Annotated in this window: 44 protein-coding genes, 1 tRNA gene and 2 pseudogenes; 14 read left to right on the top strand and 33 right to left on the bottom strand. The window is 70.9% G+C overall.

All coding sequences use genetic code 11. The features are described 5' to 3' along the window. Positions 1-209: 209 nt before the first annotated feature. From ACFVYS_RS38755 to ACFVYS_RS38735, 5 genes are all read right to left on the bottom strand, one after another. Positions 210-1,244, bottom strand: a complete 1,035-nt coding sequence (locus tag ACFVYS_RS38755) for an ABC transporter permease (RefSeq protein WP_389509893.1) — start codon at positions 1,242-1,244, stop codon at positions 210-212. Continuing rightward, the gene (locus ACFVYS_RS38750) at positions 1,241-2,203 is read right to left on the bottom strand and encodes an ABC transporter permease (protein WP_389509891.1); all 963 of its coding nucleotides are present in this window, start codon (positions 2,201-2,203) and stop codon (positions 1,241-1,243) included. The genes ACFVYS_RS38755 and ACFVYS_RS38750 overlap by 4 nt, the downstream gene beginning before the upstream one ends. Continuing rightward, entirely contained in the window at positions 2,196-3,755 is a 1,560-nt protein-coding gene (locus tag ACFVYS_RS38745; RefSeq protein ID WP_389509889.1) for a sugar ABC transporter ATP-binding protein, read from the bottom strand. The genes ACFVYS_RS38750 and ACFVYS_RS38745 overlap by 8 nt, the downstream gene beginning before the upstream one ends. A gap of 131 nt (positions 3,756-3,886) precedes the next feature. Beyond that, positions 3,887-4,981 (bottom strand): ABC transporter substrate-binding protein, encoded by a 1,095-nt coding sequence (locus tag ACFVYS_RS38740; RefSeq protein ID WP_389509887.1) that lies wholly within the window; start codon positions 4,979-4,981, stop codon positions 3,887-3,889. Between the two features lie 577 nt (positions 4,982-5,558). Then, positions 5,559-6,593 (bottom strand): LacI family DNA-binding transcriptional regulator, encoded by a 1,035-nt coding sequence (locus ACFVYS_RS38735; RefSeq protein ID WP_142270351.1) that lies wholly within the window; start codon positions 6,591-6,593, stop codon positions 5,559-5,561. A gap of 550 nt (positions 6,594-7,143) precedes the next feature. Between ACFVYS_RS38735 and ACFVYS_RS38730 the strand changes: the two genes are divergently transcribed. Next, positions 7,144-7,971, top strand: coding sequence for an alpha/beta fold hydrolase (locus ACFVYS_RS38730; protein WP_389509884.1), 828 nt, complete (start codon positions 7,144-7,146; stop codon positions 7,969-7,971). 15 nt (positions 7,972-7,986) lie between these two features. Here the strand turns inward: ACFVYS_RS38730 and ACFVYS_RS38725 are convergent, their stop codons facing one another. Both ACFVYS_RS38725 and ACFVYS_RS38720 read right to left on the bottom strand, forming a co-directional pair. Continuing rightward, on the bottom strand, positions 7,987-8,460 hold the full coding sequence (locus tag ACFVYS_RS38725) for a GNAT family N-acetyltransferase (RefSeq protein ID WP_389509882.1): 474 nt from the start codon (positions 8,458-8,460) through the stop codon (positions 7,987-7,989). A 62-nt stretch (positions 8,461-8,522) separates the two neighbouring features. Continuing rightward, entirely contained in the window at positions 8,523-9,194 is a 672-nt protein-coding gene (locus ACFVYS_RS38720; RefSeq protein WP_389509880.1) for a hypothetical protein, read from the bottom strand. A gap of 464 nt (positions 9,195-9,658) precedes the next feature. On the opposite strand from ACFVYS_RS38720, the gene ACFVYS_RS38715 reads away from it, so the two are divergent. After that, a complete protein-coding gene (locus ACFVYS_RS38715; RefSeq protein WP_389509878.1) occupies positions 9,659-10,390 on the top strand; it encodes an esterase/lipase family protein in 732 nt (243 codons plus the stop codon). 143 nt (positions 10,391-10,533) lie between these two features. Here the strand turns inward: ACFVYS_RS38715 and ACFVYS_RS38710 are convergent, their stop codons facing one another. The 4 genes from ACFVYS_RS38710 to ACFVYS_RS38695 form a co-directional block, all read right to left on the bottom strand. Further along, positions 10,534-11,199 carry a class I SAM-dependent methyltransferase gene (locus ACFVYS_RS38710; RefSeq protein WP_389509876.1) on the bottom strand — a complete coding sequence of 222 codons (666 nt, stop codon included), beginning with the start codon at positions 11,197-11,199 and terminating at the stop codon, positions 10,534-10,536. A gap of 98 nt (positions 11,200-11,297) precedes the next feature. After that, positions 11,298-12,062 carry an alpha/beta hydrolase gene (locus ACFVYS_RS38705; protein WP_389509874.1) on the bottom strand — a complete coding sequence of 255 codons (765 nt, stop codon included), beginning with the start codon at positions 12,060-12,062 and terminating at the stop codon, positions 11,298-11,300. A gap of 167 nt (positions 12,063-12,229) precedes the next feature. Next, complete coding sequence (locus ACFVYS_RS38700; RefSeq protein WP_389509872.1) at positions 12,230-12,988, bottom strand: DUF5995 family protein; 759 nt, start codon at positions 12,986-12,988, stop codon at positions 12,230-12,232. Positions 12,989-13,239: 251 nt separating this feature from the next. Beyond that, positions 13,240-13,677, bottom strand: coding sequence for an Lrp/AsnC family transcriptional regulator (locus ACFVYS_RS38695; RefSeq protein ID WP_389509903.1), 438 nt, complete (start codon positions 13,675-13,677; stop codon positions 13,240-13,242). Between the two features lie 86 nt (positions 13,678-13,763). On the opposite strand from ACFVYS_RS38695, the pseudogene ACFVYS_RS38690 reads away from it, so the two are divergent. Both ACFVYS_RS38690 and nadE read left to right on the top strand, forming a co-directional pair. Beyond that, positions 13,764-14,671: pseudogene (locus tag ACFVYS_RS38690) on the top strand (SMP-30/gluconolactonase/LRE family protein). A 149-nt stretch (positions 14,672-14,820) separates the two neighbouring features. After that, entirely contained in the window at positions 14,821-15,651 is an 831-nt protein-coding gene (gene nadE / locus ACFVYS_RS38685; RefSeq protein WP_389509871.1) for an ammonia-dependent NAD(+) synthetase, read from the top strand. Positions 15,652-15,855: 204 nt separating this feature from the next. On the opposite strand, the gene ACFVYS_RS38680 is transcribed toward nadE, so the two are convergent. The 6 genes from ACFVYS_RS38680 to ACFVYS_RS38655 all read right to left on the bottom strand — a co-directional run bounded on the left by ACFVYS_RS38680 (position 15,856) and on the right by ACFVYS_RS38655 (position 24,991). Next, the gene (locus ACFVYS_RS38680; protein WP_389509901.1) at positions 15,856-16,776 is read right to left on the bottom strand and encodes an amidohydrolase family protein; all 921 of its coding nucleotides are present in this window, start codon (positions 16,774-16,776) and stop codon (positions 15,856-15,858) included. A gap of 311 nt (positions 16,777-17,087) precedes the next feature. Further along, positions 17,088-20,297: a glycoside hydrolase N-terminal domain-containing protein gene (locus tag ACFVYS_RS38675; protein WP_389509869.1), complete on the bottom strand. Its 3,210-nt coding sequence runs from the start codon at positions 20,295-20,297 to the stop codon at positions 17,088-17,090. A gap of 128 nt (positions 20,298-20,425) precedes the next feature. Beyond that, positions 20,426-21,127, bottom strand: a complete 702-nt coding sequence (locus tag ACFVYS_RS38670) for a FadR/GntR family transcriptional regulator (RefSeq protein ID WP_389509868.1) — start codon at positions 21,125-21,127, stop codon at positions 20,426-20,428. Between the two features lie 85 nt (positions 21,128-21,212). Beyond that, the gene (locus ACFVYS_RS38665) at positions 21,213-22,253 is read right to left on the bottom strand and encodes an ABC transporter permease (protein WP_389509866.1); all 1,041 of its coding nucleotides are present in this window, start codon (positions 22,251-22,253) and stop codon (positions 21,213-21,215) included. Positions 22,254-22,255: 2 nt separating this feature from the next. After that, on the bottom strand, positions 22,256-23,830 hold the full coding sequence (locus tag ACFVYS_RS38660) for a sugar ABC transporter ATP-binding protein (RefSeq protein WP_389509865.1): 1,575 nt from the start codon (positions 23,828-23,830) through the stop codon (positions 22,256-22,258). A 108-nt stretch (positions 23,831-23,938) separates the two neighbouring features. Continuing rightward, positions 23,939-24,991 (bottom strand): sugar ABC transporter substrate-binding protein, encoded by a 1,053-nt coding sequence (locus tag ACFVYS_RS38655; protein ID WP_389509863.1) that lies wholly within the window; start codon positions 24,989-24,991, stop codon positions 23,939-23,941. A gap of 760 nt (positions 24,992-25,751) precedes the next feature. Here ACFVYS_RS38655 and ACFVYS_RS38650 point away from each other — a divergent pair. Continuing rightward, positions 25,752-27,089 carry an L-fuconate dehydratase gene (locus tag ACFVYS_RS38650; protein ID WP_389509861.1) on the top strand — a complete coding sequence of 446 codons (1,338 nt, stop codon included), beginning with the start codon at positions 25,752-25,754 and terminating at the stop codon, positions 27,087-27,089. Beyond that, a complete protein-coding gene (locus ACFVYS_RS38645) occupies positions 27,086-27,844 on the top strand; it encodes an SDR family NAD(P)-dependent oxidoreductase (protein WP_389509859.1) in 759 nt (252 codons plus the stop codon). Before ACFVYS_RS38650 ends, ACFVYS_RS38645 begins: the two co-directional genes overlap by 4 nt. 131 nt (positions 27,845-27,975) lie before the next feature. Here ACFVYS_RS38645 and ACFVYS_RS38640 read toward each other — a convergent pair whose 3' ends face one another. Together ACFVYS_RS38640 and ACFVYS_RS38635 are read right to left on the bottom strand one after the other, a co-directional pair. Further along, a complete protein-coding gene (locus tag ACFVYS_RS38640) occupies positions 27,976-29,025 on the bottom strand; it encodes a DMT family transporter (protein ID WP_389509857.1) in 1,050 nt (349 codons plus the stop codon). Beyond that, on the bottom strand, positions 29,022-29,612 hold the full coding sequence (locus ACFVYS_RS38635; protein WP_389509855.1) for a TetR/AcrR family transcriptional regulator: 591 nt from the start codon (positions 29,610-29,612) through the stop codon (positions 29,022-29,024). Before ACFVYS_RS38635 ends, ACFVYS_RS38640 begins: the two co-directional genes overlap by 4 nt. Positions 29,613-29,796: 184 nt before the next feature. Between ACFVYS_RS38635 and ACFVYS_RS38630 the strand changes: the two genes are divergently transcribed. After that, complete coding sequence (locus ACFVYS_RS38630; RefSeq protein ID WP_389509853.1) at positions 29,797-30,762, top strand: YihY/virulence factor BrkB family protein; 966 nt, start codon at positions 29,797-29,799, stop codon at positions 30,760-30,762. Between the two features lie 84 nt (positions 30,763-30,846). Here the strand turns inward: ACFVYS_RS38630 and ACFVYS_RS38625 are convergent, their stop codons facing one another. Together ACFVYS_RS38625 and ACFVYS_RS38620 are read right to left on the bottom strand one after the other, a co-directional pair. Beyond that, positions 30,847-31,275 carry a DUF6003 family protein gene (locus ACFVYS_RS38625; RefSeq protein WP_389509851.1) on the bottom strand — a complete coding sequence of 143 codons (429 nt, stop codon included), beginning with the start codon at positions 31,273-31,275 and terminating at the stop codon, positions 30,847-30,849. Positions 31,276-31,404: 129 nt separating this feature from the next. After that, positions 31,405-32,076 (bottom strand): beta-glucanase, encoded by a 672-nt coding sequence (locus ACFVYS_RS38620; RefSeq protein ID WP_389509849.1) that lies wholly within the window; start codon positions 32,074-32,076, stop codon positions 31,405-31,407. 215 nt (positions 32,077-32,291) lie between these two features. Between ACFVYS_RS38620 and ACFVYS_RS38615 the strand changes: the two genes are divergently transcribed. Both ACFVYS_RS38615 and ACFVYS_RS38610 read left to right on the top strand, forming a co-directional pair. Then, positions 32,292-32,522 (top strand): hypothetical protein, encoded by a 231-nt coding sequence (locus ACFVYS_RS38615; protein WP_389509847.1) that lies wholly within the window; start codon positions 32,292-32,294, stop codon positions 32,520-32,522. 196 nt (positions 32,523-32,718) lie between these two features. After that, positions 32,719-33,072, top strand: a complete 354-nt coding sequence (locus ACFVYS_RS38610) for a GNAT family N-acetyltransferase (RefSeq protein WP_389509899.1) — start codon at positions 32,719-32,721, stop codon at positions 33,070-33,072. Between the two features lie 94 nt (positions 33,073-33,166). Here the strand turns inward: ACFVYS_RS38610 and ACFVYS_RS38605 are convergent, their stop codons facing one another. From ACFVYS_RS38605 to ACFVYS_RS38595, 3 genes are all read right to left on the bottom strand, one after another. After that, positions 33,167-33,334 (bottom strand): DUF3140 domain-containing protein, encoded by a 168-nt coding sequence (locus ACFVYS_RS38605; protein ID WP_389509845.1) that lies wholly within the window; start codon positions 33,332-33,334, stop codon positions 33,167-33,169. A gap of 65 nt (positions 33,335-33,399) precedes the next feature. Next, a complete protein-coding gene (locus tag ACFVYS_RS38600) occupies positions 33,400-33,627 on the bottom strand; it encodes a DUF2945 domain-containing protein (protein WP_389509843.1) in 228 nt (75 codons plus the stop codon). An 87-nt stretch (positions 33,628-33,714) separates the two neighbouring features. Further along, positions 33,715-34,848 (bottom strand): PP2C family protein-serine/threonine phosphatase, encoded by a 1,134-nt coding sequence (locus ACFVYS_RS38595; protein WP_389509841.1) that lies wholly within the window; start codon positions 34,846-34,848, stop codon positions 33,715-33,717. A gap of 42 nt (positions 34,849-34,890) precedes the next feature. Between ACFVYS_RS38595 and ACFVYS_RS38590 the strand changes: the two genes are divergently transcribed. Further along, positions 34,891-35,247 (top strand): PRC-barrel domain-containing protein, encoded by a 357-nt coding sequence (locus tag ACFVYS_RS38590; protein WP_389509839.1) that lies wholly within the window; start codon positions 34,891-34,893, stop codon positions 35,245-35,247. Positions 35,248-35,272: 25 nt separating this feature from the next. After that, positions 35,273-35,446, top strand: coding sequence for a hypothetical protein (locus tag ACFVYS_RS38585; RefSeq protein WP_389509837.1), 174 nt, complete (start codon positions 35,273-35,275; stop codon positions 35,444-35,446). Between the two features lie 46 nt (positions 35,447-35,492). Here the strand turns inward: ACFVYS_RS38585 and ACFVYS_RS38580 are convergent, their stop codons facing one another. The 6 genes from ACFVYS_RS38580 to ACFVYS_RS38555 all read right to left on the bottom strand — a co-directional run bounded on the left by ACFVYS_RS38580 (position 35,493) and on the right by ACFVYS_RS38555 (position 40,396). Next, a complete protein-coding gene (locus tag ACFVYS_RS38580) occupies positions 35,493-35,951 on the bottom strand; it encodes an SRPBCC family protein (protein ID WP_389509897.1) in 459 nt (152 codons plus the stop codon). Between the two features lie 239 nt (positions 35,952-36,190). Continuing rightward, entirely contained in the window at positions 36,191-37,393 is a 1,203-nt protein-coding gene (locus ACFVYS_RS38575; protein WP_389509835.1) for a lactonase family protein, read from the bottom strand. Positions 37,394-37,576: 183 nt separating this feature from the next. Beyond that, positions 37,577-37,650: transfer RNA gene (locus ACFVYS_RS38570), tRNA-Met, on the bottom strand. A 140-nt stretch (positions 37,651-37,790) separates the two neighbouring features. Further along, entirely contained in the window at positions 37,791-38,084 is a 294-nt protein-coding gene (locus tag ACFVYS_RS38565; RefSeq protein WP_389509833.1) for a hypothetical protein, read from the bottom strand. A 32-nt stretch (positions 38,085-38,116) separates the two neighbouring features. After that, entirely contained in the window at positions 38,117-38,791 is a 675-nt protein-coding gene (locus ACFVYS_RS38560) for a 1,4-alpha-glucan branching protein (protein ID WP_389509831.1), read from the bottom strand. Positions 38,792-38,896: 105 nt separating this feature from the next. Continuing rightward, positions 38,897-40,396 (bottom strand): long-chain fatty acid--CoA ligase, encoded by a 1,500-nt coding sequence (locus ACFVYS_RS38555; RefSeq protein WP_389509829.1) that lies wholly within the window; start codon positions 40,394-40,396, stop codon positions 38,897-38,899. Between the two features lie 150 nt (positions 40,397-40,546). Between ACFVYS_RS38555 and ACFVYS_RS38550 the strand changes: the two genes are divergently transcribed. The 3 genes from ACFVYS_RS38550 to ACFVYS_RS38540 all read left to right on the top strand — a co-directional run bounded on the left by ACFVYS_RS38550 (position 40,547) and on the right by ACFVYS_RS38540 (position 43,428). Then, positions 40,547-41,746, top strand: a complete 1,200-nt coding sequence (locus tag ACFVYS_RS38550) for a PucR family transcriptional regulator (RefSeq protein ID WP_389509827.1) — start codon at positions 40,547-40,549, stop codon at positions 41,744-41,746. 98 nt (positions 41,747-41,844) lie between these two features. Then, a complete protein-coding gene (locus tag ACFVYS_RS38545) occupies positions 41,845-42,075 on the top strand; it encodes an alpha/beta hydrolase (protein WP_389509825.1) in 231 nt (76 codons plus the stop codon). A 123-nt stretch (positions 42,076-42,198) separates the two neighbouring features. After that, positions 42,199-43,428 carry a PP2C family protein-serine/threonine phosphatase gene (locus ACFVYS_RS38540; protein WP_389509823.1) on the top strand — a complete coding sequence of 410 codons (1,230 nt, stop codon included), beginning with the start codon at positions 42,199-42,201 and terminating at the stop codon, positions 43,426-43,428. A 39-nt stretch (positions 43,429-43,467) separates the two neighbouring features. On the opposite strand, the gene ACFVYS_RS38535 is transcribed toward ACFVYS_RS38540, so the two are convergent. The 3 genes and pseudogenes from ACFVYS_RS38535 to ACFVYS_RS38525 all read right to left on the bottom strand — a co-directional run. After that, positions 43,468-43,941, bottom strand: a complete 474-nt coding sequence (locus tag ACFVYS_RS38535) for a hypothetical protein (protein WP_389509821.1) — start codon at positions 43,939-43,941, stop codon at positions 43,468-43,470. Positions 43,942-44,061: 120 nt separating this feature from the next. Next, positions 44,062-44,919 carry a DMT family transporter gene (locus ACFVYS_RS38530; RefSeq protein ID WP_389509895.1) on the bottom strand — a complete coding sequence of 286 codons (858 nt, stop codon included), beginning with the start codon at positions 44,917-44,919 and terminating at the stop codon, positions 44,062-44,064. Further along, positions 44,916-45,575 (bottom strand): annotated as a pseudogene (locus tag ACFVYS_RS38525) (PP2C family protein-serine/threonine phosphatase); the annotation flags it as partial. The gene ACFVYS_RS38530 and the pseudogene ACFVYS_RS38525, both read right to left, overlap by 4 nt. Positions 45,576-45,838: the final 263 nt, after the last annotated feature.

Raw genomic sequence — 45,838 nt, 5'->3', positions numbered from 1 at the left:
GTGGTGGCCCACCGCGCTCGCCGTCCCGTCCAGGCGACCAGCCTTCGGCCTGCGGATACTCGACGCATCGTGCCTCCTTGACTCGTGGGGTGGGGAGACGTGCGCGTGCAGAAGGCGGCCGGGGGGAGGTCCGGCCGCCCGGCACCGGACACGGCTGCGGGGCGGGGCAGGGTGGGCTCCGCCGCCGTCCGTGGCCGGTCCGGGGCCTGTCACATGAGTTGTCGGCGGCGGCCCAGCCAGGTCTGGGCGATGACGACCACCGCCAGGAAGGCGCCGCTGACGACCTGCTGATAGGAGGAGTCGAGCGAGCCGATCTGGTTGATGACGTTCTGGATCACCTTCAGCAGCAGTACCCCGACCAGCGAGCCACTGACGTAGCCGAGCCCACCGGTCAGCAGGGTGCCGCCGATGACGACGGCGGAGATCGCCTCCAGTTCCATGCCGCTGCCCAGAATGGTCACGCCGGAGGCGAGCCAGGCGGCGTTGAGGGCACCCGCCAGTCCGGCGAGCAGTCCCGACAGCGCGTAGACGAGGATCTTGGTGCGGGCCACCGGGGCACCCATCAGGGCGGCGGCGTCCTCGTTGCCGCCGACCGCGTAGACGTGCTGCCCGAACCGGGTCCGGCGCAGGACGACGGCTCCGGCGACGAACAGGGCCAGCGTGATCCACACCGGGTTGGCGAGGCCGAGGGTGCTGCCCTGGCCCAGCTCGGCGAGGACGGACCCCTTGCCGATCAGGTAGGTGTCGGCGCCCTCGTCGGTGAGCGCCAGCATCAGTCCGCGCGCGCCGAGCATGGCCGCGAGCGTCACGATGAAGGGCGCGAGGCGGGAGCGGGCGACCAGCAGGCCGTTGACGACGCCGATCAGCCCGCAGACGGCGAGCGGCAGCAGCAGGGCCACCAGGGTGCCGTGGCGCGACCCCCAGGCCGCCAGCACGCCGCCGAGGGCGAACAGGGAGCCGACGGACAGGTCGATCCCGCCGGTGATGATGACGAAGGTCATGCCGAGCGCGACGATCGCCAGGAAGGCCGAACTGGTCGCCATGTTGCTGACGTTGTCGCCGGTGGCGAAGGAGTCGAAGGAGAACGACGCCACCAGGGAGACGATCAGCAGGACAGCTAGTGCGCCGTGCTGCTGGACCAGGGCGCTCAGCCGTTCGGAGCGTGCGGAGCCCACCGGACGGGCGCCCTGCGGCGGTTCGATACCGGCAGTGGTCACGGGTACGTCCGTGTTCGTGGTGGTCAACGCTTCCCCCGTCCCCGTGCCGCGTAGACCGCGGCGACGATCACGATGGCCTGGGCGATCTGGGTCCAGGAGGGCGGCAGATCGTGCTTGATGAGGGTGGCGGTGAGGAGCTGGATGAGGACGGCTCCCGCCACGGTGCCGCCGATGTTGACCCGGCCGCCGGTCAGCGGGGTCCCGCCGACGACGACCGCGGTGATCGCGGACAGCTCCATCAGGTTGCCCAGCGAGGTGGGGTCGCTGGCCTGGAGGCGGGCGGTGGCCAGCACGCCGGCGACCGCCGCGAGGAGCGCGCAGACGACGTACACGATGATCAGCACGCGTCGCACGGGCAGGCCGGCGAGCTGGGCGGCGGGGCGGCTGTCGCCGATGGCGAGGAGCCGGCGTCCGAAGGTGGTGCGGCGCACCACGAAGGCCACCAGCAGCGCCAGGGCCGCGGCGATGAGGATCAGGTACGGGACGCCGAGGACGTCGCCGGAGCCCAGGGAGGCCAGCGAGGGGTTGCGCAGGTCCTTGAGCTGCGGCAGCAGCACCAGGGCGAGTCCGCGACCGCCCACCATGAGCGCCAGCGTGGCGACGATCGGCTGCACTCCGAGGAACGCGACCAGCGCGCCGTTGGCCAGCCCGACCCCCGCGGCGAACAGCGCGACCACCAGCAGCGCGGGCAGCAGTCCGTAGCCGAGGTAGAGGGCGGTCGCGGAGGCCGCCAGTGCCATCACGGCGCCCACCGAAAGGTCGACGCCCTCGGTGCCGATGACCAGGGCCATGCCGAGGGCGACGATGATGACGGGGGCGACCTGGACGGCCTGGGTGCGGAAGTTCTCCGCGGTCAGGAAGTGCGGGGTGATGACGGTGTTGACGACGAGCAGCGCCGCCACACCGGCGTAGACGCCGTAGGTCTGGAGCCACTGCAGGAGGCGGGTCCTGTCCAACGGGGCGCCGCGCAGGGCGACTTCAGTCATCGACGGCCGCCTCCTTGCCCGCGTCCCGCGCGGGATCGTTCCCGGCGATGGTCCGCATGAGCTTGTCCTCCGTGACGTCGTCGCCGGTCAGCTCGCCGACGACGGCGCCGTCCTTCAGTACGACCACGCGGTCGGACCCTTCGATGAGTTCCTCCAGGTCGGAGGAGATGAGCAGAACACCCAGGCCGTCGGCGGCCAGTTCGTCGACGAGCTTCTGCACCTCGGCCTTGGCGCCGACGTCGATGCCGCGGGTGGGCTCGTCGAGCAGCAGCACCTTGGGGTTCATGGCGAGCCAGCGGGCGAGCAGCACCTTCTGCTGGTTGCCGCCGGACAGTTCGCCCACCTTCTGGTGCGGTGAGGAGGACTTGATGCGCAGCCGTTCGATGAAGGTGTCGACGACGCTGTCGACGCGGGCCTCGGAGACCAGACCGAAGCGGGAGAGCCGGGGCAGCGCGGCCAGCGCGATGTTCTCCCGCACCGACAGGCCGGGGACGATGCCCTCGCTCTTGCGGTCCTCGGGCAGCAGGCTGATCCCCGCTCGGATGGCCGCCGGGGTCGAGCCGGCCCGCAGCGGCACCCCGGCCACCGTGACGCCGCCCGAGCGTGCGGGCAGGGCGCCGGCGATGGTCTTCGCGGTCTCGGTGCGTCCGGAGCCGAGCAGTCCGCCGAGGCCGACGACCTCGCCGGGGCGGATGCTGAGGGAGACGCCGTGCAGCTTGTGCGGCACCGTCAGGTCCGAGGCGGTGAGCACCGGTTCGGCGTCGGCGGTGCCGTGGTCGCCGGTGAACTTGGTGAGGCCCTCCGCGCGGACCTCCCCCAGGTCCCGGCCGAGCATCGTCGACACCAGGGAGAGACGGTCGAGGTCGGCCAGCCGGCCGTGGTGCACCCGCCGGCCGTCGCGCAGCACGGTGACGCTGCCGCACACGGCGTACAGCTCGTCCAGGCGGTGGCTGACGTAGACGACCGCGATGCCCGCGTCCCGCAGGCCCCGGATGACCGAGAACAGGGTCTCGACCTCACGTGGTTCGAGGGAGGATGTCGGCTCGTCCATGACGACGACGCGCGCCTCGGTGGCGACCGCCCGGGCCAGGGCGACCATCTGCTGGGCGCCGACCCCGAGGGTGCGCAGCGGTCTGCGGACGTCCACCCGCACCCCGTAGGTGCTCAGGGTCTGTTCCGCCTCGCGGTTCATGCGGCCCATGTCCAGCACGCCGAACCGGTTGCGCGGCTCGCGGCCGAGGAACAGGTTGCGAGCCACGCTGAGCAGCGGGATCAGGTTGACCTCTTGGTAGATGGTCGAGATCCCGGCCTTCTGGGCCTCCAGCGGGGTGGCGAAGGAGACCTTGCGGCCCTGGAAGACGATCTCGCCCGCGTCGGGCCGGTACACGCCGGTGAGGAGCTTGATGAGGGTCGACTTGCCGGCGCCGTTCTCGCCGATCAGGGCGTGGATCTCACCGGCGTGCAGGGTCAGGTCCACGTCGTCCAGGGCCCGGACGCCGGGGAAGGTCTTGCTCAGTCCGCGGACGGCGAGCACTTCGGCGGGGGGTGCCACCTGTGCCTCCAGGATGCGATGCGGTGCGGTGCGATGCGGTGCGATGCGGTGCGGTGCAGTGCGGTGCAGTGCAAGAAGCGAGGGAGAGCGGGAGGGGCCCGCGCTGGGCGGAGCGAGCCCCTGACGGTTGGTCAGTAGGCTTTGCCGATACCCGACTTGGCGTTGTCCGTGGTGTAGGCGCCGTCCTCGATGACGATGTCCTGCGCGACGCTCTCGCCCTTGGTGAAGGTGTCCAGCGTCTGGAAGGCCAGGGGTCCGAAGCGCGGGTTGGACTCGACGACACCGCTGATCCAGCCGTCCACGATGCCCTGGACGGCGTTGCGGGTGCCGTCCACGGTGACGATCTCGACGTCGCCCGCCTTCTTGCCCGCACCCTTCAGCGCGGCCACCGCGCCCAGCCCCATCTCGTCGTTCTCGGCGTAGATCCCCTTGATGCCGGGCTTCGACTGGATGAGCTGCTCGGTGACCTGCTGACCCTTCTCGCGGGCGAAGTCGCCGGTCTGCTCGAAGACCACCTTCAGGTCCGGCGCCTTCTCGGCGATCCGGTCCTTGAAGCCCTTGGTGCGCTCGGTGGTGACATTGTTGCCCGCCGAGCCGAGGAGGATCGCGACCTCGCCCTTGCCGCCGGTCGCCGCGATCATCTGGTCGGCGGCGCGCCGGCCCTGCTCGACGAAGTCGGAGGCGATGAACGAGACGTAGTCCTTGCAGGCCGTGGCGTTGATCTTGCGGTCGATCGTGACGATGGGGACCTTCTTGGCCGCGGCGGCCTGGAGCACCGGGTTCCAGCCGTCGGAGTTGAGCGGGGCGATGACCAGCAGGTCGGCGCCCTTCGCCAAGAGGTCCTGGACGTCGCTGATCTGCTTGGAGAACTGCGACTGGGCGTTGGCCGTCAGCAGCTTGACGCCCCGCTTCTTCGCCTCGTCCTTGATGGACTGCGTCTCCGCGATGCGGAACGGGTTGGCCTCCTTCTCCGACTGGGAGAAGCCGACGGTGGCGTTCTTGAGGTCCGACTTCACACCGCCGTACGCGTCGACGGTGCAGGTCTTGCCGCCCGGCGCGGGCGAGGCGACCTTCTGTGCGGCGTCGGCGGCGGCCGAGGACTTGGTGTCGCTCGACGTGTCGTCCTCCGACTTCGCGCAGGAGGTGGCGGTCAACGCCACCGCCGCGGCCAGGGAGACGACCACGGGACGGGCGAGAAGACGACGGCGGTGAGTGGTGCGCTGCATGGTGACCCCGATCCGGGCGACGCGGAAGGAACACTGGGGAGGTGGTGAACGAGCAGAGGTCGAACAAGGTCGAGCAAGGTCGTGCCGTAGCCGAGCAGTAGCCGTGCCGAGAAAGGTGCTTCTCCCCTGGCGGGAAAGGTCGTTCGACCCGCCGCACAGAGGTTTTTACATCGTTGGAAGAGTGCTGTAAACCCCCTGTGCACGCACTGCGCGGGGCTCGGCGCGAGCGAGTCGGCCCACACCACCCGCCTCTGTGCTCTCATCTGCGACGGAGGGGGACGCGTAACGGCCGGGAGATTCCGGTGCCTTCGCGACTCCGTCGAGCGGCCTGCACGCTCGCGCGGACGTGCCGCCCAGGGCCGCACCGATCACGACCGCATACGCGAAGAGCAACGGCCGTTCAGCGCCGCGGGGTTGGCGAGTCGCTCGACTGCGGACGTCAGGAACTGGGTGACCGGCCGGTCAACACGTCCAGGTCGGCGCACACTTGACCGGAGCACCGAGACAGCCTGCGCGCGTCACGCAGCCCTGCGAGGATTCGGGTGGATGACGGTTCGCACGCGCACCGCCCTGGAGGTCACCCGCGTCCGCCGCCGTTCGCCGCCGCCCGGCCCAGGGTGCTCTCCCGCTCCACGAGGCGATGGTCCGCCCGGACACGGCGCGGCTCGGGCATCTCGTTGCCGCCGAGCCGTGCCAGCACCGACTCGACCGCGAGGCGGCCGATGGCCTCCTTGTCCGGCGACACGGAGGTGAGGGTCACCGCGCCGAAGCGTCCCTCGACCACGTCGTCGAAACCGACGACGGCGATGTCCTCGGGGACGCGCAGCCCCCGTTCGTGCAGGACGCGCATCGCGCCGATGGCCATCGGATCGTTGTAGGCGAACACCGCGTCGGGGCGCCGCCCGGATTCCAGGATGCGGTTCATGGCGGCCGCTCCGTCCGCGTGGCCCCACCCGTCGGTGGCGGCGACGAGCCCGTCGTCGGCCGGGAGGCCGGCCGCGGTCAGTTCCTCGCGCCAGCCACGCACGCGCAGTTGCGCGGGCTCACTGCGACCGCGCCGGGCGCCGATGAAGGCCACCTCCCGCCGCCCGAGTCCGTTCAGATGCCGGACGGCGGCGCGGGCGGCGGCGACGTTGTCGATGGCGATGTGGTCGTACGGCAGGTCGTAGTCGCGTTCACCGAGCAGCACCAGCGGTACGTTCTCCGCCCGGTCGCGCAGGTCCTCGGTCTCGAGCTCGATCGGGCTGAGGATGAGGCCGTCGATGACCCGCGCCCGGAAACCCTGGCTGACCAGGATCTCCTGCTCGCGGTGCCCCCCGGTGTGGTCGAGCAGCACGATGTAGTCGTGCGCGGCGGCGGCGTCGATGACCGCGGCCGCCAGCTCGGCGAAATAGGGGTTGCCGAGTTCGGGCAGAGCGAGCGCGATGATGCCCGTACGCCCTTTGCGCAGGTGCCTGGCGGCCAGGTTGGGCCGGTAGCCGAGCACGTCGATGGACCGCTGGACGCGCTCGCGCATGGCGGGCGTGACGTGCTGGTAGTTGTTCACCACGTTGGAGACGGTCTTGATGGAGACCCCCGCGTGCGCGGCGACGTCCTTGAGGCTGACCCGCACGGCATTCCCTTTCGCAGCGTCCCGACGGGATGATGGCCGGTGCGGCTACGGGGTCGTCACCGTGGGCGAGCGCCGAGCCCCCATGCTTGACTTTTACAACGTTATACAGGCGTCCTCGCCACACTGACAAGGCGGGTGACGGACGGCCGCCGCACGGTGTGCGAACGCCCGTCCGGCGGGCTGCCCGCAGAATCCGGGGCCGCGACCCGACCGGGAAAAAGGCCGCTCGTGAACGGGTCGGGAGAAGTGTCGTCCGTGAACGGGTCACCGGTCTACTGCCGAGACGGCCAGGGGCGCCGCCGAAGGCCGCCGGTCGGCCCGTCGACGCCACGGCTCCCGCCGTGATCCGGCCGCACGGCCGACGCGCCGCGCACCGGCCCCTCGACTATCGTTTCCCCTGAGACGTGCTCCTACGGTCGCCCCTCGCGCTGACCTGGGCCCGTCCACCGCGTGCGTTCCCCTGCTGGGCGCGGCACGGTTTTCGACCACCCGATTCGAGCATCGAACCCGCCCATCGCGGAGTTCCGGAACGGCACGAGAGGGAAAAGTCATGCCCTTTGCTTCCGCCAAGGACGGCACCAGCATCTTCTTCAAGGACTGGGGCTCGGGACAACCCGTCGTGTTCTCCCACGGCTGGCCGCTCACCGCCGACGCCTGGGATCCGCAACTGAAGCTGATGGCGGACAACGGATTCCGGGCCATCGCCCACGACCGGAGAGGCGGCGGCCGCTCAGGACAGAGCTGGGACGGCAACGACCTCGACACCTACGCCGACGATCTCGCCGCGGTCATCGAGGAACTCGACCTGCACGACGTCATTCTGGTCGGACACTCCACCGGCGGCGGTGAAGTGACCCGCTACATCGGGCGCCACGGTTCGAGCCGGGTCGCCAAGGCCGTCCTGGTCGGCGCCATCCCCCCTCTGATGCTGAAGACGGACGCGAATCCGGCGGGGCTGCCGATCGAGGTCTTCGACGAGATCCGTGCGGGCGTGACAACGGACCGCTCCCAGTACTACAAAGACCTCAGCGCGCCTTTCTACGGCGCCAACCGCGACGACTCGACTGTCACCCAGGGAACGCGCGACGAGTTCTGGTTGTGGGGAATGACGGTGGGCATCAAGGGCGCCTACGACTGCATCAAGGCGTTCTCCGAGACGGACCTCACCGAGGATCTCAAGAAGATCGACGTCCCGACACTGATCGTGCACGGGGACGACGACCAGATCGTTCCCATCGTCGCTTCGGGCGACAAGAGCTCCAAGCTGGTCAAGGACGCGGTGTACAAGGTGTATTCCGGCGCGCCCCACGGACTGGCCATGGTTCCGAAGTTCGCCGAGAGGTTCAACAAGGACCTCCTCGAATTCGCCCGCGGCTGAGCCACGCAACAGGAGCTACGGAACGAGGAGGGGCACGACCAGATCCCGGTCGAAGACGGCCATGGTCCGGCCCGGGCCGTCGTAGTCGTCGACGATCTTCGCCTCGAAGCCGAGACTGCGGTGGAACGCGATCGAGCCGGTGTTCGCGACCGACGTGATCGCCTTCAGCCGCCGTGCGCCATGACGGTGCGCCGCTTCGGCGAACGCCGCGTACAGACGGCGCCCGACACCCGTGCCTCGGGCATCGTCCCGCGTGGCGATCAGATGCACGTACCCGGTGCCTGCAGGTGTCACGAACCCGAAGACGTACCCGCGGATTCCGTCCTCGGCCCGGGCGACCAGACAGGTCGAACCGAACTCCTGCACCAGTGCCACGAGGTGCAGCGATCGAAGGTCGCGTTCGCCCCAGTAGCGGGCGTGATCGGCCAGGACCTGGTGAAAGTCGGCCACGCCGGCCGGTGCGATCTGTGTGCCCATGGCGGCAATCATGGCAGGGACCTCGGTCGTCGCAGGCGAAGGTCCGCCCGGATCCGGTGAGTCGGGCTGCTCGCTCAACGTCCCGGCCGCTGGAAGTGGGCGTAGGGCGGGTACGGCTTGAAGCAGACCAACACCTCCACGGGGTGCCCGCCGCCAGGTTCCTGGACCAGTGTCGGGAGCGCCGTCATCAGTGCCGAGTGGCCGTGGGTGACGCCCTTCTGGCGCGGGCCCCAACCCGCCGCGTGGGCAAAGGAGGTGGAGGCCTCGGCGAACACCTCGCGGTTGCCGAACAGGAAGAACGTGCGGGCGTGGGTGGCGTGCCGCAACTCGTCCCGGGAGTCGGCCCGGCTCCCCAGCTCCCGCCATCCGGCGGCGTCCCTGGCCGTACGTTCCTCGACGGTGCCGACGGTCAGCGGAGTGCCGTTCACCAACTTGCGCCGCAGCTCGGGCCACTTGCTGGGACGCAGACCGAGCGTGTCGTGGACCAGGACGAGATCGACCGGCGTGCCGTAGCCCTCGTCGGGCCGAACACCGTCGCGCAGCGGCACATGGACGATCGTGTGCCGGGAGTAGGCGGCGAAGGAGAACAGACCCGCGAGCCGGTTCAGCCCGTCATGGTCGCCGAGCAGCAGGCCGATGGGCTCGGGGGCGCTCAGCGACGTGTGGCGAAGGGGCTTCCTCGGCTGGACGACACGGTGCTCGTGCGGCCCGGTCCGGGGCCTGAACTGTTGCAGCCTCAGCCGCATACGGAGTACCTCATGGCCCCAGGATCGCGGGCGGTGCGGCTTCCCGGCAACGGAGATTCCGCCCCGGCAGGACAATGGGCCGCGACACCGCCGGCTCGCGCGCACGGTCTTCGTAGGCCTCGCCCGGGAGGAGGACGGACACATCGTGATCCGCTGCTACACGGTGGACTGAACGACGTCGGTGTGCGGGCGGCGGAAACGGGCGTTCGAGGCGGCATCTACAGCCGAGCGCGGAGGCCGAGGGGCGGACGGCAGCCGTGCCCTCGGGCCGAGCCCGACCGCGGACGCGACGTCGCCCGCCCCGGCGGGAAGCCACCTGACCGGCTGCCGACCAGCACGAAGGGCTCCGCGGTCCGGGATACGCGGCGGCACCGCGCACGCCGGTGATTTCGCCGATTGCTCCCCCGCTCGGCGCCACGACGCTGGTCAGGTCCAGCCACCCGCATCCTCGTCAGGAGGGCTCCATGCGTCGTCATGCCCCGCGCCGGCTCCTCGGTGTGCTCGCGACCGCCACCCTCGCATTCACCCTGTTCTCCGCAGCGCCGACGGCCGGCGCCACCACGGCCACCTCAATCGCGTCGGTCGCCTCCGCCGCCCAGCCGCTGTCGACGAGCACACCCGTCGTCTTCGTCCACGGCTACACCGGCAGCGCGTCCAACTGGACCACCGCCATGAGCGTCTTCCGGCTCAACGGCTGGTCCAGCTCCAACCTCTTCGCCTACGAGTACAACTCCTACGGCAACAACATCACCAACGCGCAGGGTCTCGCGACCTACGTCAACACCGTGAAGGCGCGGACCGGGGCGAGCAAGGTCGCCATCGTCAACCACTCGATGGGCGGCCTGGTCAGCCAGTACTACCTGAAGGTCCTGGGCGGCAACACCAGCGTCAGCCACCTCGCCTCGATCGCCGGGGCGAACCACGGCACCACCTATGCCGGCGCCTGCCTGATCTACACGACCTGTCAGCAGATGTACCCGGGCTCGTCGTTCATCGCCCAGATCAGTGCGGGCGACGAGACGCCGGGCAGCACCACGTACGCCACCTGGTACTCGGCGTGCGACGGCGTCATCATCCCGTACACCAGCACCCGGCTGGACGGCGCGACGAACAACAACGTGCTCTGCCAGACCCACATCGGCTACCTGACGGACACGGTCGTGCTCGGCCAGATCGCCGACTTCATCGCCTCCTGACCCCCCGCGCGAGCAGCCCCGGCTGACCAGCGCCGAGCCTGACCACGCCCCGTTCACGGCCGCGCGACTGCCGGGAACGGGGCGCACGGCATGGGAGGGTCACCCGGCCCGGCGTCACTCCCTCGGTGGCGGCCCTGTGTGCGTCAGGCAGCTCCTGCCTGGGTTTTACGGGTGAGCAGGTGCACCTCCTGGAACTGCCGCCGGTCGGTGGGTCGAGGCTCGCGAACCATCCGGGCCACCTCGGCCAGCCCGGACTCGCGCAGCAGGGCGGCGAGGTGATCGGGCCACCACCGATAGGCCGGCGCGACGGTGTGATCGAAGACCTGGGTCGGGTGAGACGGACCGTCGGCGGCGGAGAAGCCGACCAGTAGGTGGCCGCCGGGTGCCAGCACACGATGGAACTCCGCCAGGATGACGGGGAGTTCCTGTGGCGGGGTGTGGATGATGGACCACCGGGAGAGCACGCCGTCCAGCACACCGTCGGCGATGTCCAGCGCGGCCATCGAGCCCACGTCGAACCGCAGTCGCGGATAGGCCTGTCGAGCCAGCTCGATCATCGCCGGAGACGTATCGACACCGAACACCGACAGCCCCAACTCGTCGAGATGGGCAGTGATATGACCAGGCCCACACCCCAGATCCGCGACCTGAGCGTCGTCCCCGCTCGCACTGACGACCTCGGCGAAGACACCCAGGATCGCGCGGTCCAGGGGACTGTCCCGCAGCGAGTCGCGGAACAGCTGCGCATAGGCGGGGGCAGCAGCGTCGTATCCCTGACGGGTGACGCTGAGGGCACTGTGTTCGACCATGCACGCGACAGTAGTTCCCGGCCCCGAGCCTGGCCGGGAGAATCACGATCTCGGTAGCGGCGCCCGCAGGACAGAGCGGACGCCGCTGCCGCTCACCTTCAGGCCGGTGAGGTGACCGCCTGGCTCAGATGCCGGGCGAAGAACCGGACGGCGCTGTCGGCCTCGAACCTGGGGAAGTCGACGTGCTTGCCCGCGTTGGCGTGCAACGTCTTCTCCTTGGAGGCGAAGGCGTCGAACAGCGCGAGGCCGGCCTCGCGCGGGATGCGCTCGTCGTCCCACTGCAGGTCGAACTCGATCGGGACGGTGATCCGCTTCGCCGTCTCGACCAGGGCATCGGGCCACATCAGGCCGAAGACCGCAGCCGTGATCCTGGGCTCGACCGCCACCAGCGGCACGCCGATCGCGGTGCCCAGGCCGATGCCGAAGTAGCCCACCGGCCCGTCGGCACCGATCTCCGGCAGCTGCTGAAGGGCGTCCAGGGTCGCCTGCCACTCGGGCACGGCCAGCTCCGCCAGCCGGGCGTTGTAACGGACGACGATCGGGCCTTCCGGCTCGGCCGCCGCCTGCGCCCTGCGCAGCTCGGCGATCTCCTGCTCGTCGCGCGCGGTGCGCGGCCGGTCGCCGTGACCGGGCGCGTCGATGACGGCGACGTGGAAGCCGCAGCCGGTCACGAGCAGGTGGGCGCGGCCCGCCATCGCCGGATGCTTCTTGTGATTGCCGCCGCCGTGGCCCAGCAGGACCAGGGGCGCGTGATCGGCGCCGGAGGCCGGCGACCAGAGAACTCCGGGGATCTCGCCCACGGTGAAGTCGCGCTCGACCGTGCCGTTCGACGACGACTCGGCGGTGAACTGCAGAGAATGCACGGGTGTTGCCTTTCGGGAGTGCCTTGTTGTCGAGGCGCTCCCGGCGACACCTACGTCAGTCGCCGGCCGTGACGGGAAGGGAGAGCACCCACATCGATACAGCGTTCATGGGTCTCACCTCCTCGGGCGGTGTCACGGTCGAATGCAAACTACCAGCCGGAGCCTCATCACCGCATGGCGTTGTCCAGGTGAGTGATGACGGCCGGCACGTCATCACTCTCGGTGCTCCGGATCAGCTGCAGGGCCGGCCGGACGACGCCGCCCGGTCGCGCTATCAAGCGGGCGAGCACGGCGGCCCGTATGTCGAGCCGCTCGATGGTGGCCTCGCGCTCCTCTTCGTTCTGGCCGGCCAGCAGGACGGCGTTGTACCAGGCTTCCTCGCGGGACTGACGGACGCTGAAGTCGAGGATCCGCTCGTCGGTGCGGGCTCCGATCTGATCCAGCAGCGACATGAAGGGCGACAGTGCACCGATCGAGTCCTGTACCGCCAGCACCACCCGCCCGAGGATGTCGTTGATCAGCAGAAAGTCGCGCCGTAGCGCGTGGATGCCCTTGCCCGGGCTGGTCCGTGCGGCGGCGACGGCCAGGTCGAGGTTGATGTGCGCGTTCACGCCGAGCAGCAGGTGCTGGACGATGACGGTGTCGGCGTCGTCCAGCAGCCCGAACGTTTCGCGCCAACAACGCGGTCCACCGCGGTCACGCCGCCAGGCGTCGTACGCGTCGAGGTAGCGGTTGCCGAAGAGCGTGTCGAAACGGTCCATGCGCGCACCGTCGTCGAACAGCCCGCCGTGAATGGCCGTGCGGACCTCGACGGTCACCTGTCGGTACAGCGCCGCGAAGTACCCGACCCGGTCACCGGCGCTGCCTGCCTCCCCCACGATCCCGGCCAGTCTGTCCACGACATCGTCGATGTTCTCCGCCGCCATGCCCGACTCCCCTCACGCGGGCCCCCGTTCGGCCCGGCCCCTGACTGCTGTCCGCGACGCGGATCGCCACCCCGTCCTACCACCGCACACCGGGAAGGACACCCGCGTGACGAGAACCGGGTCGGGAATCACCCGCCCTGTATCCGAACCCGCGCGGCGCTGCCGGTGAGCGGGGGTGTCGGACCCTCGGGCCGTGCTGGAGGCCGTTCGGCGAGCCGGACGCGGATGAACACCGCGGGCGCGCATCGCGCCTACCCGGCGTCCAGCGGTCGTTCGAAGAACGTTTCCAGGACGACGGTCGCCTGGGTGCCGCTGACCCCGTCGATCGCGTACAGACGGCGCAGTACGTCCTGGAGTTGTTCCGTGCTCGCCGTGCGTACCTTCACCAGGACCGCCGCGCTGCCCGCGATGACGTGGGCCTCCTGGATCTCCGGTACGCCGGCGAAGTCCTCGGCGCGGTCGCCCATCCAGGCCGTCGAGTCGACCAGTACGAAGGCGAGGACCCCGCGGCCGAGGGCCGCGGGGTCCACGTCGATCGTGGTGGTCCTGATGACCCCGTGCTCCCGCAGCCTGCGCACCCGCTCATGGGCGGCACCCGCCGACAGACCGACCCCCTTGCCCAACTCGGCATAGGACCGGGTCGCGTCCTTCTGGAGCAGCGCGATCAAGCCACGGTCGATGTCATCTATCGGCTTCATGATATGACCATATCTTGTTCGGTGATCTACGTGTTACGTTGAATCAGATCCTGATCAGCGCATGCGAAGGGACGCCGATGCCCGCCGATGGCCTGTACGAGATCCTGGACGAACGCTTCCGTACCGGACGCTGCACGAACGGCGACGGCAGGCTGGAGGTGCTGCACGACCAGTGCCGTTGGGCGGAGGGCCCGCTGTACTTGCCCGCCTGGCGCCAGGTGATCTGGAGCGACATCCCCAACGACCGCATCCTGCGCTGGGACGAGGCCACCGGGACGGTCGGCGTCTTCCGCGACCCGGCCGGACACAGCAACGGCAACACCCTCGACCGGCAGGGCCGTCTGGTCAGCTGCGAGCAGGGCAACCGCCGGGTCACCCGTACCGAGCCGGACGGCACGGTGACGGTCCTGGCCGAGCGTTTCGAGGGCAAGCGGCTCAACAGCCCGAACGACTCCGTCGTGCGCTCCGACGGCACCCTCTGGTTCTCCGACCCGGACTTCGGCATCACCAGCGACTACGAGGGTCACCGGGCCGACTCCGAGATCGGCGCCTGCAACGTCTACCGGGTCGACCCGGCGACGGGCCGGGTGCACCTCGCCGCCGACGGCTTCGACGGACCCAACGGCGTCATCCTGTCACCGGACGAGAAGCGGCTGTACGTCTCCGACTCGCGGAGCGCCCGTATCCACGCCTTCGACGTCCACGCCGACGGCACGCTCTCCGGACAGGAGGTCTTCGCCGCAGCACGGGCGGGCGTCCACTTCGACAACATCCGCCTGGACGACCAGGGCCGTCTGTGGGCCGCCGCCCTGGAGGACGGCGTTCACTGCTACGAACCCGAGGCACCCTCATCGGACGGCTCCGGGTGCCGGAACCGGTCTCCAACATCACCTTCGGCGGCCCGAAGAACAACCGCATGTTCATCACCGCCACCACCTCGCTGTACTCGCTGGTGATGTCGGTTACGGGAGCACCCCGCGTCTGATGCGCATGTCCGACCGCCGTCCGGGGCACTCCGTTGAGCGCGCCCCGGCGCCCGACAGCCACGGCTGTCCGGCACTGATCCACCGGCGATCCTCCCCCTCCTCACCGGGTGGGGCGCCGGCACCACCTGAACCGCAACCAGGAGCAGATGTGAACGACCCGGCCTTCCTCACCCTTCAGCAGGAGATCGCCCGGGAACTCGAGGTCGCCGAGACCTTCGAGGCCGAGGCGGAGATCGAGCGCCGGGTGGCGTTCCTCGCGGAGCGGCTGACCTCCACCGGTCTGTCCTCCCTCGTGCTCGGCATCAGCGGCGGCGTCGACTCCACCACCGCGGGCCGCCTGTGCCAGCTCGCGGTCGAGCGTGCCCGCGACGCCGGGCACGAGGCACGGTTCTACGCGATGCGGCTGCCCTACGGCGTCCAGGCCGACGAGCACGATGCCCAGCTCGCGCTCTCCTTCATCCGCCCCGATCACGTGCTGTCCGTGGACATCAAGCCCGCGAGCGACGCCGCGCTCGAGGCCGTGCTGGGCGCCGAGGTGAGCTTCCGCGACGCCTACCACCAGGACTTCGTGCTCGGCAACATCAAGGCCCGGCAGCGCATGATCGTCCAGTACGCCGTGGCCGGCGGGCACCACGGGCTGGTCGTCGGCACCGACCACGCCGCCGAGGCGGTCTCCGGCTTCTTCACCAAGTTCGGTGACGGCGCGGCGGACCTCGTCCCGCTGGCCGGCCTGACCAAACGCCGGGTGCGAGCCGTCGCGGACGCGCTGGGGGCGCCGGCCGAGCTGGTGCACAAGGTCCCGACCGCCGACCTGGAGACCCTCGATCCCGGCAAGACCGACGAGGACGCGCTCGGGGTCACCTACGACGACATCGACGACTTCCTGGAAGGCAGGCCCGTGGACGAAGGCGTCTTCACCACGATCGTCGACCGCTACCGGCTCACCGACCACAAGCGCCGACTGCCCATCGCCCCCTGAGACGCGGGGACTCGCCCCCTCAGACGCGAGGACTCGACGTCGTTCGCCGCGGGTCGTCCCGGGACGCCGGGCAGGCCAGGACCGCCTGCCACGCGACGGCGGGACGTTCGCCGCGGATGGCCGTACGGCGCCCGACAGCACGGCGTTCGGCCCGCGGCCGGACGGGTCACCAGCGCCGGGGTGGTGGGCACCACGACGGGGTTCTCACAGGCCGAACAGCTCTGCCGCGTTGTCGTGGCACACCGCCCGCAGCCACTCGTCGCCGAGGCCCAGCCGCTCCAGCGCGTGGAGCTGGTGCACGTACGGATAGGGGATGTTGGGGAAGTCGGAGCCGAGCAGGACACGGTCGCCGAGTCCGGCCAGCCGGGGCAGGGCCCTGCTGGGGAAGGGCATCAGCTCCTCGGCGAAGTCGGTGAACGTCATCGTCGTGTCCAGCCGCACCTCCCCGTACCGTTCGGCGAGGCCGAGGAACTCCTCGTACTCGGGCATCCCCAGGTGCGCGACGACCAGCCGCAGCCGGGGGTGACGCGCCAGCACCCGGGCGATCGGCTCGGGTCCTGTGTGCTTGCCCGGTGCGGGCCCGGAGCCGCAGTGGATCACGACGGGGATCCCGGCCTCGGCCAGCAACCCCCATGTCCCGTCGAGGAGTTCGTCGGCCGGGTCGTACGCCCCCACCTGTACATGCGCCTTGAAGACGCGGGCGCCCGCCTCGACGGCCTCCCGGACGTACGTCTCGACGCCCGGCTCGGGGTAGAGGGTGGCGGTGTGCAGACAGTCGGGGGTGCGGCGGGCGAAGTCGGCCGCCCAGTCGTTCAGCCACCGGGCCATGCCCGGCTTGTGCGGGTAGAGCATCGCGGTGAAGGCCCGTACGCCGAACTCCCTCAGCAGGGCAGTCCGTTCCGTCTCCTCCTTCCGGTAGGTGATCGGCCACTCGAGCCCGCCGGTCTGCGGTCCGAGCGCGTCGAAGTAGGACCACACCTTGCGCAGGACCCGCTCGGGCATGAAGTGCGTGTGGACGTCGACGAGGCCGGGAAGACCGAGGCGGCCCCAGAAGTCGCGCACCTCCCTCGCCTCCTCCCCCACCGGGGTGGCTTCGGCGGTACCACCGGGGCCGACGGGTTCCATGCGGTGATCATCCATGGCGCCCACGATCGGCCCGGGTGAGGCCGCGGGTCCACTCCTTCGCGTGGGGAATCCGTGAGGGATCCGTCACCCGGCCCCCTCCGCCGTGCAGCGGGGTGGGCACGGGCCGTCGGCGGCCCAGGGGGCGACGACCGGGCCCGGGCGGCGGCCCCGCCCCCCCCCGGGGGGGGGGGGGCCGGCCGGGGCCCGGGCCCCGGGCGGGGGGGGGGGGGGCGCCGACGGCCCGTGCCGCCGCGCTTCGGGCGGCGGACGGCCGTCGGCCGGGCCGCTGTCGCGGCGAGGCGGTGCCGCCGTCAGGGCTTGGCCGGCTTCACCCTCCTGTCGACGCCGTTCACCCGTACGGTGACGTCTTTCCGGTTCCGCGCCCGGTCGGCCACGATCTCGAAGGACGTCACCTTTCCGTTCCGCCACGTACAGCTGACCTCGTAGCCGCCCCGGGCGCGGAGCCCGGTGAAGGATCCCTCGGCCTTCCAGCCGTCCGGCAGGGCGGGCAGCAGGTCGATGACTCCGTCGTGGCTCTGCAGGAGCATCTCCGCCACGGCGCCCGAGATGCCGAAGTTTCCGTCCATCTGGAAGGGCGGGTGGTTGCAGAACAGGTTGGGCAGCGTGTTGTAGGTCAGCAGTCCGCGCAGCATGACCTGGGCGCGCCGACCGTCACGGAGGCGGGCGAACAGGGCCGCCCGCCAGGGCCAGGTCCATGAGCGGCGGCTGTCGCCCGAGACCGTCGCGGCCGTGAACGGGACGCCTTCCTTCTCGCCGCACCGCGCCTTGAGGGAGACGAGGGCCGCGGCGGCGAGGTCGGGCGTCCGCGGGGTGATCTGGCGGCCCGGGTAGACCGCGAAGAGGTGCGAGGTGTGGCGATGGATGTCGTCGGGGCTGTCGATGTCCTCCTGCCACTCCTGGAGCTGGCCCCACCGGCCGATCCTGTTCGGCGCGAGGCGCGCCTGCAGGTCCGCGACCTTGGCCCGGTACGCGGGATCCGCGTTGAGTGCCGCCTCGCAGTCGAGGTAGTTCTGGAACAGGTCCCAGATGATCTGCTGGTCGTACATGACGCCGTCCTCGCGCGGCCCGTGCTCCGGGGACCAGCCGTTCGGTGCGACGAGGAGTCCGTCCTCGCGCTCCTTGAGATGGTCCTCCCAGAACTCGCAGATCTCCTTGATCATTGGGTATGCGACGGTACGGAGATAGGCCGGGTCCTGGGTGAACGCCCAGTGCTCGTAGAGGTGTTGGGCGTACCAGGCGCTCGCGACGGTGTTCCACTCCCACGAGTTGCCGCCGAAGATGCTCTGGCTGGTGCGGGCGGTCCAGCCGCGGGTGTCCTGGCCGAAGGCGTTGCGGGTCGCCACGCGGCTCGGTACCGCCACCTGCTCGATGAACCCGACGAGCGCCTCATGGCACTCCGGCAGGTTCGTCGTCTCGGCTCCCCAGTAGTTCATCTGGACGTTGATGTTGGTGTGGTAGTCGGAGGCCCAGGCCGGCTGGTTGCTGTCGTTCCACAGGCCCTGGAGGTTGGCGGGCAGGCCGTTCGGGCGGGAGGAACTGATCAGCAGGTAGCGGCCGTAGTCGAACATCGCCTGTTCGAGCGTCGGGTCCTCCCCGCCCGCCGCGTAGCGCGCCAGCCGGGCGTCGGTGGGGAGCGCGACGACGGCGGCCGGGGAGGCGCCCCAGGCGACCGAGACACGGTTCATGAGGGCACGCGTCTCGGCGATGTGCTGGGCGCGCAGCTTGTCGTAGGGCCGGGCGGCCGCCGTGTCGAGCGTCCTGTCCACGATCGGTTCCGGAGCGGCTCCGCGCCACCCGGCGGCGGCGTCGAGCCGGTAGTCGGTGCGGGCGTCGAGGAACAGGGTGAGAGTCGTGCAGCCGCTGAACCTCAGCACCGCCCCGTCGGCGCTGAGCTCGCCGTCGGTGTGTACCGCCTGGACGGTGCAGGCGTGCTGGAGTCCGTTGCCCATGACACCGCTGAAGGCGATCCGCCCGGCGCGGGCGTCGACGGTCGTCGGGGCCTGGTCCTGCGCGGACGTCAGCGAGATCGCCCCGGAGAGTCCGTCGGGGCTGTCCGTCGTGTACCGGAAGACCATGACGTCGGCGGACCGGCCGGCGAAGGCCTCCCGCAGGACGCGCCGGCCCGGCGCGCCGAAGCGGGTGACGTGGAGGCCGTCGACGAAGTCGAGGGTGCGCCGGTAGTCGACGACGGTGCGCCGGGCGCGGGTGTCGAAGCCCTGGCCCGCCAGCGCGATCTCCGCGATCTGGCAGCCGGTGGAGGACGCGCCGGGGGTCAGGGTGAGCCGGTAGACGCGGTAGGCCGTGCTGTTGGTGAGGGGGAAGGTCCGGCTCTCGCCGCGGCCCGCGAAGGGCGCCCCCGGGTTCCGCGTGTCGAGGGTCGTCCAGGTGCTCCCGTCCTGCGACGCCTCGAGGGTCCACTGCCGGGGGTCGTCGCGCGGGCGGTCGGGGGCCGCCGTCAGCGTGTACGAGGTGACGACGACCGGACGGGGCAGGTCGGCCTGCCAGGCGACGGCGGGTGCGGCGCCGCCGACCCGCCAGACGGTGGCCGGATCGCGGTCCGCCGAACGTGAGAGGTCCGTGCCCCGGGCCCCGGGCCGGGCACCGGATCCCTGCGCGTGCCCGCTCGGCGACGACAGGTAGACCGAGGTGTCCCCGCCGAGGTCCACGCCGGCCAAGCCGATCTCGCTCACCTGGAAGTGGCTGACGCCCGCCTTGGGGACGAAGCCGAACCGGTAGAAGCGGTACGCCGCGCTGTGGGCACTGGTGAATTCCCTGGTCTGGAAGCGGCTCTCGAAGGGCGCCTCCAGGGTGCGGCTGTCCAGCGTGGTCCAGGTGGCGCCGTCGGCGGAACCGGAGAACGTCCACTCCTGCGGGTCGCGCTGCGGCACGTCGTCGGCGCTCGTCAGCCGGTAGGAGGCGACCACGACGGGGTCGGGGAGCTCGACCTGCCACCACACCTTCGAACCGGGCCCCTCGATGCACCACTTGGTGCTCGATGCGCCGTCGTACGACTTGTCGACGCCCTCCGAGGTTGAGGAGCTGTACGGTCCCCCCGGGGCCGTGACCGTGGCCTTGGGACGGGAGGCGAAGGTGACGACGAGGTCGCCGAAGTCGCGGTACGAGCCGAAGCCGGTCATGCCGGTGTCGAAATCACTGTCCGGCTTGCCGGCGAGCGCGTTGTCGTAGTTGTTGACTCCGCCCCACAGACTCTGCTCGTTGAACTGGACGCGCTCCTCGTGGGGATCGGCGAAGAGCATGGCGCCGAGCCGGCCGTTGCCGATCGGCAGGGCCTGCGACTGCCAGTCCGCGGCGGGGACGGAGTACGTCAGCGCCTTGCCCGACAGGGTCGGCCACCGGATGCCCGCCGACGCGTGGGCCCCGGCCGCGACGGCCTGTCCGGTGGGCGTGGTGCCCGTCGACCGGGTGGCCACAGGCGCGACGGCGAGAACACCGCCGAGCTTGAGGATGCTTCGTCTCGGCGGTGGGGATTCATTGATCACAGTAAGTTCTCCCGGGACCATTCATCGGCTCTTTCACGGAAGGAGGAGCAGTCATATCGACATCTGGCGAGGGATTCGGCATCACCAGCCATCATCGGGGGAGGATAGATCGGATGTCTAGAGGGCGGTCAGCCGATCGCTGACGGTCCCTCGGCGTCGACCCAGCTCGCCGCGAGCCAGTGTTCGACGGCCGCCACATGAACCGTCGCGGCGGAGACGGCCAACAGTGCGTCACGTGCCCTGAGCGCGCGCAGGATCTCCTCGTGTTCCACGTGCGCGCGCTCCACGGCGCGCTGTGTCCGGCTGCCCCGCACGATGCGCACCCGCTGGGTACGGGTGGACAGCACGCGCAACAGCATGGACAGCACGGGGTTGCCGACGGCTTCGACGATGCGCAGGTGGAACGCGATGTCGTGGGCGACGAACTCGTCCACCGTGGCGGCCACCCGGGACCGTTCGAGGACGGCGCCCAGTTCGTCGAGGTCCTCGGAGGTCAGCAGGGTGGCGGCCAGCCCGGTCGCCGGCGGCTCCAGCAGTCTGCGCACCTGGAGCAACTGAAGGGCCGTCCGCCCGTGGGAGACGTCGGCGGCGAAGGACATCGTCTCGAGCAGAAGGTGCGGCTCCAAGCTGGAGACATAGGTGCCGTCGCCCTGCCGGGTGACCAGGATGCGCATGGCGGTCAGCGCACGGACCGCCTCGCGCAGCGAGCTTCGGGACAGACCGAGCTGACCGGCGAGAGCATCCTCCTTGGGCAGTCGGGAGCCGGGCGCGAGTTCGCCCGCGACGATCATCGCCTTGATCTTCTCCATCGCCTCGTCCGTCAGTGCCACGAGGGGAGCCTCTCTGTCCCGAAGGAACCCGGCGGGGCTCCACGCGGCCCCGGAACGAGCCCGCGCGATGCCCCGGGTACCGCGTCTACTCCTGCTTCTCGCCGGAGGCGAAGCGGGAGATGATCAGCGCGACGATGATGATCGCGCCGTTGAGGAACTGGTTCCACAGGGGTGGCACGCCCGCCAGCGTCATCACGTTGACGACCAGCTGGAGGGTCAGCACACCGGTGAGCGCGCCGAACACCGAGCCCTTGCCGCCGTTGAGGCTGACGCCGCCGATGACCGTCGCGGCGAAGACCTGGAAGATCCATCCGCTGCCCTGGGTGGCGGAGATGGAACCGTAGTGACCGCTGTAGAGGATGCCGGCGAACGCGGCCAGCAGGCTGGCGATGATCAGGACGACCCACACGATCCGGTCGACCCGGATACCGGCGGTCCGGGCGGCCTCCGCGTTGCCGCCGATCGCGTAGAGTGCCCGCCCGTGCCGCAGCCAGGCCAGCGCGCAACCGCCGGCGGCGAACAGCACCGCGCAGATCCAGATGGCGGCCGGGACGCCCAGCCAGGAGGCCTTGCCCAGGTAGGTGAAGGACGGCGGCAGATCCACGATGGACTGGCCTTCGGAGAGGGCCACTTGGAGTCCGCGCAGCATGGTCAGCCCGCCGAGCGTGACGATGAACCCGTTGAGGCGCAGCTTGAGGATGAGGAAGCCGTTGAGGGCGCCGATCGCCACGCCCACCAGGAGACAGAGCGGGATCGCCGTCCACTGCGGAAGGAGCCCCAGGCCGTTGAACCGGCCGCCGCTGGTGGGCAGGACCAGCCAGACGGCGATGACGGGTGCCACCCCGATCGTGGACTCCAGGGACAGGTCCATCCGGCCGACGATCAGGATCAGCGCCGTGGCTAGGACCAGCAGGCTCAGCTCGGTGGACTGCTGGGCCACGCCGATGAGGTTGTCGGAGGTGAGGAAGGCCGGTGAGACGATGAACCCGATCAGGCCGAGGACCAGGATGGCCGGGACCAGGGACAGTTCACGGAAGCGGCCGAGATCGAGTCCGCGCCGGGTGCCCTTGGCGGTCGGCTGGCCCACGCTCGCTGCGGGGTCGGTGACATCGGTGGTGGCGGACATGACTACCTTCCGTGCTCTTCGGTGTCGGCTGCTGCGGGGGTACCGGCGACGCCCTCCATGGCGGCGACCATCTGTTCGTCCTTCCAGCCGCGGTCGAACTCCGCGACCACGCGTCCGTGGAACATGACCACGACCCGGTCGCACGCCCTGAGGTCGTCCAGTTCGTCGGAGACGATCAGCGCGGCCTTCCCGGTCTCGGCGACCCCACGGATCCTGGCGAGCAGGAACTCCTTGGACTTGACGTCCACTCCGTTGGTGGGTCGGATGGCGATCAGGACATGGGGGTCGGTGGCCAGGGCCCGGGCCACGACGACCTTCTGCTGGTTGCCGCCGGAGAGCGCGGAGACCGGAGTGCCCGCACCCGGCGTCTTGATGTCGAGATCGCGGATCATGCGCCGGGCGAAGGTCCGGGTGCGGGCCGGCAGGACGGTACCGAACGGGCCGAGCTGGTCGGTGACGGTGAGGGTCGCGTTCTCCGCGACGCTGCGGTCGTGGACGAGACCCTGGACGTGCCGGTCCTCCGGCACCAGGCCGACGCCCGCGGTGAGGGACGCCGGGACACTGCCGGTACGGACGGTCCGGCCGTCGACCGAGATCCTGCCTCCCTCGGCACGGTGCAGTCCGGCGACGGCCTCCCCCACCTGGACGTTGCCGCTGGCCGTCGCGCCCGCGAGACCGACCACCTCACCGGCGCGGACGGAGAGCGACAGGTCTCGGCAGGTACCGGCCAGGGTCAGCCGGTCGACGGACAGGAGCACCTTGGCGCCGGCCGGGGAGGCCGTCCTCACCTCGTCGGCGCCCGTCGTCGTGGCGGACTCGCCGGTCATGGCCTCGACCAGCTCGTGCTTGCCGAGTCCGGCCACCGCCGCGGTGCGGATATGGGCCGCGTCGCGGTAGACGGTGACCGTGGTGCACAGGTCGTAGACCTCTTGCAGGTGATGGGAGATGAAGAGGAAGGCGACACCCTGCCGCTGGAGGTCACGGAGCTTGTCGAAGAGCCGGTCGATGCCGCGGGCGTCCAGCTTGGCGGTCGGCTCGTCCAGGATGATGAACCGGGCGCCGAAGGACAGGGCCCGGGCGATCTCGACGAACTGCCGCTGTTCCACGGTGAGATGGCGGGCCCGGACCGTCGGGTCGACATCCACTCCGTACTCGCCGAGGAGCTGCTCGGCGCGCCGGCGCAGGTCCTTCCAGCGGATGGGGCGCAGCGCGGCGTCGCTCTGCCGGTTGAGGAAGAGGTTCTCGGCGACGGTCAGATCCCCGATGATCGTGGACCGCTGGTAGACGCAGGCCACCCTGGACCGCCAGGCGTCGATGTCGCCGAAGGCTGGCGCCGGTTCGCCGGAGAAGCGCAGGGTGCCGGTGTCGGGCTGCTGGAGTCCGGTGAGGATGGACACGAGCGTCGACTTGCCCGCGCCGTTGCGTCCGACAAGGGCGTGCGACTCGCCCTCGGCGATGGTGATGCGGGCGTCGCGCAGGGCGACGGTGGCGCCGTACCGTTTGCCGATTCCGGTCGCCTCGGCCACCGGGGCGCGGCTCACGGTGCCGGTCGCCGGGGCGGTCGCGGAGTCCGCCATGGTGAATACCGTCCTTCTGGTCCGGATGCGGGGGTACGGGCGCGGTACGGCGGGGCGGAGGGACGGGATGCGCCGGCCCCTCCGCGTGCCTGCCGTCGGGACCGGTGGCTAGCCGACGTTGTTGCCCCACAGCGTCTTGTCCTCGACGTTGTCCTTGGTCACCAGCGGGGCGGGCAGCTGGTCCTCGAGGCCGTTCGGGATCTCGATGATCGTGGAGTCGTGGTCGGTCTTCCCCGCCTTGAAGGTCTTGCCGTCGGCCGCCGCCTGGGCGTAGTACAGCGCGTACTTGGCGTAGAGGTCGGCGGGCTGGGAGACGGTCGCGTCGATCTGGCCCTTGCGGATCGCGTCGAACTCCTGCGGGATGCCGTCGTTGGAGATGATCGAGATGTGCCCCTTCTGGCCGGCCGGCTTGAGCAGGCCCTTCTGCTCCAGCAGGGCCAGGGTCGGCTGCAGGAACACACCGCCTGCCTGCATGTAGACGCCGTTCAGGTCGGGGTGCTGGGCGAGCAGGCTCTGGAGCTTGGCCGAGGCCACGTCGCCCTTCCAGTCGGTGGGCAGCTCGAACACCTTGATCTTCGGGAACTTGGTCTTCATGCAGGCGGCGAAGGCCTCGGAGCGGTCGCGCCCGTTGATGGAGTCGAGGGCGCCCTGGAGTTCGGCGACCTTGCCCGTGCCGCCGAGCTGCTTGCCGAGGAACTCACAGGCCTTGGTGCCGTACGCCTTGTTGTCGGCGCGTACGACCATGTAGACGTCACCCTTGTCGGGGCGGGTGTCGACACTGACCACGGGGATCTTCTTCGAGGCGAGCGTGTCGAGCGTGGAGGCGATGGCACCGGTGTCCTGGGGGGCCATGACGATCGCCTTGGCGCCCGTGTTCTGGAACACCTGCACGTTGGCGACCAGCTTGGTGACGTCGTTCTGCGAGTTGCTCAGCGGCAGCGCGTTGACGCCGTCGGCCTTGACGTCCTTCTTCACGTAGTCGGCGTAGGAGTTCCAGAAGTCCGAGTCGGAGCGCGGCAGGTCGATGCCGACGGCGGGCTTGTCCGCGCCGCCCGCGGCACCCGAGCTGGTGCTCTCGCGGTTGCATGCGGTGACGAGGGCGAGCGCCACGAGGACGGTGCCGGCGGCTGCGGCGGCGGAACGGGTGCGAGCGAGCTTCATGGCCGTGTGTTTCTCCTTAGCCAGGGCAGGGCGGTGCGCGGCGGCGGCAGAGGCGTCCGCGCCCCGGGGGCGGGACGGGAACTCGAACCTGGAAGGTGGCCGCTGCCGAAGGCATGCGCGGACCGTGCCGGCGGGGATGGGATGAGGGTGAAGAGGAGGGCCGAGAAAGCGGTACTGAACAGCCGAGAGAGCCACCGAAGCTGATTCCTCCGATGTATCCGGGACGACGTGGACGTTACGACGGCGTTGCCGACGTTGACAAGGGTCCGTCCCCCAACGATTTCCACGGCGGCGCCCCCCCATACGGCCGCCAGTCCGACCGGCAACCTTGATCGCATCCGTGCGATCGGGTCTGAGCTGGGCTTGTCCTCCGCCGTCCGCTCGGCATGCGACTGGTTCCGGAGTTCCCGATTCGGCCTGGTCCCGCTCTCGGAAACGATGCCGGGTGGGCCTGGGGCAGCCGGCGCCACCGCGAGAGGCGCATGGAGCGCCTCGGCGGCGGGGTGCCCGTCACCACCGCGCACAAGAGGCCGCCGATCCGTCGCGCGACGCGCTCGGCGGAAATTCGTCCGATGGGCCACGCCGGGCTCGTGGGGCTTCCCCGGCGAATGCGGACAAGTCCGTGTGCGCTTCGACGCGAACAGCCGTGCCACGCCGGATACATCCGAGGACTGCATTGCCCAGACGTCAGTCAGCCTTTACAGTCACGGAGTCGTCATTCCTCCGATGAATGCTGGTCGAGTCCGTGAAAGGCACCCCCTTGTCTGCAACTCCCGCCCGGATCATCTCGGTCGACACGCACGACATCCGCTTCCCCACCTCGCGGGAACTGGACGGCTCCGACGCGATGAATCCGGACCCCGACTACTCCGCCGCCTATGTGGTGCTGCGCACCGACGCCGGCGACGGGCTGGAAGGGCACGGCTTCACGTTCACGATCGGGCGCGGCAACGACGTCCAGGTCGCGGCGATCGGCGCCCTGCGCCCTCACCTCCTGGGCCGTTCCGTCGAAGAGCTGTGCGCCGATCCGGGATCGCTCAACCGCGATCTGATCGGCGACAGCCAGCTGCGTTGGCTCGGCCCCGAGAAGGGCGTCATGCATATGGCGATCGGAGCGGTGGTGAATGCGGCGTGGGATCTCACCGCCAAGCGAGCCGGGCAGCCGCTGTGGCGTCTGCTCGCCCACGCCGACCCCGAATGGCTGGTCTCCCAGGTCGACTTCCGCTACATCGCCGACGCCCTCACCCCCAAGGACGCCCTGACCCTGCTGCGGGACGGACGTGCCGGGCTCGCCGAGCGCGAGGCGGCCCTGCTGGAGCGCGGCTACCCCGGGTACACCACCTCGCCGGGCTGGCTCGGCTACTCCGACGAGAAGCTCACCCGACTCGCCAAGGAGGCGGTCGCCGACGGCTTCACCCAGATCAAGCTCAAGGTCGGCGCCGACCTGGCGGACGACATCCGGCGGCTGCGCACCGCCCGCGCCGCCGTCGGTGACGGCATCCGTATCGCCATCGACGCCAACCAGCGCTGGAACGTCGGCGAGGGGATCGACTGGGTCCGGGCCCTCGGGGAGTTCGACCCGTACTGGATCGAGGAGCCCACCAGCCCGGACGACATCCTCGGCCACGCCGCGGTCCGTGTGGGCGTCGCGCCCGTGAAGGTCGCCACCGGTGAGCACGTCCAGAACCGCATCGTCTTCAAGCAACTGCTCCAGGCCGGCGCCCTCGACGTCCTGCAGCTCGACGCCGCTCGCGTCGGCGGCGTCAACGAGAACCTGGCGATCCTGCTGCTGGCCGCGAAGTTCGGGGTGCCGGTGTGCCCGCACGCCGGCGGTGTGGGCCTGTGCGAGCTGGTGCAGCACCTGTCGATGTTCGACTACCTGACCCTGTCCGGCACCACCGAGAATCGGGTCATCGAGTACGTCGACCACCTCCACGAACACTTCGTCACACCGGTGGTGATCCGCGACGGCCACTACACCGCGCCGCTGTCCCCCGGCTTCTCCGCCGCGATGCACCCCGGGTCCCTCGCCGAGTACCGCTACCCCGACGGCACCTTCTGGGCCGCCGACCTCGCCGCAGGGGACGCGGCCTCATGACCGGCCTCTCGGGTCTCAGGGCTCTCGTGACCGGCGGCGCGTCCGGCATCGGACTGGCCACGGCAGGGCTGCTGGCCGAGCAGGGTGCCCGGGTCGCCGTACTCGACCGGGAACCCGCCGGGGTGCCACAGCCGTTGCTCGCGCTCAAGGCCGACGTCACGGACGACGCCTCGGTACGGGCCGCGGTCGAAGAAGCGGCCGGGCGGTTCGGCGGCCTGGACATCCTCGTCAACAACGCGGGGATCGGTGCCGCCGGAACCGTCGAGGACAACCCCGACGAGCAGTGGCACCACGTCCTGGACGTCAATGTGATCGGCATGGTGCGCACGACCCGGGCGGCCCTGCCGTATCTGCGGCGCTCGTCCCAGGCCGCCGTGGTCAACACCTGCTCCATCGCCGCCACGGCGGGCCTGCCGCAACGCGCCCTGTACTCCGCCGGCAAGGGCGCCGTGCTGTCGCTGACCCTGGCGATGGCCGCCGACCACCTCCGCGAGGGCATCCGCGTCAACTGCGTCAACCCCGGCACCGCCGACACCCCCTGGGTGGCCCGGCTGCTGGACGCCGCCGACGATCCCGAGGCCGAACGCGCGGCGCTGCACGCCAGGCAGCCGATGGGCCGGCTGGTCACCGCGGACGAGGTCGCCGCCGCGATCGTCTACCTCGCGAGCCCGGCCGCCGCCAGCGTGACCGGCACCGCCCTGGCCGTCGACGGCGGTATGCAGGGACTCCGGCTCCGACCGGCCGCCGGATCATGAGAGGTCGTTCGGCGCCGACACCGGCGCCGCCAGCACCGGCATCGGCATCGGCGACCTCTACCGTCCGATGAGTGAGGAAGCCGCCGTCGCGGAGAGGGGCTGCCCGCCCCGGACACCCCTGCCCCCATCGCTCAGCCTCCTGACGCGTCGGCGTCGGCCCTCGCCCTCTCCCCCGGCTCGGCCGCGGGCACCCGGGCTAGTGGAGCGGCACCGGCCGTCGGAGCTGTATCGGTCGGCCGAGCTGTACCAGCCGGTAGAGCCGTACCGGTAGGCGCGGTGAGTACGGCGAGGCAGCCGACGACCAGGGCGATGCCGGTCCAGCCGAGCAGGGGCAGGCGTTCACCGACGACCAGTACGGCGAGCACGGCCGCGACGGCGGGTTCCAGCAGCGAGAGCGTGGTCGCGGTGCTCGCCGGGACGTGTGCCAGGCCCCAGCCGAACAGGACGTAGCCGGCGAACATGGGGACCAGGGCCATATAGGTGCCGACGGCCGCGCTGGACCAGGAGCCGAGCAGCGGGGCGCCGGTGGCCAGCAGCACGGGCAGAAGCAGCAGGCCACCCAGCCCGAAGACGGCACCCATGGCCGCGCCGGAGGTGATCCCACGGCTGATCAGGCGATGGGCCGCCCAGGAGTACAGGGCATAGGTGAAGCCCGCCACCAGGCCCAGCGCCACGCCGAGCACGGTCGTCCGCACCGAGTGGGCGCCGGATCCGGAGTGCGCCTGGGCCGCTTCGGCCATGCACAGCAGAACGGTTCCCGACAGGCCCAGAGCGGCGCCGGCCATCCAACGGCGCGTCAGACGGCGTCCGTCCACCACGCGTTCGATCAGTGCCGACGCGAGAGGGGCCGAGCCGATCGACACCACGGTGCCGGCGGCGACCCCGGCCAGGTGCATGGAGGTGTAGAACGCGAGCGGATAGGCCACCACCGCCAGCGCGCCGAGCACGACCACCCCGCGCCGCGCGCGCAGCGCGGACCTCTCCCGTGCGATACGAGGGGCGGCGACGAGGGCCTGGAGAAGTCCGCCCAGGCCCATGGCGGCGGCCCCGATCGCGAGGGGGCCCACGGCGGGTGCGAAGGTCGCGGCGGTACCCGTGGTGCCCCACAGCACCGACGCCACGAGCACGCACAGCGAGCCCGCGCCCACCGAGCCGACCGCGGGTCCGGCGGACCGCGTCACAGCCGGTCCAGCAGGTTCGCCGCCATGGTCCGCGCATGCTCCAGCCGCGTGCCCGCGCCCTCCAGGCCGGCCCGTGCCGTCGCGCCCTCCAGCAGGAACGACAAGTGCTCCGCCCACGCCTCGGCCTCCTCGGGCCGGTCGGACAGGAGTGCCCCGAGATGCCCGCGGAGCAGGGACTCGACCTCCTCCTTGTGCCGACGCACCACGTCCCGCCCCTCGTGTCCGGCGGGCAGTTCGGCAGCCGCGTTCAGCAGCCCGCACCCCCGAAAGCCGTGCTCGTAGGCGAAGGCGGCGTGATCGGCGTACGCGTCGAAGACGGCCAGTACGCCGCCACGAGGGTCCCGGACCTCTTCGAGCCGCCGCCGGTACAGGCCCAGCCACTCCTCGTGCCGCGCGTCGAGGTAGGCCATCACCAGGTCGGCCTTCGAGGAGAAGTTGTTGTAGAGACTCATCTTCGCCACGCCCGCCTCGGCGGTGATCGTGTCGATTCCCGTCGCCGACACGCCGTCCGCGTAGAAGCGGCGCGCGGCGGCGGCGAGCAGCCGTGCGCGCGCCTTGCCGGGACGTTTTCCGGGCGTGTCACTCATGCGGCCCCCTCCAGGCACTAGGTAGGTCAGTCTACCTAGTAAAGGAATCGCCGCACCGCACGCGCCGGCGAACCGGTCCCGGCGGCGGTGCGTGATCGCGGTTCACGGGGCAACCGGACAGACAGGGAGCGAACGCAGTGCAAGCGCACGAGAAGCAATCGCACGGCAAGGGAGCCTCAACGTCATGGGAACCACCGTCCACGTCCCCCAGACCCGGGACATGATCGGGGAGGAACTCTCCGGAGACGAAGCGTTCACCGCGCTGCGCCACTACGGGGGGCTGCGGCTGCTGACCGACTCCTTCGCCCGGTTCCGTTACGCGGACGGCTTCACCAACGCGCGGGCGCTCGCCTTCCAGGTGGTGCTGGGGCTGGTGCCGTGCACCGTGGCGCTCGTCGGGCTGGCCACCTCGGTGCACACGGAGGGCGTGGGCCGGATCATCGAGCTGACCCTCGGCCGGATCGTGCCGGGCGCCAGCGCCGGCATCGTCGAGGACGCCTTCGACGGGACGCGGCGCAGCGCCCACGGCGACGTGTGGAGCACGCTCGCCCTCTGGCTCGGGCTGGCCTTCGCACTGCTCAACCTCGCCTCCGCGATGGGACAGATCGAGCGGGGCGCCAACCGTATCTACGGCATCGAGCGCGACCGCTCCTTCCCGCGCAAGTACGGCCGGGCGATGGTCCTGGCGCTGTCGGCCGGTCTGCCCCTGGGGCTGGGGTTCGTCGTACTCGTGGCCGGCGAGGCCGTCGGCGACGCGGTCGCGGACACCGCGGGGTGGGAAGGCGGTGGGCCGCACTGGTGGGGCGTGCTCGACATCCCCGTGGGACTCGCGCTGGCCTGGGTGGCCTCCGCCGTGATCTTCCGGTGGTCGCCCCGTCGTATGCAGCCGGGCTACACCTGGCTGGCCTTCGGGTCGGCCGTCCATCTGCTGCTGTGGATCGCGGCCACGTTACTGCTCGCCCTGTACGTCGAGAAGAGCGGTGCCTTCGGCGCCCTGTACGGGCCGCTCACCGCGTTCATCGCCCTGCTGCTCTGGGCCAACCTCACGGCCGTCGCGCTCTTCCTCGGCATCGCGTTCGCCGCGCAGCTCGAAGCGGCCCGGGCCGGCGTCGAATCGGCCGTGCGGCCGGATCCCGGCCCGGGGGCGTGACGCGCCGCTTCACACCCTCCGCCCGGGTCGGCCGCCCGTCGCCGACCGCCGTCGCCCCCGGCCACCACGGATACGGCCGACGTGTCACCGACCGCCGGCCGCCGCGGTCACCGTAGCGGGATCCACACCGGTCAGTTCCACGATGCGGTGCGGCGGGACACCGGCGGCCAGAGCCCGTCCGATCAGCTCGTCCCTGCCGTCGGCACAGTCGCGATAGGCGAGCAGCTCCTCCTCGACCGGGGCGGGCGCAGCCGGCGCCATCCGATGCCGCACACGGCTCAGTTCCTCCTCGCTCAGCGGGACCGGCAGCCGTTCCGCTCCCTCGGGAACGGCCGTCCTCTCCTCCGGCGGCACGATTCGCAGACCGGGGGACGTCGCCGTGCTTCCCTGCGCGTTCAGCCACGCGCGTACCGCCGTGGTGTCCATACAGGCGAGGTCACCGACAGCGGCCGGAGCCACCCCGAGCGCCACGTCGGCGTCGTCCAGCAGAAACAGGTAGGCCTCGTCGGTCATGCTCGGCTCCTTCTCGACGGGAGACATCCGGCCACCACGGTGTGGGGCCGATCGACGTCCCTCTACCCCGCCGCACCCGGATTACCGTCGGCTCTCTCGGCAGCGTCACCGGCCCGTCGCTGCCACCCGTCAGGGGCCGGATCCCCGGTCCACGGCACGGCGCACCACCAGGCTCTCCACCCCGTACGACAGCTCGGTGGCGGCGTCGTCCGGAGGCGGGTGGTAACGACCCGCGCACACCGAGAGGTTGACGATCAGATAGGCGTGCCAGGAGGACCCGACACCCCGTCCGTCGGCGAAGATCCGCTCCCCGTTCAGCGACCAGACGACGCTGCGCCTGCCGAAGGTCACGCTCAGATCGATGACGCCACCGGGGCTGACGGCTTCGTCGCGCACGTAACTGTGCGCCTCGCGTACGTGGTTGCTCAGCTCCAGGAGGTCGGGGTTGTCCGGGTGGTACTCGAACACGTCCACCTCGTTGCCCCCGTCCCGCCAGGTCCAGATCGCCGGCCAGGAACCCGAGCCGGTGGGCAGGCGCACCCTGGTGTCGAGGCGGTCTCCGGTGCGGACCATGAAGCCCTCGGCACTCTCCTCAGTGGTCAACAGGCCCGCGTCCCACAGTCCGTCGGCTCTGCGCGTGGCGCGGAACGTACCGGTGCGGGAGTACGAGGGGTCGGCCGTGAGGTGGTCCAGTTTGTTGTCGCCGGGGTTGGTGGGGCCGCCGTCGGGATAGGCCCAGGAGCGGCCCGCCACCCACTGACGGTCGGAGGAGAAATCGGCGGTGAAGACGACTGTGCTCACCCGAGGGCTCCCTCTGTCGCCGGATACGGCATCACATGCCGGATTTCTCCCCAGCACGGCCTCGGCCATGCGACGCCCGAATTCGCCCGACCCGCGATTCACCCGTTCGGCGTAGCGCGCACGCGAGGCACGCACCGGGCGGCATCCACGTCGAGCGCGCCCACTCCACCGTCGGCCCGCATGCGCTTGTTCGACGAGGGGCGCACGCTGTTGCCATGGGCCTTGCGCACCCCGTCGTGATCTACCCGCCCGCCGCGGACGGCGGGCGACGGGTACGCGCCGGTGACCACTTCCTGGGCATGGCGTACGGCCTGCTGGACGTCGCCGACTTCCTCCGGGAGACCGGGTTGGACGAGGCCGACGAGGCCTACGTCGAGTCGTCCCCACTCATCGAGTGGCGAGGCGGCGGCCCGAAAACCTGGGAGCACGGCCCGGACCGCCGGTGAGCGGGTCGCCGGGAACGGGTTCGGCCGCCGGGCGGCGGTGTCAGTGGTAGCGGACAGTCTCGCGCCCCATGAGTGATCAACTGCATGAGGTGGTTGTCCGCACGGCGGAGCACGCGGATGTGGAGGCTCTTGTGGCGTGCAGTCGTGCCCTTTTCGCCGAGGACGCGGGAAACCGTGATCCCACCATCGACATCGACTGGCCGCGTGGCACGGACCGCGGCGATTCGTCACCGGCATCGACGACCCCGACCGGCTGCTGCTCGTCGCCGATCGAGACGGCGAGGTCGTCGGCCATCTCACGGGCGCGCCGGCTGAAGCCTCTGCGATGAGACCGGTCAGAATCGCGACGCTGGTGAGCATGTACGTCCGGCCCGCGCACCGTCGGGAACAGATCGGCGCGCGCCTGGTACGCGAGTTCACGGCCTGGGCGAAGCAGAAGGAAGCGAGGTTCGTGGAGGTGACGGCGTATGCGAGCAACTCCGAGGCCCTGCGCTTCTATGAGCGCAACGGCTTCGCTGCCAGGTCGGTGACCTTGGAGGCCGCGTTGTAGGCGGCCGTACCGTGGCGTGGTGGTCGCTGGGCGCGGACCCCTGCTGCTCACCTTCGTGCCGTCGTGGGTCATGTCTTGGGATCGTGGCCCCAGTTCATGAGGGAGTAGCGCCACGGAGTGGCGGTGAGGTCCGTCTTGTTCGTGTGCTGAAGCTTGATGATGCGCCGCCCCGAGGCGTGCCGACGCTCTCGCCGCCGTCGCTCTGGCCGACACTCTTCGACTCCTCGGTGGCCAGCCACTTCTCCAGCCGGCCGGCGGTCATGTTTACCACCTCGTGGAACGCGTCGAGGATCTCGTCACGGTCGGCGGCCTGTTGCTTTCCCGCCGTCAGGACCGGCCGCCCTTCTTGCGCAGGGCGCCGGGCTTGTGCACGGCGGAGCGTCCGGTCTTGTCGCTCTCCACCTCGTACTGCGGCTCCTCACGCGCGGCGTCGACCGTGCGGCCGGCCGCTTCCGTACGGTCGGTGATCTTCCGCTTCACCTTCCCGGTCACGTTCTGGCCGTGGCTCTTCCACGAGACCTTGTCGCCCTTGCCCGGTTCGTCCTTCTTCGGCATGACGTTCTCCTCGGACCGAATGCCGCGCCTGGGCACGGCCGACACGAGTGGTCGGTCATCACTCCCAGACTCGCGCCACCGGCTCGTTCACGCATCCGCTCGCGGCGGGCGGCCCCGATCACCCGGGTTCCGGCCGGGTGCCGGGTCAGTGTGCCGGGGTACGCCGCACCACCTTGCCCTCGCCGTCCGCCTCCAGGGTCGCCGTGGTCTGCTGCTCCCGTGCCGGGTGCCGGGTGCGGCGGGCGGGTCGCCGGCGGCCGACAGCCCCGTCAGGGCCGCCGCCGACGCGGTGTCGTCCACGGCGGGGCCGAGCCATTCGCACATCAGGACGGTGGCGTCGTCCTGGAGGTCGCCGTCGTGATAGTCGAGGACGGCCTGGATGAGACGGCGCAGGGTCTCGGGGACGGGCAGGCCGTCGGCGTGACGGCGGATGAGGAAGTCGGTGAAGCGTTCGAGGCCGAACTCACCGGCGCCGGGGCGGCGGGCCTCGGTGATGCCGTCGGTGCAGAGCACGACGCGGTCACCCGGCTGTAGCTGTTCGCGGCAGACCGTACTGACCAGCCCCAGGCCGGTGCCCATGGGGTGGGCGGGAGGACAGAGCAGGTGGCTGCTCCAGCGGTTGCCGCGGATGATGATCGGCGGCTGGTGGCCGCGGTTGACCCAGCTCAGCACCCCCGTGCGGGTGTCGAGAGTGGCGAGGATGCCGGTGACATAGCGGCGCAGGTCGTACTGGTCGATCAGGGCGGCTTCCACGGCCTCCCCCTTGGCGACGAGGCCGGCGCCCTGTCGGCGGGAGTTGCGGCAGGCTCCCAGCGCCAGAGCACCGCACAGGCCGGCGGCGGTGTCATGCCCCATCGCGTCGAGGAGGGTCAGATGGACGAGGGGCCCGTCGAGGGCGTACTCGTACACGTCGCCGCTGATCCGGTGGGCGGGTTCCATCGCCGCGGAGATCACGACGCGCCCGTCGGCGTACGTGCTGGGCGGCATCAGGTTCCACGCCATCTCCGCCGCGATGTTCAGCGGCTCGGTCCGCACCAGGCGGGCCAGCGTGTCGCTGGAGGCCCGTTTGGCGGTGATCAGGAGCGCCACGAGCGCGGCGAGCCGGTCCGCGTCCTCACGGGCGCGGGCGTCGTCGACGACGGACCGCACCCGCAGCAGTCCCAACCGCTCGGTGCCGTCCACCAACGGCACCCACCAGTCGGCCTCTCCCGCGCATGACATCGGAGGCGCGAACGCGGGTACCCGCACCTGCGGAGGTAGCTGATGTTCGAGCCAAGCGATATCCGTGAGTGGCGCGGTCACGACGTGGTGGACCCGCAGGGGCACAAGATCGGCATCCTGGAGTCGGTCTACGTGGACACCGGTACCGACCTGCCCAGCTTCGCCACGGTGACGGTCGGGCTTCCCACCCGTCGCCGTCTGGTGTTCGTGCCGCTCCTCGGCGCGACGGTCGGTCCGGGCTACCTGAAGGTCGCCCACGACAAGGGCGCGGTGAGGAAGGCCCCGTCGATCGACCTCGACGGCGAACTCCCTGCCCCGGAGGAACCGAAGATCTTCGCGCACTACGAACTGGACTACGCGCCGGGCGTCGGCGGCGAGCGTCGCCTCGCCCGCCGCTGACACGTCGAGGCCGCCGGGAGAGCCAATGAGCCTGTTTCTGTTTCTGATCCTCGTGGCCCTCGTCCTGGGCATCATCGGATTCGCGGTCCACGGGCTGTTCTACCTGCTGATCATCGGCGCCCTGGTCCTTCTCGCCGATCTCTTCTACGCCGCGGTGCGGTTCCGCCGTGGCGGAAGGAAACACCGTATTGCCCGTTGACCGGCGTCTCCCCGGCCGCGGAGACGCCGACGACGCGTCCGGTCCATCAGCGCGGCACGATCGCCGCCTCGGCCGCCGTCCTGATCCGGGAACCGAAACCGGGGGCGTCCTTGCGGGCGGCGGCGAGCGCCAGGCCGACGAGGAGCTTGCCCAGCCCGTGGCCTTCGAGAACGTTGAAGATACGGACCCGGGTTCCGCCGCCGGGCAGCGGCTCCAGGTCATACCCGCCTTCACGCACCGTCACGGTGTTCTTCGAGGCCTCGGTCCACCGGATCTTCACGGGGGCTTCGAGCGCCATGATGCGGAACTCTCTGGCGGTCTTCATCCCGGCGTCCTTGACCGTGCTCCGAAAGACGGTGCCCACCGTGGTCGGGGCATCGGGAATCCGCTCGATCTTGAGCACACGGGGGCTGAACTGCGGATCGTTGCGCCCGTCGGCGAGGTAGGCGAACACCTCCTCGACAGCCCGATCGACCTCCACCGTCGCTTCGAACTGTCCTGACATGAGCACTCCCCATCGGTCGAGTCGCACGCGCGCGAAGTCCACGCCGCACCGCACGTCACTTCGCGGTGGCACCGCGACCTCATGGGACCATCGAACACCCCACGCGGCAATCGGCAATCCTCCACGAGGCGGGCGCCGCGGGGAACACAGACACCCGTGCGAGCCGGGCGGACGCCCGGAGAAACGCCCCGAGCACGCGGTGAGCGGGCCCGGGGCGTTCTGCCGCGGAGGCAGCTTCGTTACACCGCGGCGATGCCCTCCATGCCGGATTCGGCGAAGGCGGGCAGACCTGTGACCGTCGTGACCTTGGTGAGGGCGCCGTCGCGGCCGACCCTGAAGCCGTCCACGGTGCCCGAGGTGGCGTTCTGGACGTAGACGAACTTGTCCTCGGCCACGGCGATGTCGATGACACCCTGGGACTTCCCCGACGGAGCGGCGGCGATTCCGGCCACGTTGGTCAGGGCGAGCCGGCCGTGCGGGCCCGTCCGGTAGCCGGTGACCGTCGAATTGCCGGTGTTGCCGCCGTAGAAGAAGTCGCCGGCCCGCTCCAGCCAGCACAACGTGTCCTGCCCGTTGGGCAGGGACTTCTGCACGATGTCCAACGCACCGTCGCGCCGCACGCGGTAGGTGGTAACGGTCGACTCGGCGGCCTCGGCGACCAGCATGCGGCCGGCCTTGTCGAAGGTGACGGCGAACGGCACCATGCCCGCGGACCCGGTCACCACGGGTTTCGCCGCCGGGCGGCCGTCACGGCCCACCGGGAAGACCTCTATGGTGTTCGCCGACTTGGTCGTGACCACCAGGTTCCGGCCGTCCGGCGTGAACGCGACCTGGCCCGGCGAGCTGCTGAACAAGGGCACGTTGCCGTTCTTGAGCCCCAGGCCGCGGTGGGATCCGCGCAGTGGCTTCAGCCCCTTCGAGGTGATCCTGTATCCCTGGACGCTTCCGGCGCCACCCGCGTTCAGCACGTACGCCAGGTCGCCCGAGACCGCGATACCGGCGGGAAACCGGCCTCGCGAGGACACGGTCTGTCGGTCCGTCAGCTTCTGGCCGTGCACCGCGAAGGAGGTCAGCGTGCCGCTGCCCGCGTTGACTGCCAGCAGTCGGCCGGAACGCGGGTCGTAGACGAGACTCCCCTGCGAGGCAAGGGAGTCGGTGGGTGCGTCGACCTGGTCCCCGCCGATGCCCCCGGTCGCGTACTCCCCCGCGGCGGTCAGCTTGCCGTCGTCGCCCCGGCGGAAGACATGGATGGTGTTGCCCGCGAGCTCGTTGCCCTGGACGAAGACGGCGTGGTCGGCCTTCGGCGCGGTGACGGCCGGTGAAACCTGGCCTGCGGAGGCGACATTGACCGTCGCGACCACGGCGGCGACCGCCACCGTGCCACCGCCGAAAACGGTCATCCTCTTCTGCAGCTTCGACCTGCGTTTGTTGTGCCTGCTCACGTGCGGCTCCTCGGGTCCGGGGGCTTGCGTGACCAGAGTTGCCGAAGTGACAGCAGGGTTGAAGGTGTCCGAGGCTCACGTCAGAGTCCCGTAAGAACTGCGCCCGGACGGTTCGGGCCGCCGACGGCGTCACGCCACGGCACAGGACCGGGCCCGCCGCGTGTGCGGCGGGCCCGGTCTTCGTGGCCGAGGCGGGATGTGAACCCGCGACCTCCGGGTTATGAGCCCAGCGAGCTGCCTACCTGCTCCACCCGGCGACCTTCACTGTAGGACGCCGGTGCCGTGCCGGGCCGGGCAATTACCGGGCCCCGCCACGGCGGACGCCGGGACAAGCGGAGGGCCGAGGGCCGAGACATCGGCTCTCCGCCCAGCCCTGCGCCCCCAGCCCTTTCAGCCCTCAGGCGTTGGCGTGGCGACGCGTGGCCGTCCTTCGTGGGGCGGCGTGGTGCACGGACCTGCCCTCGCCGGCCGTCTGCTGACGCCACAGCCACAGCGAAGTCACGGACAGGAGACCGGTGAAGACCACCAGGAAGAGCACCGACACCCACATCTGCCGACTCCCGGGATCGTCCCATCCCGTCCAGGCGGCCGACGCGGCCCACAAGGCCGCACCGCCCGCGTAGACAGGGCGGATGCGCCGCAGCTGCCGGACGGCACGCACGGATTCGACGTGATCAGTTTTCTGTGCCATGTGGGCCCAGGTACCCCGATCCGCGCTCTTCATCAGTCCTCGGCCGACGACGCACCGTGGTGCAGGACGACGAAGAGTTCCCGCGCGCGAGAGCCGTCCGGCAGTGCCCAGGACCCGGCGACATGGCCGACCGCCCGCGAGGGCGGCAAGGGCTCGTTGTCCGGGACGGGACGCGGCACCCGGTGCAGGCGGAGTGTCGTGCCCTGCGGTGCGGGCAGCTCAGTGCCCTGTGGGTCGTCCGTGGCGCCTGCCACGGAGCCCGTGGAGGTGGCACCGCCACCGGTGCAGGAGCGGGTGACCTCCCGGTCGGGGACATCGCTGGTGTTCTGGTCCTGAGCCGGGACCCGGCCCTCGATCAGGGCCGCCAACTGGGCGATCAGCACCGGGTCGTGGCAGCCGTCGTAGGCCCAGCGCCGCCCCAGCACCCCGTGCTCCATGATGCCGACGAGGGCGTGCTCCGCCCCGTCGAGCGGGGCCCCGCGACAGGTCAACGGCACCAGATAGGTGGCCGGACGGCCGGCGGAGGTGTCGGTGACCACCAGGAACTCGATCCCGACCTCGCTCTCGGGGTCGTCCAGCCGGAAGCCCCCGGCCTTGGGCAGTTCCGGTGCGCCCGTGCCTCTCGCGTACCACGGCCGGGTGGGCAGCCAGGAGGTGAGCAGTTCCAGCTTGGTCGGTTCGAGGACGGTGCGGTGGATGACGGCCATGCCGAGTTTCCGAACCTCGGTCCCGGTCCCGGGTCCGGACCCGACCCCGACCCCGGACCCGGCCCCGGACCCGGACCTGGTCTCGGTCGCGCTCCGGTCTCAGGCTCAGCCTCGGCCCGGTCCGACCGGCGCGGTGATCTCGCGCTTGAGGATCTTGCCGCTGGGGCCGGTCGGCAGGGTGTCCACGAGCCACACCTCACGCGGGTACTTGTACGCGGCGACCCGGCTCTTGACGAACTCCCTCAGCTCGTCGGGGGTGGCATGGGCGCCCGGGCGCAGGACGACCGCGGCCGCGATCTCCTCGCCCAGGTGGGTGTGCGGCACGCCCACCACGGCGGCCAGGGCGACGGCCGGGTGCTCGTGCAGCACCTCCTCCATCTCCCGCGGATAGACGTTGTAGCCACCACGGATGATCATGTCCTTCTTGCGGTCCACGATGTACAGGTAGCCGTCCTCGTCCTGCCGCGCGAGGTCGCCGGAGCGCAGCCAGCCGTCCGGCATGGCGGTCGCGGTCTCCTCGGGGCGGTTCCAGTAACCCTTCATCACGTTCGGGCCCCGCACGGCCAGTTCGCCCACCTCGCCCGGGGTGACGTCCTGGCCCTTGTCGTCGAGCAGCCGCACCTGCACGTCACGGATCGGCGTGCCGATAGAGCCGGCCTTGCGCGGCCGGTCGGGGTGATTGAAGGTGACCACCGGGCTGGTCTCGGACATGCCGAAGCCCTCCAGCACCGCACAGCCGAAGCGCCGCTCGAAGCCGTGCAGAACCTCCACCGGCAGCGAGGCTCCGCCGGAGATGCACATCCGCAGCGTCGACACGTCCGCCTCGGACGGGTGCTGGAGCAGCGCCGCGTACATCGTGGGGACGCCCTCGAAGACCGTGGCCCGGTCGCGGGCGATGGCGTCCAGCACGGTCTGCGGTTCGAAGCGGGGGATCAGCGTCAGCGAGGCGCCCGCGCGGACGGCCACGCTCATCGTGCAGATCTGGCCGAAGATGTGGAACAACGGCAGACAGCCCACCACCACGTCCTGAGGTGTCATGCGCTGGACGTGGACCGTGTTGACCTCGGTGTTGTGCCGCAGCCCGCCATGCGTGAGCGTGGCGCCCTTGGGGCGGCCGGTGGTGCCGGAGGTGTACAGGAGCACGGCCACGTCGTCGACGCCGGTCCCGGCCACCTCGGACAGCGGCTCGTGCCCGGCCAGCAGCGCGCCGAAGGCGGCGGGTTCGACGGCCAGGTGCCGCACACCGGCGGCGGCCGCGCCCTGCGCGCCCTCCCCCGGGGCCTGGTGCCATTCGAACAGCAGCACCGCCCCGGAGTCGTCGAGGTGGTACTCGGTCTCCCGCGTCTTCAGCAGCGGGTTCATCGGTACGACGATCCCCCCGGCGCGGAGCACCCCGTAGTACAGGACGACGAACTCGGGAACGTTGGGCAGCATCAGGGCGACCCGGTCCCCCGGCCGCACGCCCTCGGCCCGGAGCAGCGCGGCGGCGCGGGCGCTGCGCTCGTCCAGCTCCGCGTAGCTGGTGACCTGCTCGCCCAGGCGCAGCGCGGGGCGTCCCGGCTGCCGCTGTGCCGTATCCACCAGGAACTGCGCCAGATTGGCCATGACCCGCCTCCACGAACGTCACCGTCGAAATCCGCTGTTCACCTGCGCGACATCGTGCTGCCACGCACGGCGGCGGACTATGGGCGGCAGGACAGCGCGACCCCTCCCGGATTGGTTCGGGGAACAAAATGATGGCGTTAAGCTGCGGTAATGGATATCTCTGGCGTGGCGGCGGCGCTTCATTCCAGACTTCCGGAGCTGGGTGAGCGGATCGCGCAGCGTATCCGCTCGGACGTCGACGCCTACGACGAGGAGTCGCTGATCCCCTTCGACTCGCTGCGCCGCTCGTGCACCGCCAACGCGGACCTGGTCCTGAGCCACCTCGGTCACGCGGATGCCCCGGACCCCAGCCCGGCCCGCCAGACCGGCCGGGTGCGCGCCGAACAGGGCGTGCCGCTGGCGGACACCCTGCACGCGTACCGGGTCGGCTTCGAACTGCTGTGGACGGAGATCCTCCTGGAGTCACGGACACATCCCGAGGTCTCCGACGATCAGTTGGTGTCCCAGTCCGCGGAGATCTGGGCGTTGTTCGGCCTGTACGCGGAGGCGGTGGCGGCGGCCTACCGGGAGACCTCCGCCGAGTTGACCTCGCAGCGGCACGCCCGGCGCTCCGCACTGGTGGAGGCGCTGTTCACCGGCGTCATCGCCGACCGGACCACGCTGTGGGAGGCCGCCCGCGAGCTGGGCCTGCCCGAGCACGGCCCCTACGCGGTGGTCGCGGCGGCGGCCGGCGCTCCCGGCCAGGAGCCGCTGGCCGGCATCGAAGCCGTGCTGCGTCAGGCCCGACTCGCCTCGGCCTGGCGGCTGTTGCCCGACCATCAGATCGGGGTGATCGCCCTGCCCACACCGGCGGCGGAGAGCGCCTGTCTGCGCGCCCTGCGTCGTGCCCAGGCCCGCGTGGGCGTCAGCCCGTGCTTCCCCTCCCTGCGGGACACTCCGCAGGCGCTGCGCTTCGCTCGCCTGGCGCTGGCCGGGCTGCGGGGCACCGGTCCCGGCGTCGCGCGGTTCGACGACAACCCGCTCGCCATGGTGGTGGCCGCCGCTCCGGCGGAGTCGGCGCATCTCGTGGGAGTGGTCCTCCAGCCCCTGGTCGACCTGCCGGTCGCGGAACGTGCCCGCCTGTTGGAGACCCTGGAGCACTGGTTCGCCGCCGCAGGATCGGCCACCGACGCGGCCCGGGGCCTGTTCGTCCACCCCAACACCGTCCGTTACCGGCTGCGCCGTATCGAGGAGTTGACCGGCCGTTCCCTTTCCGATCCGCGCGCGGTGGCCGACATCGGCGCGGCACTCCTGGCCGTCCGCAACGCCGGCGTCGGTGCGGGCGAACAGCCGTCGCCCGCACCGGACTGACCCGGCTGCTCACGGACGAGCGTGGTGCGTACGGCCGTCACAGGCACGGTCGGCAGCCCGGGTACGACCGATGCCGGTGCCACGACCGTGCACCGCGCGTGGCCGGTTCCCGTGCGGTCACCGTCACCGGCTCGGACCGGCACGGTGTCCACGGGGCGTACGGCGACGCGTGCGTCGACGGGACGGTCGACGCCTACCTGCGCACCGGGAAGCTGCCCGGCGCGGACGTCACCTGCGCGGCCGCCGGGCGCACCGGCACGGCGGTGAGCCCGGCGGAGGGTGGTGAGAGCGCCGCTCCCACCACGCTCTCGGCCCGCGGCCACGACTGATTGTGCCCTCCACGATCGGGGAACGCGTCGGGCTCGGGAGACGCGGTTTCCAGGCCCCGTCGCGATCTCCCTTCTATCGTGGAACGGCACAGTGACGTTCGGCACCGAGACAGGCGGCAGGACATGCGGAAACCACTGATCGACTATGTGGCGGTCTTCCGCGCCCTGCCCGGCATGGTGGCCCTCCTCACCCCCGACCTGATCTACGCCGACGCCAACGACGACTTCCTGCGGCTCGCCGGACGCACCCGCGAGCAGCTGCTGGGCCGCTACATCTTCGACGTCTTCCCGGAGAACCCGAACGACCCGGCGGCAGCCGGCATGCGGGAGACCCGGGAGTCGATGCTGCGAGTGGTCGCCACCGGCGAGCGCGACACGATGGCACTGCTGCGCTACGACATCGAGGACCCCCATCGGTCCGGTGTGTGGCGCGAGCACTACTGGAGCCCGGTGAACGCGCCCGTCCACGGCCCCGACGGGCAGGTGGCGCTCGTCGTGCACCGGGTGGAGGAGGTCACCGAGCTCATCCACGCGCGCGGCGGCCCGAACGGCGGGGCCCGGGCCCGTGTGCTGGAGGCCGAGCTGTACACCCGGGCCCGCGAGCTGCAGGAGGTCAACGAACGGCTCCGCCAGGCGCACGCCCATGAGCGGGAGGTCGCTCTGGCGCTCCAGGCGGCCATGCTGCCCGCGCCCGGCCCGACCGGGCCGCACGCCGCCGCCGTGCGCTACCGGCCCGCGGTCGACGCACTGAACGTGTGCGGCGACTGGTACGACCTGGTCGACCTGCCCGGCGACAATCTGGCGGTCGCCGTCGGCGATGTCGTCGGGCACGGTCTCGCGGCGGCCTGCACCATGGGGCAGCTGCGCAGCGCCCTGAGCGCCGCCTGCCGGGTGGCCGACGGGCCCGCCCAGGCCCTGGAGGCCCTCGGGCTGTACGCCCGCTTCGTCGAGGGAGCCGAGGCGACCAGCGTCGTGACCACCTTCATCGACTGGGACAGCCACACCATCACCTACAGCTGTGCCGGCCACCCGCCGCCCGTCCTCGTGCACGAGGACGGAACCATCACCTTCCTCGACCAGGCCACCGATCCCCCGCTCGCCGCCCGCCCGGAACACCTCCCCCGCCCCCAGGCCCACACCGGCTTCACCGAGGGCGCCACGCTCGTCCTGTACACCGACGGCCTGATCGAGCGCCGCGACGAGGACATCTACACGGGCCTGGCCCGGCTCGCCGCCTCCCTCACCCACCACAGACACTCGGCCCCCGAAGCCCTGGCCGACGCCCTCCTCGCCGACCTTCTCCCCACCACCGGCACCACCGACGACACGGCCCTGATCGTCCTGCGTCTGTGACCCGGACACTGGGGACGCCCAAGGCCTTGTTCCCCGCCGTCAGTCGGAGGGACCCGCAGGGTCGGGGGTGCCGGGGGTGTCGGGTCGGGCCGTGTGATCGGGGTGGTCGCCGGTGCGGCGGGCTTCCTTCAGCTCCGCCTCGTAGAGGTGGTCGCGTCCTGCGGCGAGCTGGTGCACCGCCTCCCGCTCCAGGTCGGCGAACACTCGGTAGTACGTCCCGTCGTAGGCCTCGACGATCTGGAACGTCCAGTGTCCCGGGATGACGTTGCGCCCCAGGATCTCCGTCTCGACGCGTTCGGCCCAGGTCTCGTGGCCCGCCCTGCGCAGCAGTTCGACCGTGCGGTCCAGCTCCAGGTCCGCGGTGCCGGTGAGCTGGTGGAACGAGTAGAGGTGCCCACGGGCCCGTTCGACCGTCTCCAGCGCCTTGGACAGTGAGCCGAGCGCTTCCACCGTCACGTCGCCGACGCCCGGGGGACGCCGGTGCTCAGGGTCCGGACCGTGGAGGTCACCCATCTTCGCCACTTCCTTCGCGCCAGGGACTCCCGACCTGTCCCTACCAGCACAGCACGGCACGGGCGACGGCACCGTCCGTGCCGTCCGGATGCGCCGTCGACTGACCCGATCGAGCCGGTCTCAGCGCACGACGTCGACGAGGTGGGGCACCACCCGGGTGAGCCGGACCACGGCCCAGAGGATGAGGAGCGCGCCGATCGCCTCGGGCAGCAGCCACCAGCCCGTACGGATGCTCTCGTCGAACAGCGCCACGCCCAGCAGGAGGCTCACCGCCGCGTCGCCGATGGTCAGCGCGGGCTGTGAAGCGACCAGCGGGCCGGCTTGCAGGGCGTTCTCCAGCAGCAGGAGGGCCAGGACCCCGGTGAGCGCGAATCCGTAGGTCTGCCAGGCGGTGAGGAAGGCCGGCAGGCCCGCGTCGGCGAGGCGTCCCGTGGCCGACTTCAGCAGGGCGGCGGTCAGGGCGTTGCCGACCGCCGCGGCCGAGGCCAGCGCCGCGGCGCGCAGCAACGGCGAGGAGGCGGAGCGCGCGAGGAGGACCGCGGCGGCCATCGCGCCCATAGTGAGCGCCAGGACCGGGATCCAGCGCGCCATGGAGGCCTGCTCCTGGCTGCCGGAGGGGGCTGCCGACGCCAGGAGCACGGCGAGTCCGGCCACCACTGCCCCGACCGCCCACCAGCCCTCGGCCGACAGCCGTCGGTGCATGAGCGGCACCGCCAACAGCAGCGCGAAGGGGAGTTCGAGGATGAACAGGGGCTGGACCAGCGCCATGGGCCCGTTGATGAGGGCCAGGGCCTGGAACACGGCGGCGCCCACCACGCCCGCGATGCCGATCGACCAGGCGGGCCGCCGCGCGAGGGCGAGCAGCAGCCGTACTCCGCCGCCCCGGTCCACCGTGGCGGCGGCCTTGCGCTGGAACGCCGTGCCCACGGCGTTGCTGACGGCGCCGAGGACGGCGAAGACGACGGCGAACACCATCATGACCCCGGTGCGGACGGATTCCACTCGAGCAGCAGGATCGTCGCATCGTCCTGGAGGCGGTTGGTCTTGGTGTCCAGGATGGCGTGGATGAGAAGCCGGAGGCTCTCGGGCGCGAGTTCTCCCGCGGCGGTCGCGCGGATGACGTGGTCGGCGAAGCGTTCGAGGCCGAACAGGTTGCCGTCCCGGGTCCGGGCCTCGGTGACGCCGTCGGTGTACAGCAGGACCCGGTCGCCCGGCTGCAGGGCGTACTCGTGGATCTGGCGCGGTCGCCCGGCCAACAGGAACGGCAGCCCCATCGGCGGGTCCGGCTCGCCTTCCAGCGCGTCGGCGACCAGCTGCTGGTCGCGGATGAGCAGGGGGGCGGGGTGACCGCAGTTGCTCCAGCGCAGCACGCCGGTGGTGAGGTCCAGTTGGGTCAGTACGGCCGTGCGGAACTGGTCCGGGAGCCACTCGGCGAGGGCCTGGTCCACGCTGTCGACCAGTTCGGGGAGGTCCTCGCCGGTGCGGCGGGCGTTGCGGCACGCGGCCGGCGAGACCGCGCTGGTCGGTCCGGACGCCAGGTTGTGCCCCATGGCGTCGAGGAACGTGGCGTGCAGGGTGGTGTCGGTGAGGCAGTGGTCGAAGGCGTCGCCGCCCAGTTCCACGGCGTGCTGGAGGCCGGGTGCCTCGGTGCAGCGGGCCACCGCCGTGGACAGCTCCAGCGTGCGGTTGGCGGAATCGGCGAGGAAGCCCATGAGCTGCTCGTCGTTGACCTCGGCCGTCACGTCGTCACCACCTGGCGGGCTGCTCGCTGCCGGATCCACCGGACGGACCGGATGCACCGGATGCGCCGGATGCGCCGACCGGACCGGAATGGACCGGTCGCTCTGGCCGCAGTCTCACATCCGGGGGCGTGGTCCGCAGTTCGGCGCAGGGCGCC

Source organism: Streptomyces sp. NPDC058295, assembly GCF_042880655.1.
GTDB classification, from domain to species: Bacteria; Actinomycetota; Actinomycetes; order Streptomycetales; family Streptomycetaceae; genus Streptomyces; species Streptomyces coriariae.
This window is presented reverse-complemented; position numbering and strand designations above follow the sequence as displayed.

What these genes read in the sequence shown, in the direction of transcription:
- ACFVYS_RS38750 (WP_389509891.1), bottom strand. Translation starts at nt 2,203, where the DNA reads ATGACTGAAGTCGCCCTGCGCGGCGCCCCGTTGGACAGGACCCGCCTC.
- ACFVYS_RS38740 (WP_389509887.1), bottom strand. Translation starts at nt 4,981, where the DNA reads ATGCAGCGCACCACTCACCGCCGTCGTCTTCTCGCCCGTCCCGTGGTC.
- ACFVYS_RS38730 (WP_389509884.1), top strand. Translation starts at nt 7,144, where the DNA reads ATGCCCTTTGCTTCCGCCAAGGACGGCACCAGCATCTTCTTCAAGGAC.
- ACFVYS_RS38725 (WP_389509882.1), bottom strand. Translation starts at nt 8,460, where the DNA reads ATGATTGCCGCCATGGGCACACAGATCGCACCGGCCGGCGTGGCCGAC.
- ACFVYS_RS38720 (WP_389509880.1), bottom strand. Translation starts at nt 9,194, where the DNA reads ATGCGGCTGAGGCTGCAACAGTTCAGGCCCCGGACCGGGCCGCACGAG.
- ACFVYS_RS38715 (WP_389509878.1), top strand. Translation starts at nt 9,659, where the DNA reads ATGCGTCGTCATGCCCCGCGCCGGCTCCTCGGTGTGCTCGCGACCGCC.
- ACFVYS_RS38710 (WP_389509876.1), bottom strand. Translation starts at nt 11,199, where the DNA reads ATGGTCGAACACAGTGCCCTCAGCGTCACCCGTCAGGGATACGACGCT.
- ACFVYS_RS38700 (WP_389509872.1), bottom strand. Translation starts at nt 12,988, where the DNA reads ATGGCGGCGGAGAACATCGACGATGTCGTGGACAGACTGGCCGGGATC.
- ACFVYS_RS38680 (WP_389509901.1), bottom strand. Translation starts at nt 16,776, where the DNA reads ATGGAACCCGTCGGCCCCGGTGGTACCGCCGAAGCCACCCCGGTGGGG.
- ACFVYS_RS38665 (WP_389509866.1), bottom strand. Translation starts at nt 22,253, where the DNA reads ATGTCCGCCACCACCGATGTCACCGACCCCGCAGCGAGCGTGGGCCAG.
- ACFVYS_RS38660 (WP_389509865.1), bottom strand. Translation starts at nt 23,830, where the DNA reads ATGGCGGACTCCGCGACCGCCCCGGCGACCGGCACCGTGAGCCGCGCC.
- ACFVYS_RS38655 (WP_389509863.1), bottom strand. Translation starts at nt 24,991, where the DNA reads ATGAAGCTCGCTCGCACCCGTTCCGCCGCCGCAGCCGCCGGCACCGTC.
- ACFVYS_RS38645 (WP_389509859.1), top strand. Translation starts at nt 27,086, where the DNA reads ATGACCGGCCTCTCGGGTCTCAGGGCTCTCGTGACCGGCGGCGCGTCC.
- ACFVYS_RS38635 (WP_389509855.1), bottom strand. Translation starts at nt 29,612, where the DNA reads ATGAGTGACACGCCCGGAAAACGTCCCGGCAAGGCGCGCGCACGGCTG.
- ACFVYS_RS38630 (WP_389509853.1), top strand. Translation starts at nt 29,797, where the DNA reads ATGGGAACCACCGTCCACGTCCCCCAGACCCGGGACATGATCGGGGAG.
- ACFVYS_RS38625 (WP_389509851.1), bottom strand. Translation starts at nt 31,275, where the DNA reads ATGACCGACGAGGCCTACCTGTTTCTGCTGGACGACGCCGACGTGGCG.
- ACFVYS_RS38615 (WP_389509847.1), top strand. Translation starts at nt 32,292, where the DNA reads ATGGGCCTTGCGCACCCCGTCGTGATCTACCCGCCCGCCGCGGACGGC.
- ACFVYS_RS38605 (WP_389509845.1), bottom strand. Translation starts at nt 33,334, where the DNA reads ATGACCGCCGGCCGGCTGGAGAAGTGGCTGGCCACCGAGGAGTCGAAG.
- ACFVYS_RS38600 (WP_389509843.1), bottom strand. Translation starts at nt 33,627, where the DNA reads ATGCCGAAGAAGGACGAACCGGGCAAGGGCGACAAGGTCTCGTGGAAG.
- ACFVYS_RS38595 (WP_389509841.1), bottom strand. Translation starts at nt 34,848, where the DNA reads ATGTCATGCGCGGGAGAGGCCGACTGGTGGGTGCCGTTGGTGGACGGC.
- ACFVYS_RS38590 (WP_389509839.1), top strand. Translation starts at nt 34,891, where the DNA reads ATGTTCGAGCCAAGCGATATCCGTGAGTGGCGCGGTCACGACGTGGTG.
- ACFVYS_RS38585 (WP_389509837.1), top strand. Translation starts at nt 35,273, where the DNA reads ATGAGCCTGTTTCTGTTTCTGATCCTCGTGGCCCTCGTCCTGGGCATC.
- ACFVYS_RS38580 (WP_389509897.1), bottom strand. Translation starts at nt 35,951, where the DNA reads ATGTCAGGACAGTTCGAAGCGACGGTGGAGGTCGATCGGGCTGTCGAG.
- ACFVYS_RS38565 (WP_389509833.1), bottom strand. Translation starts at nt 38,084, where the DNA reads ATGGCACAGAAAACTGATCACGTCGAATCCGTGCGTGCCGTCCGGCAG.
- ACFVYS_RS38560 (WP_389509831.1), bottom strand. Translation starts at nt 38,791, where the DNA reads ATGGCCGTCATCCACCGCACCGTCCTCGAACCGACCAAGCTGGAACTG.
- ACFVYS_RS38555 (WP_389509829.1), bottom strand. Translation starts at nt 40,396, where the DNA reads ATGGCCAATCTGGCGCAGTTCCTGGTGGATACGGCACAGCGGCAGCCG.
- ACFVYS_RS38550 (WP_389509827.1), top strand. Translation starts at nt 40,547, where the DNA reads ATGGATATCTCTGGCGTGGCGGCGGCGCTTCATTCCAGACTTCCGGAG.
- ACFVYS_RS38540 (WP_389509823.1), top strand. Translation starts at nt 42,199, where the DNA reads ATGCGGAAACCACTGATCGACTATGTGGCGGTCTTCCGCGCCCTGCCC.
- ACFVYS_RS38535 (WP_389509821.1), bottom strand. Translation starts at nt 43,941, where the DNA reads ATGGGTGACCTCCACGGTCCGGACCCTGAGCACCGGCGTCCCCCGGGC.
- ACFVYS_RS38530 (WP_389509895.1), bottom strand. Translation starts at nt 44,919, where the DNA reads ATGATGGTGTTCGCCGTCGTCTTCGCCGTCCTCGGCGCCGTCAGCAAC.